Genomic DNA, 53,551 nt, shown 5'->3' on the forward strand with positions numbered 1-53,551 from the left:
GATCGTGCGCGGGCGGCCGGTGCCGGATCCCGGCGGGAACGACCCGGCCGGTGGCGGGGGACGAGGAGGTCGCTCACTCCTCTCCACTCTCAACGTATAGCGCACCGGGGGGCTTGCGGCAAGGCCCGGGGCGTGCTGCAGAATCGTCGGCCGAGGCCGGTACCTGCGCGAACCCGGGGTCCCCGACGTAGGTGATCTCTCGTCGGCCGATCCATGGGCCACCCCCGGCGCGCGGGTGCGGGGTGTGCGCACCGCGGAACCGCGCGGGGCGACCGGCCGGAACGCGACCTTCTCGAACGGGGAACTTTCATGATCGATGTGATCATCGCCGGTGCCGGGCCGACCGGCCTGATGCTGGCCGGCGAGCTGCGGCTGCACGGCGTGCACGTGGTCGTGCTGGAGAAGGAGGCGGAGCCGCCCGGGTACGTCCGCGCGCTCGGCCTGCACGTGCGCAGCATCGAGGTGATGGACCAGCGCGGCCTGCTGGAGCGTTTCCTCGCGCACGGCAGGCGGCACCCGGTCGGCGGTTTCTTCGCGGGCCTGGCCAAGTCCTCGCCCGACCGGCTGGACACCGCGCACGGCTACGTCCTCGGCATCCCGCAGACCGTCACCGATCGGCTGCTGGCCGAGCACGCGGCCGAGGCCGGCGCCGAGATCCGGCGCGGCCGTGAACTGGCCGGGCTGAGCCAGGACGAGGACGGGGTGACCGTCGAGCTGGCCGACGGCACACGGTTGCGCTCGCGCTACCTCGTCGGCTGCGACGGCGGCCGCAGCACGGTGCGCAGGCTGCTCGGCGTCGGCTTCCCCGGCGAGCCCACCCGGGTCGAGACACTGCTGGGCGAGATGGAGATGACCGAGGATCCGGCGACGATCGGCGCGATCGTCGCGGAGGTCCGCAGGACCCAGCTGCGGTTCGGCGCCGGCCCCCTCGGGGAGGGGGTGTACCGCGTCGTCGTGCCCGCCGAGGGGGTGGCCGAGGACCGTACGGTCCCGCCGACCCTGGAGGAGTTCAAACGGCGGCTGCGGGCCTGCGCGAGCACCGACTTCGGCGCGCACTCGCCGCGCTGGCTCTCCCGCTTCGGTGACGCCACCCGGCAGGCCGAGCGCTACCGGAGCGGCCGGGTGCTGCTGGCCGGCGACGCGGCGCACGTCCACCCGCCGGTCGGCGGGCAGGGACTCAACCTCGGCATCCAGGACGCCTTCAACCTGGGCTGGAAGCTGGCCGCAGAGGTCGCCGGCTGGGCACCGGAGGGACTGCTGGACAGCTACCACACCGAACGGCACCCGGTGGCCGCCGACGTGCTGGACAACACCCGCGCGCAGATGACGCTGCTGTCCACCGAGCCGGGACCGCAGGCGGTGCGCCGGCTGCTGTCGGAACTGATGGACTTCGAGAACGTGAACCGCCACCTGATCGAGAAGATCGTCGCGATCGGGGTCCGCTACGACGTCGGCGAGGGGCACGAGCTGCTCGGCCGGCGGATGCGGGACGTGAGGCTGAAGCGGGGGCGCCTGTACGGGCTGATGCACGCCGGCCGCGGGCTGCTGCTCGACCGGACCGGCCGGCTCTCGGTGGAGGGCTGGGCGGATCGGGTCGACCACGTCCTCGACATCGCCGACGTCGCCGACGTCGCCGGGGACGCCGATGTCGCCGGGGACGCCGGGGAGCTGGACGTGCCCGCGGTGCTGCTGCGGCCGGACGGTCATGTGGTGTGGGCCGGTGAGGACCAGCGGGACCTGCTCGAACGCCTGCCGAGGTGGTTCGGCGCCGCCACCGGCCGGGCGCACGGCTGATCCGACGGGCACCCGCCGGGTGCCCGTCAGTGGTGGTAGGCGTGGACGACGGCGTGTCCCCTGCCCCGGCCGATGATCCACTTGTTGACGGGTGTGGTCACCAGGAAGGCGACCAGGAGGGCGAAGGCGAGGGCGCCCCAGAACAGGCCGGAGGTCAGGCCCGCCTCCATGGCACCGGGGACCGCGATCATCACCCCGTTGTCGACGATCTCCATGACGAGGATGGACAGGGTGTCGGCCGCCAGTGCCAGCCGCAGGGCCTTGCGCCAGTCGACGCCCGCCCTGCGCAGCCCGACCAGGGTGAGGGCGTAGCCGAAGAAGAAGGCCAGGACGACGGCCAGGACGATGGTGGGCAGGTTCGCCCACCCCAGGGCCGTGCCGATCACCATGCCGAGCACCTCGCCGATGGCGCACCCGGTCAGGCAGTGCAGGGTCGCCGACGCGGCCACTGCCCAGGTGGCCTTCCGCGCGTGCCCGGCGTGCCCGGCGTGGTCGTGCCCGTGAAGCTCCTGGTGTCCGGTGTGACCACCGGGTCCCTTCGACTCAGCCATCGCGGCCTCCCTGCTCGCGCCTCTTCCCGGCGATTCACCCACAATATACCTAGGGGGGGTATATTGGCAACGCGCCGCGTCCCGATCCGGGCCGCCGTTCCGCCCGGCGGGCGCCTCCGCGGCCTCGCCGGAGAGCCGATCCGGGGCGCGGGGACATGGCGGAACCCGTCAGGGGCCGGTGGCCACCGGCCGGAAGGGGCGGGCGTCCCGAGCTCGCCGTCGCGGCCCGGCCGGTGTCATCCTGCGGGGAGGACCATGACCATGGTGTCGGAGTCCGGCCCCGATCCGACGGTCGTGAACCCTTCGGCGGCGTACAGGCGGCGCGCGCGGTTGGCCCGCTCGACGCTCAGGCAGATGCGGGTGAGACCGCGTTCCGCCGCCCGGCGGGCGACCTCGCCCAGCAGGGCGCGCCCGACTCCCCTGCCCCGCCACGACGGCAGGACGCCCACCGAGAGCTCCGGGACGTCCCCGGACACGAACCCGTAGCCGGGGTCGTCGGGGCCGAACAGCCGCAGCCAGGCCGCGCCGACCGGTCGCCCGCCCTCCTCGACGGCGACCACTCCGAGATCGCCCGGCCGGGGCCAGCCCTCGACGTAGTGAGCGGTCCGGTGGTCCGCGAGGACGCGGTCGCGGCCGACCGCCTCCCGGGAGGGATCCCAGTTCACGGCGGCCACGAGCATGTCGGTGAGAAAGCCCGCGTCACCGGCCGTCGCCGCCCGCAGCGAGTATCCGCCTTCGTCCATACGGCGAATCCTGCCATCCGTCATGCCGGGCCACGCGGTGACCGTTCCCGGACGTCGTCCCGTGCTTCCCGAGCTCGCGGGCGGACCGGCCGACAAGCGCTCGTGCCGGTCTCAGCCGTATCGCTCGACGAGCGCGTCGCCGATCGAGGCCAGGTGGTCCCGCACACCCGGAGGGCCGGTCACCTCGAGCCATTCGACCAGCCCGGCGAGCTCGCCGGCGAGCGTGTACTCGTCGTGGCCGCGGATCACGACCTCGATGCGGCCGTCGGGCGTGGAACCTCCCACCTCGAGCCGCTCGCCGAGCCCCATCCGGAGTATGCCGATCCCGTGGGGAACGCAGACCGCCTGGACCACCAACGGTGTTCGTCTGCGGTCGACCTCGTCGGCGATCTCGCGCCAGCTCCCGGCGAGGTCGAAGTCCTCGGGCCGGTGCACGGGATCGTCGGTCGGGTCGACGGACGACACGCGGTCGATCCGGAAGGTCCGCCGGCCGGCCTCGGTGTCGGAGACGAGGTACCACGACGGACCCTTGGCGACGATGCCCAGCGGGTGGACGGTTCTCTCGGTCTCGGTGCCTCCGCGGTCGACGTAGCCGAGCCGCACCTGGACGCCGCGGATCACCGCGTCCTGGAGTTCGTCGAGGAAGCGAGGTGGCCGGCGCTCGACCCGGCTCGATCCCCATCGTTGCGGGTCCATGACCAACGACGACGCCGCCGCCTCGGCCTGCACCCGGAAGGGCTCCGGCAGGGCATGGACGAGCTTGCGCAGAGCCGCTTTCACGGCCGGCGTCGCAGCCGACGCCTGGCCGGCGACCAGGAACAGGGCGCGGGCCTCACTCGCGGTCAACCCGGACAGGTCGGTGCGGGCGCCGCCCACCAGGCGCCAGCCGCCGCCTCGGCCCTGCACGGAGTACACGGGCACCCCGGCCATGGCCAGGGCGTCGAGGTCGCGGCGGGCGGTGCGCTCGGAGACCTCCAGCTCCCGGGAGATCTCTGCCGCTGTCACCTGCTCGCGTCGTTGCAGCAGGAGGAGGACGGCCACCAGCCGGTCGGTTCGCACGCCGACGACACTTTCACATGAAACCGGTCATGAGGTGACCGGTTTCGGTCGGCAAGATGGCGACACGACCTCACCGGCGAGTCCCGCCACCCACGGCCGTGTCGACCCTCGGTCTCCCCGAGGGCGCCGACGCCGTCCCCGGGCGCCTTCGCCTCCTGACCACCCCGAAAAGATGAAGAGGAAATGCAATGTTCGATCCAGCCGATTTTCCCGAGCCCACCCTTGTCCCGGTCAACGGTGTGGAACTCGAAGTCTTCGAAGCCGGACGGCAGAACGCGGGAAAACCCATCGTGCTCTGTCACGGCTGGCCGGAGCACGCCTTTTCCTGGCGTCATCAGATGCCCGCCCTTGCCGCAGCGGGCTACCACGTCATCGTCCCGAACCAGCGGGGTTACGGAAAATCGTCGCGTCCGACCGAAGTGACGGACTACGACATCGAGCACCTGTCCGGTGATCTCACCGCGCTTCTCGATCACTACGGATACGAAGACGCCACCTTCGTCGGTCATGACTGGGGCGCGGCCGTCGTCTGGGGGCTGACCCTGTTGCATCCGAACCGTGTGAACAAGGTGATCAACCTGAGCCTGCCCTACCTCGAGCGCGGGGAAAAGCCCTGGATCGAATCCATGGAAGATGTGCTCGGCGGCGACTTCTACTTCGTCCACTTCAATCGACGGCCAGGCGTCGCGGACGCCGTGTTCGAAGAGAACACGTTCCGGTTCCTCCGCAACCTGTACCGGAAGAACCAGCCCCCCGCGGAGCCTCGGCCGGGTATGGCGTTGATCGATCTCGCCAGGGCGGAGACACCACTCGGTGAGCCCGTGATGAGCGACGGCGAACTGGCCGTTCTCGTCTCCGCCTTCGAATCGTCGGGGTTCACGGGCAGTGTCAACTGGTACAGGAACCTCGACCGCAACTGGCGCTTGCTGGCGGACGTGAACCCGATCATCCGGCAGCCCACGCTCATGATCTATGGCGACCGGGACACGGTCCAGAAGTCCGAAACGCTGACGGATTTCGTGCCCCACGCGGAAGTGGTCAGCCTGGATTGCGGTCACTGGATCCAGCAGGAAAAGCCGGAAGAAACAAACCAGGCGATCCTGAAGTGGCTGGACCGGCGGGATGCCACCTGACGCGTGCTCCGGGAGTGCCGTGGGCCGGCCGACGGCCGCGACCGGCCGGCCCACAGCAGCATGCGTCGGTCATGGACGGACAGCGAGACGCGGAGGCGGCCGACTCGAACGAAACCGCGGCCTGGCCGTCCGCCACCAGGCCACCTGCGACATCACCGCGATCGGCGAATGACTCCGACCCGCTCATGGAACACGCTAGGGGGCGTCGGCGCGTGCGCGCCACAGGTCGTCCTGGGTGCCCGTCCTGTGCCAGAGCCGGGCGACGCCGTCCGGGCCGAGGTCGTCGAGCGGGACGAGGAAGTCCGTGGAGAGCGTTCTGGCGAAGTCGTCCGCGTCCCCGATCGTCCGGGACGTCCTGTCACCGGCGCCCAGCCGTCGCAGCGTGCGCGACAGCAGGACCAGCGTGTGGCCGCCGACCGGCCGGGCGGCCATGAGCGTGGTGACGTACGCCGACCCGGCGGAGGTGGACAGTTCCCGGCAGCGGTCGGCGAAGTCGGTGGTCTCGCGCGGTGAGAGCCGGAGGTCGTAGGAGGCGATCGTCCCGCCGGGGTGGTGGTGGAAGCGCCAGGTGTCCGGGTCGAGCCGCTCCATCCGGTACGTCAGGTCGCTCTGGGTGTGCGGCCCTTCGCGCAACGGCAGCGGCTCGACGAAGCCGTCCCCGATGCCCGCGTCGGCCAGCCAGCGACGATCACCGAGGTCGACCAGCAGCGCGTTGTGGTTGCCCCACATCGCCTCGCCCCGGGTCGCGCGCAGGACGCCGGCCTCCACCATCGTCACCTGGAAGCCGGCCAGGCGCAGCAGCATGGCCAGGCCGGCGTTCTGCTCGTAGCAGTAGCCGCCGCGTCGCCGCCGCACGAGCTTGTCGAACAGCGCATCCGGTTCGAGACTGATCGGCCTGCCGAGCTGGATGTCGAGGTTCTCGTACGGCACGGCCCGCCGCCAGGAGCGGTGCAGGGCGACCAGCGTCTCCGGGTCGGCGGTCACGGGCCCGCCGTACCCGATCCTGCGGAGTATCGGGTCGATGGTCATCTCTACGCTCATCTCTGCCTCCTAAGTGAAAGAAGATCCACCACTTATTCAGTGTAAGCGGAGAATTTTCATCCGTATACTGCTGGAGTGACGAACGAGGACCCCGGCCGCGCACTCCGGGCCGACGCCAGGCACAACCGCGAGCAGATCATCGAGGCCGCCCGCGTGCTCATCGCCGAGCGCGGCCCCGAGGTGCCGATGGAGGAGGTGGCCCGCCGCGCCGGTGTCGGGACCGCCACCCTCTACCGCCGCTTTCCCGACCGCGAGGCGCTGGTGCGCGGGGTCGCGCTGGACGGCTTCCACCGCGTGGTCGCCATCGCCCGCGACGCCGAGGACGAGGAGCCGGACGCCTGGCGGGCGCTGTCGCGCTTCGTCCGCCGGGCCTCCACCGAACTGCGGCTGGCCACCTGGCTGTCGATCTGGTTCGCCGGCACCTGGGAACGGATCCGCGCCGACCCCGAGGAACAGCGGCTGCGCCGGACCCTGCTGAAGATCCTCGACCGGCTCGTCCGCCGCGCCCAGACCGACGGCGACCTGCGCCACGACGTGGACGCCGGGGACCTGACGCTGATGATGGCCCTGCTGCTGCGGCCGCTCCCCGGCCTGCGTGCCGAGCTCACCCAGCGCAGCGTGGACCGCTACCTGGCGCTCATGCTCGACGGCCTGCGCGCCCGCCCGGACGTCCGGCCGCTGCCCGAGGGCGACATCGGCCTGGCCGACATCGGCGGCGAACGGCCGCCTTCACCGTGACCGGCCCTGACCCGTCCGGGCCGGTGCTCCGCCGGATCCGGCCGGCGTCGGACCGCGGCCGGACGCCGAGCGGCTCCCGTGACCGTGCGTGGCCCTCGCGGGACGCGGAATCTTCGCGATCCACCGGAAAAAGTCCCGGCGGGATGTCGAGAACCCGTCCGCGGCTCCGTCCCCGGGGCGGACACGGCCACAATGGAGCCGTACCGCACCGAGGAGAACACGATGGCGAAGTACCTGCTGCTCAAGCACTACCGCGGCGCGCCGGCGCCGGTCAACGACGTGCCGATGGACCGGTGGACGCCGGAGGAGGTCTCGGCCCACGTACGGTACATGCAGGAGTTCGCCGCCCGGCTCGAGAGCACCGGTGAGTTCGTCGACGGCCAGGCGCTCTCCCCGGAGGGCACGTTCGTCCGCTACGACGGAGAGGGGCGCCCGCCGGTCACCGACGGCCCGTTCGCGGAGACCAAGGACCTGATCGCCGGCTGGATGGTGATCGACGTCGAGAGCCACGGGCGGGCGCTCGAACTGGCCGCCGAGCTGTCCGCGGCTCCCGGGGCGGGCGGGAGGCCGATCCACGAGTGGCTGGAGGTACGCCCGTTCCTGACCGAGCTTCCGACCATCACGGAGTGACGGACCGGTGGACGAGAGGTTGCTGCGGGCCCTCACCCCCACCGTGATCGGCGTCCTCGTCCGTCGCGGGGCCGACTTCGCGTCGGCCGAGGACGCCGTGCAGGACGCCCTGGTCGAGGCCGTGCGGGTGTGGCCGGGCGACCCGCCGCGGGATCCCAAGGGCTGGCTGGTCACCGTGGCCTGGCGCAAGTTCCTCGACGCCGTCCGGGCGGACGCCTCCCGGCGGCACCGCGAGGTGCGCGTCGAGGCCGAGCCCGCTCCCGGTCCGGGCGAGGCGGCCGACGACACGCTCCGGCTGTACTTCCTGTGCGCGCACCCGTCCCTGACACCGGCCTCGGCCGTCGCGCTCACGCTGCGCGCGGTCGGCGGCCTGACCACGCGTCAGATCGCGCAGGCCTACCTCGTGCCGGAGACGACCATGGCCCAGCGGATCAGCAGGGCCAAGCGGACCGTCTCGGGTGTCCGGTTCGACCGGCCAGGTGACGTCGCCACCGTGCTGCGGGTGCTCTACCTGGTCTTCAACGAGGGCTACTCCGGTGACGTCGACCTCGCCGGTGAGGCGATCCGGCTCACCCGCCGGCTGGCCGCCGGGATCGACCACGAGGAGGTCGCGGGCCTGCTCGCGCTCATGCTGCTCCACCACGCCCGGCGCCCGGCGCGGACCGGTCCCGACGGCAGGCTCGTGCCGCTCGCCGAGCAGGACCGCGGCCTGTGGGACACCCGCCTGATCACCGAGGGCGTCGACGTGCTCCAGGCGGCCCTCGCCCGCGACCGCCTGGGCGAGTTCCAGGCCCAGGCGGCCATCGCCGCGCTCCACGCCGACGCCCGGACGGCCGGGGAGACCGACTGGGTGCAGATCGTCGAGTGGTACGACGAACTGGTGCGCCTCACCGGCAGCCCGGTGGCCCGGCTCAACCGGGCCGTCGCGGTCGGCGAGGCGGACGGCCCGCGGGCCGGCCTGGCCGCGCTGGCGCGGCTCGACCCGGCCCTGCCCCGCCATGCCGCCGTCGCCGCGTACCTGCACGAGCGTGACGGCGACCCGGTCACCGCGGCGCGGCTCTACGCCGAGGCCGCCCGGTCGGCGCCCAACCTCCCCGAACGCGACCACCTCGTGCGGCAGGCCGCGCGGCTCAACGTGCTGCTGCGCGGCTGAGCGGTTCCCTCACTCCCGGTCCCGGCGGGCGCGCAGCTCGCGGAGTTCCCGGAGTTCCCGGAGCTCACGGCGGGCCCGGTGACGGTCGCGGCGGCGCTCCTCGCGACGAAGGTGGTACCACTCCCGGCCCCCGTGGCCGTAGCCGAACAGGTGGTAGGCGTAGGTGGTGGCGCTCCAGTGACATCCGCTCGTGCGGTGGCTCAGGGACGCGCTGTCGGCGGTGATCTCCTCGGGCAGCGTGCAGGGCCCGAACCGGTGGTCGTGAACGGGCAGGCAGGTCACCATCGGTGTGTCCGCCATCCGCACCCACCAGGGCCGGGTCTTGTCGGTCTTGCTCATACGGTCACCTTTCGGCTCCGTGACGCCCCGGGCTGGGGCTGTCACAAGACCGGATGCACCGTGATCACCTCCGACTTCACGCACGATGGAACAGGACCGGAACGACGTCGCCGCTCAGGCGGACCGGCTCCGACGCTACTACGATCCGCGCGGGTGCGCGCGTCGCCCGCCTGGGGTGACACGGCCCCGGAGGGGCGACGCGGCCCCGGAGGGGCGACGCGGGCGCGCCGGGGGCGACGCTGTCGCAACGCTTTGAATTCGCAACATGTACCGTGAGGGCATGACCGACAGCCGTCCCGACACCGAGGGCGCCCAGCCGCTCGACCCCGCCCAGCTGGGTGCCTACTTCGTGCTCATGGAGGCCGTCAGCCTGCTCCAGTACCAGGTCGAACAACAGCTGCGCGCCGAGGGCGGCATCACCTATGTCCAGTTCCAGCTGCTGGCCCGCCTCGCCCACGCCCAGGGTCCGCTGACCATGACCGAGCTGGCCGACGGCGTCGTCTACAGCCGCAGCGGCCTGACCTACCAGGCCGGCCTTCTGGAGAAGGCCGGTCTCATCACCCGCGGTCCCAGCCCCGACGACGAGCGGGCCACCGTGGTCGCCGTCACCGACGACGGCCGGGCGCTCGTCGACCGCGTCCTGCCCGGCCACGTCCAGGTCACCCGCCGGCTGCTGTTCGACCCCCTGACCGACGACGACCTGCACCACCTCGGCGACATCATGACCCGGGTACGCGACCACATGCGCGCCCGGCCGCCCCGCTCCGCCGCCCCCCGCAAGGGGAACGCCGCGCCCCCGGCCGCGTCGTGACCGGTCGCGTCGTGACCGGTCGCGTCGTGTCCGGCCGCGTCATGACGGGTCGTGACGGGTCGCGACGGGCCGCGCCGATGAACACCGCGTGCGTGATCGGGCCGCGGCACCCCGGGCGCCCGCCGGTGCCTCGCCCGCGGGTGCCCGGGTGTCACGTCCCGGCCGTGCCGGGTCTGCCGCGGGCGGATTCCTGGTAGACGTCCGCGTAGGTGCGCGAGTCCTTGATCAGGTCGTCGCAGAAGGCGGCGACGTCGTCGCCGAGGAGTTCCCGGACCCCCGTGCCGGCCGCGACGCCCTCCTCGAAGAAGTCGACGATCCCCGGCAGCAGGGGCCCGTCGGGCAGGTCGACCGGCCCGACCTTGAAGAGGTACCTCTGGATCTCCGTGTAGACGATCCGGTAGTCCGGCGGGAGCCCCCTGACCCGCGCCGTGTGCGCCCGCCACCGTCTCTTGCCCTCGATGATGTCCTGGATGCCCACGTCAGCCTCCCAGCCGGTCCAGTTTCCTCGCCACGTTCCTGTTCAGCTGCTCGCGCCACCGGTCGCGATGGCCCCGGCCCCTTTCCTCGCCGGCCAGCGCCGCGCAGAAGCCCTCGATGTCGTCACCCAGCACCTCGTGGGCGCTCTGCCCGTCGGCCGCGGTCTCCTCGAGCAGCCCCAGGGCGTTGTCGAGGATCGGCGTCAGGTTCCGGCCGGTGAAGTCCGCGTAGGGAGAGAGATGACCCTTGATCTCCTCCCACGCCGCCCGGTGGCCGGCCGGCAACGCCTGGGCCCGGGCCTCGAACGCCCTCCACTCCCTGGTGAGATCGCCGCCCGTGATGGTCTCCCAGACGTTCATCTCCCGCCCTCCCTCAGCTTCTCGAGCCGCGATGTGATGTACTCCCATTTCGCCCAGAACGTCGCGAGCTTGTCGCGTCCCGCGTCGTTGAGCACGTAGAACTTGCGCGGCGGGCCCAGCTCGGACGGTCGTTTCGTCACCTGGACGAGCCCGTTCCTCTCCAGCCGCAGCAGGATGGTGTACACCGTCCCCTCGACGACGTCGGCGAAGCCGAGTTCGTTCAGCCGGCGCGTGATGGCGTACCCGTAGGTCTCCTCGTTGCCGATGATCTCCAGTACGCAGCCCTCGAGCGTGCCCTTCAGCATCTCCGTCAGGTCGTCCATCGTGGGTCCTCTTCGCTCTCCCGGTATCCGGTGCCACCGAGTACCACTATACAGTATCACCGAGTAGCAGGTCGTGTCCCGCGGACGGCCGGTACGGGCCTCGGGGCGCCCCGGTTCATCGGCGAGCGCGCCGGGCGCGGGGAACCGGGCGCCTGCCGGTGGGGACGTCGTGGTGCGGGCCGGGGGCGGTCCATGCCCCCGTCCGGACACGGCGACCCGGCGGGTCCGTCCGTGCGGGGATGACGTGTCCGATATGAGTGTTCGAGGGTCTTCTCCTATTGTGCGGTTGCATGGGGAGAACGTCCGTGATGCCGGTCGGAAGCGGAGACGGCGACGGGTGGTGGCCTGCGGTCTCGGCGGAATGGCCGATCGGGCTGGCCGCGGCAGGCGCCGTTCTGAGCCTCGCCACCCCGTGGTGGGCGGTGCCGGCCGTGCCGGCCGCGTTCCTGGCCGGGACGCGTCCCGGACCCGCCAGGAACGCGGCGTTCGTGCTGGTCGCGGTGGTGTCGGCCGGTGTGGTCGCGATCTGCGCGGTCCCGGCGTGGACGGCGCTGGGGGACGGGTTCGTGGCGGTGGTGGCCGCCGCCATGACGGCCTGGTTCGCCGGGCGTTTCCGGCGGCAGTACCGCGCGCTCGTACGGGCGGGCTGGGAGCGGGCCGCGCATCTGGAACGCGAGCAGCGGCTGGTCGCCGAGCAGGCGCGGCTGCGCGAGCGGACCCGGATCGCCCAGGACATGCACGACGTCCTGGGCCACGAGCTCAGCCTGATCGCGCTGTCGGCCGGGGCGCTGAAGCTCGCCCCCGGCCTGGCGCCTGAGCACCGGGCGAGCGCGCAGGACATCAGGGAGCGGGCGGGGACGGCCGTGGAGCGGCTGGGCGAGGTCGTCGGCCTGCTGCGGGAGGAGGACGGGCCGGCCGAGCCCCCGGGCACGGACGTGACCGAGCTGGTCGAGCGGGCCTCGGCGGCGGGGCTCGCGGTCACCCTGCGCGTCGAGGGCGCCGCGGACGGCCTGCCGCCGGTGGCCGGACGCGCGGCGTATCGCGTCGTGCAGGAGGCGCTGACCAACGCCGCCAGGCACGCGCCCGGCGCGCCGGTGTCGGTGCGGGTACGGCACACCGAGGCGGAGACGCGGGTCGAGGTGGAGAACGGGCCCCCGGCCGGTCCCGCCCCGGCCGTCACCTCGGGCGGCCGGGGGCTCATCGGCCTGGACGAACGCGTCCGGCTCGCCGGCGGGATCCTCGCGCACGGCCCTGCCGGCGGGGGCTTCACCGTCTCGGCCCGGCTCCCGCGCGACCGGGCCGTGCGCGCGGACCTTCCCGAGGACGCCGCCGTGCCGCGGGAGCACCGGCGGGCCCGCGGCAACGTGCGCCGTACGGTCGCCTTCGCCCTCCTGCTGCCCCTCGTGACGGCCGCGCTGATCGGCGGCGGCCTGCGCCTGTGGGAGGCGCGGACCGCCCGCTGGTCGGTGCTGCCGCAGCAGGACCACGCGGCCCTGCACCTCGGCCGGCCGCGCTCGGAGCTGGCGCGCCTCCTGCCGGAACGGCAGGCCGGGCGCCGCCCGGACGTTCCCGAGCCGGCCGGGCAGGGTACGACGTGCGAGTATTACGCGATGACCGCCGATCTTCTCGACGACCGGTACGGGGACGCCTACCGCCTGTGCTTCCGCGCGGGCCTGCTGGTGTCCTCCGACACCCTGGTGGAGAGATGATCCGGGTGCTCGTCGCCGACGACGAGCCCATGATCCGGGCCGGGGTACGGGCGATCCTGGCCACCGATCCCGGCATCGCCGTCGTGGCCGAGGCCGCCGGCGGCCGCGAGGCCGTGGACCTGGTCCGGCGGCACCGCCCCGACGTGGCCGTGCTCGACGTCCGCATGCCGGGAGGCGACGGCATAGAGGCGGCGGCCGAGATCCACAGGACGGTCTCCGCCACCGGTGTGGTGATCCTGACCACGTTCGGCGAGGACGACTACATCCTGCAGGCGCTCGGCGGGGGAGCGGCGGGGTTCCTGGTCAAGTCCGGTGATCCGGAGGAGCTGATCGCGGGCGTCCGGGCGGTGGCCGACGGGGCGGCGTACCTGTCACCGAGGGTCGCGGCCCGGGTGGTCGCGCACCTCGCCGCCGGTGACGCCGGGGCCCTGGCCGGCCGGCGTCGCGCCGCCCGCGTCCGGGTCGACACGCTGACCGCCAGGGAACGCGAGGTGCTGGGGTGCCTGGGGACCGGCCTGTCCAACGGGCAGATCGCGCGCCGGCTGGGGGTCGCCGAGGGCACCGTCAAGGCGCACGTCAGCTCGATCCTGACCCGGCTGGGCGTGGACAACCGGGCGGCGGCGGCCGTCGTGGCGCACGAGGCGGGCGTCGTCGCCGAGCAGCGCTGACACCGGGCGCGCGACGGCCGGGGTGATCGCCAGGAGCGCCGCCACCGCGACGCAGGCGCCGAGGACGGCCCCCGCCAGCACGTCGTGCGGGTAGTGGGCCCCCGCCAGCACGCGCAGCGCCCCCGCCGCCACGGCCACCGGCACGGTCAGGACGGCCAGCCTCGGCCGCAGCACGCCCAGCCCGGCCGCGATCCCGGCGGCCAGGGTGGCGTGGTTGCTGGGGAACGACCAGTCTCCCGGCGGGGGGCAGCCCGCGATCGCCGTCACCGCCCGGCACGGCCGCTCCTCGTCCACGGCGAGCTTCAGGGCCTCGCTGAGCGCGTACGCGGCCACGGTGCCGGCGCCGGTCACGATCGTTCCCGCGACGCCGTACGCCTCCCGCCGCCGCAGCGCGCTCCAGCACGTCAGGGCGAGGACCAGCCCGAGCAGCACCAGGGGGCCGCCGGAGGCGACCTCCAGCCACGCGGGCACGCCGCCCATCGCCTCGTGAACCCACCGGTACGCCTCGGCGGAGGCGCCGGCGGTGACCCGTACCGGCTCGGGCGTGCCCAGCCCGCCGGGGGACAGCAGGCCCACCGCGGCCGCTCCCGCGGCCAGCAGGGCGGCCGGCCACAGCATCCTCGTACGGACGTCGTTCCACAGATCGGTCGTCATGGGTCAGGACCGTAGGAGCGGACCACACCCCCGCGCCTCTGCCGGACGTCGGATCCGGGACCAAGCGAACGTCGGGGTTGACACGCCGGCGGCGCGGCCCGGCGTCGTCGGTACGCGTACGGGGAGACGCCGGGATATCCTCGCCCTGCCGGCCCGACTGGAGGTCCGGCGACGCGCCCGGCCCGGCCGTCGCCGGGGCACGGGAGGTCCCGGCGCCCGCCCCCGCCCCCCGGAGAGACCGTCATGACCACGCCCGAGCACGGCACGACCTGGCGCGACGCCCGCTACGACATGCCCGTCGGCCGGCAGCTGGAGCGCTACGACGAGCTGGCCGCCAGGGACGCCTCGTCCCGCGCCCGGATCGAGCTGGTGGCCCGGGGGATCTACGATCCCGCCCGGCACGGGGCCGACGACCGGCCCGCGCTCATCGTGGCCGAGCACATCGAGCTGCTGGCGCTGGCGGAGAGCATCGCGCGCACCGTGCGCCACCCCTCCAACGTCCACCACGCGCTGCTGGCCGGGGTGACCTGGGCCGACATCGCCCGCGTCACCGACTCCGACGAGGCGACCGTCCGGCGGGACTACCGGCGGTGGGCCGACGACCAGTACGACCTCAACCGGCACTTCCCGGACCGCGGCATGACCGCCGACGAGCACGCCTCCGCGGTCGCCAGGGCCGCGGAGGGGTGAGGGACGCCCTCCCGCTCAGTGACCGGCGGCCGCGGCCTGCTCCCGGGCCAGCCTCTCCTCGCCCGACAGTGTGTTGAGCGGCTTCTCCTTGATGAACAGGACCGCCAGCAGCGCGAGCGCGGTGAGCGGCACGCCGATGAGGAACAGTTCGGCGGTGGCCGTCGCGTACACGTCCTGGACGACGCGGACGACGGGAGCGGGCAGTGCGGAGATGTCGGGTACGGCGTCGCTGTCGCCGCCCGCGCCACCGGCGGCTATCGGGCCGAGCTTCTCCGTCATGAGCGTGGTGATCCGCGCGGCCAGCACCGCCCCCAGGGCGCTGACGCCGACGGCGCCGCCCATGCTGCGGAAGAAGGTCAGCACCGAGGTGGTGACCCCCAGGTCATGGGCGGGCACGTCGTTCTGGGCGGCGAGGACCAGGTTCTGCATGAGCATGCCGACGCCGACGCCGAGCACCGCCATGTAGACCCCGAGCAGCAGCGTGCCGGTCTGGCCGTCGATGGTGCTGAGCAGGCCCATCCCGGCGAGCATGACGACGCCGCCGGCCACCAGGAAGCCCTTCCAGCGGCCCCACTTGGTGATGAGCTGGCCGGCCACGGTGGAGGAGACCAGCAGGCCGAACACCATCGGCAGGCTCATCAGGCCGGCGATCGTCGGGGACTTGCCGAGCGCCACCTGGAAGTACTGCGACAGGAAGACCGTGCCGCCGAACATGGCCACGCCGACCAGGACGCTGGCCACGGTGGCCAGGGCGACGGTGCGGTTCCTGAGGATGTACAGGGGGATGATCGGCTCGGCGGCGCGCGACTCCACCCACACGGCCAGCGCGAGGACGACCACGGCGGCGCCCACCAGGGCGACGGTCCACCAGGAGCCCCACTCGAACTGGTTGCCCGCCAGCGACGACCAGATCAGCAGCGTGGACACGCCCACCGTGATCAGCAGGGCGCCCAGGTAGTCGACCTTGACGTCCCTGCGGACCACCGGCAGATCGAGCGTGCGCTGCAGCAGGACGATGGCCAGGATCGTGAACGGCACGCCGATGAGGAAGCACCAGCGCCAGCCGAGCCAGGAGGTGTCCACGAGCACGCCGCCGATGAGCGGGCCCGCCACGGTGCCGACACCGAACACCGCGCCGAAGATGCCGGCGTAGCGGCCGAGCTCACGCGGCGGGATCAGGGCCGCCATCACGATCATCGCGAGCGCGGTCATGCCTCCGGCGCCGATGCCCTGCACGACGCGGCTGACGATGAGGACCTCCACGTTCGGCGTGAGGCCCGCGATCAGCGAGCCCACCACGAACAGTCCCAGCGAGAGCTGGATCAGCAGCTTCTTGCTGTAGAGGTCGGCCATCTTGCCCCAGAGCGGCACCGTGGCCGTCATGGCCAGCAGCTCCGAGGTGACGATCCAGGTGTAGACGGTCTGCGAGCCCCGCAGGTCGGTGATGATGCGGGGCAGGGCGTTGGCCACGACGGTCGAGGCCAGGATGGACACGAACATGCCCACCATCAGCCCCGACAGGGCCTGCAGGACCTTTCTCCTGGAGGCGGGCGCCGCGGCCACGGACTCGGGCTGCGCGCTGGTGGATGTCATCTTTCCTCGATTTTCTCAGGTGATCACCGGCGTCCGCGGGACGGCCGCGGACACCGGCCGGACGAAGACGTTCACGGGGACGGCCGGAACGGGACGGCCGGAGCGGGACGGTAGGGGCGGGACGGTCGGAGGGGGACGGTGACCGGGGCGGTCACCGGGACGGTCACGGATCGGGCAGGCCGGCGGCGAGCCGGGCGAAGGCGTCGTCGACCAGGTCGGCCAGGGCCGGGCGGCCGTCGGCGGCGCTCCAGCGCATCATCGCCACCCGGAAGGCCGCCATGGTCACCGCGGTGACCAGCTCGGGGTAGCCGCTCGTACCGGCCTCCACCCCCGTCCGGCGCGCGACGGCGGCCGAGACGACGCGCTCGGTCTCGGTGCCGCCCGCGACCAGCCGGGGCAGGAGCGACGGGTTCTGCTCGAACACCTTCAGCCGCAGCAGCCACCGCTCGCGCTCTTCCTGGACGCGCTCGGCCTCGGCCCGCGACATCAGGCGCAGCGCCTCCAGGACGGGCACGTCCGCGGGCACGGCGTCCAGCTTCTCGCGCAGCTCGTCGGCGGACGCCGGGCCCGCGCCGACGAGCGCGTCCTCCTTGGACGGGAAGTAGTTGAAGAACGTCCGGGAGGAGAGGTCCACCGCCTCGGCGATGTCCTCCACCGTGACACCCGCCAGACCGCGCTCGGCCACCAGCGTCAGGGCGGCGTGCTCCAGGGCCGCGCGGGTCTCGAGCTTCTTCCGGTCCCTACGGCCGAGTTCGTAGGCGCTCTCTGCGGTGGTCACGGTGCCAACAGTATGGAGGAACTTTCATATTCTGCAATGTTTCATATTATGAAGTGCCATAGATCACATCCGCGGACGGGCCGGCCCGTCCAAGCGGTCGTGCAGCCATTGGCGTCCCTCGCGCAGGGGCTCGGCCAGGTGGGGGCGCCCTCGTGCGGCGCGCGGCCATCGCCGCGCCGGGGAAGAGGGTGAGGGCGGCGTACGCGCGGGTCACGGCCAGGCCCGCCCGGGGCGGGAGCGGGTCGTGACCGCCGAGCCGTGACGGGTTCGCGTCCACGTGCGCGAACGAGGGAACGCTCCGCGTGATCGCGAACCCGGCGGCGGAGGTGACCGCCGGCGGCCACGGCGCCAGGCCCGCGGCCGCCGACCCCGGTCTATTGCGAATTATTTGCAAGTGATAAGAATTCTCATGTGACTTGGCTTCCCCAGAAGTACGCCACGCTGTGCGCCGTCCTCGCCCTGACGGTCACGGCCTGCTCCGCCCCCCGGAGCCCGGACGCCGCGCCGGACGACACGTTCGTCATCGGCCTGAGCTCGGAGTTCGACACCCTGAACCCGGTGCTCGGATACTCCCCGGACGGCGGCTCGCTGATCTTCGACGGGCTGATGCGCCGGGCCCCTGACCTGACCCTCGAACCCGCGCTCGCCGCCGGCCCGCCCGTCGTCTCCGCGGACGCCGAGACCGTCACCTTCACCCTGAAGGAAGGACTGAAGTTCCACGACGGCAGACCGCTGACCAGCCAGGACGTGGAGTACACCTACGAGGCGCTGCTCGACCCCGCCAACGCCTCCACGATCAGGAGCGACTACTCGGCGATCAAGGAGGTGACGGCCCCCGACGCGCGGACCGTGGTGTTCAGGCTCCGCCACCCCTACGCGCCGCTCGTGCAGCGCACCACGCTCGGCATCGTGCCCAAGGGCACAGCGGAGAAGACCAGGCCGGTCGGCAGCGGTCCCTACCGGTTCGTCTCCTGGACCCCCGGCGACAAGATCGTGCTGGAGGCCAACAAGGAGTACTGGGGCGGAGCCCCGGCGATCTCCAGGCTGGTGCTCGCCTTCGCGCCCGACGACAACGTGCGCGCGACCCGCATCCGGGCCGGCGAGTTCGACGCCACCGTCCTCGCGCCCAAGGCCGCAGCGGGCCTGCGCGGCCGGCCGGGAATGACCGTGTACGACGTGCCGAGCGCCGACTACCGCGCGATCATGTACCCGATGGAACGGCCGGTGACCGGCGACCGGGCCGTGCGCAGGGCGCTCGGCCTGGCCCTGGACCGTCAGGCGATGGTCGACACGATCCTCGCCGGCGCGGGCACCCCCGCCTACGGGCCGATCTCCCCCGACACCGTCTGGCACGACCCCGGGGTGACCGGTACCACCGACCCCGCGGCAGCGGCACGGCTGCTCGACGAGGCGGGCTGGACCATGGGAGAGGACGGCGTCAGGGAGAAGGCCGGGCAGAGGGCCGAGTTCACCCTGATGTACCCGGCGGGCGACTCGCTGCGCAAGGAACTCGCCCTGGCCGCGGCCTCCGACGCCAGGAGGATCGGCCTGCGCGTCGAGCCGATCGGCCTGGACTGGGACGCGATCGAGGCGCGGCTGGACAGGGACGCGGCGGTCATGGGATTCGGCAGCCCGTACGACCCCGACTACGTCAACTACGAGCTGTTCCACTCCGACTTCAAGGGCCGGGGCTTCCTCAACCCCGGCCGCTACGACGACCCCCGGGCCGACGCGCTGCTGGAACGGGGAAGGGCCTCGGGCCGGCAGGCCGAACGCCGACGGATCTACGCCGACTTCCAGAAACTCGTCAGGGACGACGAGGTCTTCTCGTACCTGGTCTTCCTCAAGCACGTGTACGTCGTCCGCGGCCGGTACGAGGGCATCGTGCCGGGCGTCGAGGGGCACGAGCACGCCACCGGGGGCCTGTTCGCCGGTGTCCACACCTGGAGGCCGGTCGCGTGAGGGCGATCCTCACCATGGTCGCCTGGCGGATCGCCTTCGCGGTGCCGCTGCTGGTGATCGTCACGATCGGCATGTTCGCGCTGGCCAAGGCCTCCCCCTTCGACCCGGTCAGGCAGTACCTCGGCGAACGCGCCCTGGTCACCTCCCCGGAGGCGGCCGAGGCGATCAGGCGGAACTGGGGCCTGGACCGGCCGGTCACCGAGCAGTACGCCACCTGGTTCACCGGCCTGGTCAGGGGCGAGCTGGGCGAGTCACGCTCCTTCCACCGGCCGGTCGCCGAGGTCATCGGCGAGCGGCTCGGCTGGACCCTGCTAGCCACCGGCTCGGCGCTGGTGCTGATGTTCGCCGGCAGCCTGCTGGCCGGGACCCTCGCCGCCCGGCGGCGAGGATCCTGGACGGACCGGGTGATCACCGGTGGCGCGTTCGCCAACGAGGCCGCCCCGGTGTTCTGGCTGGGACTGCTGGCCATCTGGGTCTTCGCGGTCCGGCTGGGCTGGCTGCCCGCCGGGGGCCTGACCGACGCCGCGTCGAGCACGGTCGACGCCGCCGACGTGGCCCGGCACATGATCCTGCCGGTCGCGGTGCTGGCGATCTCCCAGTCGTCGTGGCTCGTGCTCTACGTACGCGAGTCGGTCATCGGGGTCCTGCGGGAGGACTTCGTGATCGGCGCGCGCGCCCGCGGCCTGCGCGAGCGGACCGTGCTCGTACGGCACGCGCTGAGGTCGGCGCTGCTGCCCTTCCTCACCCTGCTCGGCGCCCGGATCCCGGAACTGGTCACCGGCGCGATCCTGGTCGAGACGGTCTTCTCCTGGCCGGGCGTCGCCGCGGCCTCGGTACAGGCGGCGCTGGCGGTGGACTTCCCGCTGCTGGCGGCGCTCACCCTGCTGGGCACGGCGGCGGTGCTGGCCGGCAACCTGCTGGCCGACATCGCCTACACCGTGGCCGATCCGCGGGTCCGCACCCTGGGGGTGGGCTGAGATGCCGGCGAGGTTCGCGACCGCGGTCCTGGTGGTGCTGGCGCTGGCCGTGGTGCTGGTACCTCCCTTCGTGCAGCTGGACCAGAGCCTGGTGGACCTGCGCGCGGCCGGGCGGCCCCCCTCCCTGGCGCACCCCTTCGGCACCGACGAGGTGGGACGGGACGTGCTGATCAGGTCGATCTACGGGCTGCGGGTCTCCTTCCTCGTCGGGCTGGTGGCCGCGCTGGTCAGCATGGTGATCGGCGGGCTCGTGGGCCTGGCGGCGGGCAGCCTCGGGGGAGTGGCCGACCGTGTGCTCATGCGGGTGGTGGACGGGTTCAACGCCCTGCCGCACCTGCTGTTCGGCATCTTCGTCGTCGCGCTGTTCGCGCCCGGCGCCGCCGCGGTGGTGGTGTCGGTGGGGGTGACGCACTGGACCACGGCGGCGCGCATCGTGCGCTCGGAGGTGCTCTCGCTGCGCTCGCGCCCGTTCGTGGAGGCGGCGATCTCCGGGGGCTCGACCAGGACGCGGGTGATCCGCCGCCACCTCCTGCCGCACCTCCTTCCCCACCTGACGCTGGCGACGGTGCTGATGATGCCGCACGCGATCTGGCACGAGACCGCGCTGAGCTTCCTCGGCCTGGGGCTCCCGCCGCACCTGGCCTCGCTCGGCAACATGATCAACGACGGGCAGCGGTCGCTGCTCACCGGCGACTGGTGGTCGAGCCTGGTGCCCGGCCTGTTCATCGCGGTGCCCACGCTGGCGGTGTCGGTCCTGGCCCAGCACTGGCGCGACCGCCACAGCCCTCGCTGGAGATCGGAGCTGGAACTGTGAACGACCTCGGGCGACTGCGGGTCCGGGACCTGAGCGTCACCTTCCGCGTCCCGGGCGCGCTGGTACGGGCGGTCAGCGAGGCGACCTTCGAGGTACGGCCGGGCCGGTGCCTGGCGCTGGTGGGGGAGTCCGGGTGCGGCAAGTCGGTGCTCGCGCACGCGCTGCTCGGCCTGCTGCCCGCCAACGCCTCCGTCCGCGGCCGGGCCTGGCTCACGTGCGGCGAGCAGCCGGCCGAGCCGGTGGAACTGATCGGTGCCTCGCAGGCCGTACTGGCCGGAAAGGTGCGCGGGCGCGCGATCGGGCTCATCCCGCAGAGCCCGGCCACCCACCTCACCCCGGTGCGCACCGCACGGGCCCAGCTCCGGGAGGCCGTCCGCGAGCTCCGCTCGCACGCCACGGCCGACGAGCTCGCGGCCCGCTTCGGCCTGCGCCCCGAGGAGCTGGACCGCTACCCGCACGAGCTGTCGGGCGGTATGGCTCAGCGGGTGGCCAACGCGATCGCGCTGGCGGGCGACCCGTGGCTGGTACTGGCCGACGAACCGACCGGCGGCCTCGACCGGCCGCTGGTGGACCGGACCATGGCGACGCTGCGCGAGCTGTGCGACGAGGGACGCGCCGTGCTGCTGATCACGCACGACCTGCGCGCCGCCGAGCGGGTCGCCGACGATCTGGCCGTCATGTACGCCGGCCGCCTGGTCGAGACCGGGCCGGTGGCCGAGGTGCTCGGACGCCCCCGCCACCCGTACACGGCGGGGCTGGTGGACGCCCAGCCGGACCGGGCGTTCGTCCCCGTCCCCGGCCTGCCGCCCGAGCTGACCCGGCTGCCTCCGGGGTGCGCGTTCCGGCCGCGCTGCGGCCGCCACACCGAGCGGTGCGCCACCGTGCCTGCGATGGACGGCGGCGTGGCCTGCCACCACCCCCTGGGGGGCGGGCATGCTTGAGGCGTCCGGCGTCACCGTCCGGTACGGCGCGCGCACCGTCCTGGAGGGGGCGTCACTGACCGTCAGGCCCGGCGAGGTGACCGGCCTGGCCGGGCCGAGCGGCTGCGGCAAGTCGACCCTGGCCAGGGTCATGGCGATGATGCTGCGCCCGGCGTCGGGCACCCTCGTCGTGGACGGCACGGCCGTGACGCGCTGGCGGGGGCGCGCGCCGCGCGAGCTGCGTACCCGGGTGGCCCTGATCTACCAGCAGCCCAGGCTCGCGGTGGACCCGCGCCTGACGCTCGCCGAGGTGATCGGCGAGCCGCTGGCCGCGAACGGCAGGCCGGACGGGGGACGCGTCGCCGAGCTGGCCGGGCAGGCGGGCCTGACCGGTGAGCTGCTCACCCGCAGGCCGCACGAGGTCTCCGACGGGCAGTTGCAGCGGGCCTGCCTGGCCAGGGCGTTGACCCTGGAGCCCCGCTACCTGATCTGCGACGAGATGACCACCATGCTGGACGCCTCCACCCAGGCGCACCTGGTCGGCATGGTGAACGCCTACCGGGAGCGCACCGGGGCGGGGGTGCTGGCGATCAGCCACGACCCGGTCCTGCTGGACCGCTGGGCCGACGGGGTCGCCCATCTCGCCGGCCTCACCGGCCGCGGTCACCGGGCGGATCCCCGCCGGTGACCCGGCGAGACGGTGACCCGGGAGGCGATGACCCGGGAGGCGGTGACCCGCGCCGTGCCGCGGATCAGCGGCGTCCGAGGGGGCCACCGGTCCCGGGTGTCGACGGTGAGCGCCACCCCGGGGTTCTGCCGCAGTGCCCGGAGCGCGCGCCAGGCGGTGCGACCGCGTCAAGACCTCTCCATGACATCTCCCAGGCCGACGTGTGACGCTACGTCAGTGCCGCCACCGCGCGACCGGATGGATACTGGGCCGGACCCTGGCCGTTCGACCCCGGAGAGCCACCCATGGACATCATGGACACCGACGCCCCGCGCGTTCCGCCGACGGCCCGCACGACCGTTCCCTGCGCGGTCCGCGCGGTGTTCCCCGTGGTGTTCGCCCGTTCTCGTCCCGGCGCCGGGCTTTCGTCCGACGGCGCGCGGTCACGGCCGGGGAGCGGCCGGTGGCCGGCGCGGAAGACCGCGGTCCCGGCCGGGACGAGCGCTCCGGCCGGAGCCGCCGCCCGGCCCGGCGGCTCGGCGGCCGGGTGAGGGCCGCAAGGCCGGCCCGGCCGGGGACGCGCACGGTCCCCGAGCCCGCCGGGACGACGCGGGGACGGCTGCGCAGGCTCAACCTCGTCATGTTCCTCCCGCTGCTCACCGTCGTCGGGCTGCTGCTGGTGGCGATGGACGCCCGGACCTGGTGGCAGGCCCTCGTCCTGGGGCTGGGCGTGGCCGCGGCCCTGGTGTTCTTCGTGCGGTGGGCGGCACGTGACACCTCCCGCGTCGCGATCCCCTGCCTGGCCGTCACCGCGGCCGTGTGGGCCCTCGGAGCGCTGGTGATGGGCACCGACACGGCCTTCTACGGCATCTTGATCGTGGGCTCCCTCGCCGTCCCCCGGCTGCCGCGCCACCGGGGCCTGGCGGCCATCGGGCTGATCTTCTATGTCGCCGCGGTGGGCGCGGCGAGACTGCTGGTCACCCGGGAGGACGTCGCGGGGGTCCTGATCGCGTACGTCATCGTCCCCGCAGGCGTCACGGCGGTGATGACCGGCCTCATGTTCCCCAACCAGAGGTTCTACGGCCTCGTCGCGGAGCTGGAGGAGGCACGGGAACGCGAGGCCGAGCTGGCCGTCGTCCGGGAGCGCGTGCGCTTCGCCAGTGATCTGCACGACATCCAGGGCCACACGCTGCACGTGGTGAAGCTGAAGATCGCGCTGGCCCGGAAGCTGGTGCACAGCGACGCCGAACGGGTCGAGCAGGAACTGCGCGAGGTGCACGCCCTGGTCAGCGAGACCATCACCCGGACCAAGGAACTCGCCTACGCGCAGCGGCGGCTCAACCTGTCCGCCGAGCTGGAGAACGCCAAGAACCTCTTCGAGGCCGCGGGCATCCGCGTGCACGTCGACCGCGAGGCCGAGGTCGACCCGTACGTCGGCGAGCTCCTGGGCCAGGTGCTGCGGGAGACGACGACCAACATCCTGCGGCACGCGCAGGCCGGGCAGGTGCGCATCACCCTGACGGGATCGGGCATCACCATCGTCAACGACGGCGCGCGGGAGGTCCCGCCTCCCGAGCTGCGAGGACTCGCCACGCTCAGGGAACGCGTCGTGGGCAACGGGGGCGAGCTGACGGTGGAGCAGAAGGACGGGCGTTTCCTGACGGCCGCGGCGTTCCCGCACGGTCGTTCGGGCACCGCCCTGTGAGAGCGGGAAGGGACGGCCGATGACCACCGTGGTGCTCGCCGACGACGAGGCGCTGCTGCGCAAGGCGCTGGCGGCGTTGCTCCCCCTGGAGGGCGAGATCACCGTGCTCGCCGAGGCGGAGGAGGGGCGGGAGGCCGTCCGGGCCACGCTGCGGCACCGGCCCGACGTGCTCGTCATCGATCTGGAGATGCCCGGCATGGACGGGCTGGAGGCCGTCGCGGAGATCCGCCGCGCGCTCCCCGGGCAGGTGATCCTCATGCTGACCCGCCACGCCAGGCCCGGGGTGCTCCGCAGGGCACTGAGGCTCGGGGTCCAGGGCTTCGTCAGCAAGTCCGCGGAACCGGCGCACATCGTCTCGGTCATCACGACCCTGCACGAGGGCAGGCGATGGATCGACCCGGACGTCTCGGCCCTCGCCATCGTCGACGACTGCCCGCTCACCGACCGCGAGCTCGACGTGCTGCGGGCCACCGGCGAGGGTTACTCGGCGGCCGACATCGCCGCCCGCCTCCACCTGGCGGAGGGCACGGTGCGCAACTACCTCTCGAACGCGATGCAGAAGACCCAGACCCGGACCCGGCACGAGGCGGCACGGTACGCCCGTGAGCACGACTGGCTCTGAGCACCGGCCGCGGCGCCCCGGCCTCCTCGGGCGCCGAGACGTGACCCCCGGTTGCAGGGAGTGTTAACTCTCCGTCAGGAAACGGTAACAGATGGTTAGAGACCCTTCAAGGTGTCATATGTGCGGTTATGGATGCGAACCTCGTGTTGCTCGCGATAGTGATCGTGACCGCGCTGTGCTTCGACTTCACCAACGGCTTCCACGACACCGCCAACGCGATGGCGACCTCGATCGCCACCGGGGCGCTGCGGCCCAGGATCGCGGTCGCGCTGTCGGCGGTGCTCAACTTCGCCGGGGCGTTCCTGTCGCTGAAGGTCGCGGCCACCATCGCGACCGGCATCGTCGACACCGGCGCGATCACGTTGACGGTGGTCTTCGCCGGCCTGATCGGCGGCCTGGCCTGGAACCTGCTGACCTGGTACTTCGGCATCCCCTCCAGTTCCTCGCACGCGCTGATCGGCGGGGTGGTCGGGGCGACGCTGATCGCGGCGGGCACCTCGGCCGTCAAGGGGGCGGAGATCGTGTCCAAGGTGCTGATCCCGGCCGTCCTGGCGCCGTCGGCGGCGCTCCTGGTGGCCGCCGTCGGCACCTACCTGGTCTACGTCATCACCCGCGACGTGCCCGAGGGCACCCGGGGGCGCGGGTTCCGCTACGGCCAGATCGGTTCGGCGTCACTGGTCTCGCTCGCCCACGGCACCAACGACGCGCAGAAGACGATGGGCGTCATCACGCTGGCGATGATCGCGGCCGGGGTGATCGGCGAGGACGCCCGGACCCCGTTCTGGGTGATCCTGGCCAGCGCGACCGCGATCGCGCTGGGGACCTACCTGGGCGGCTGGCGGGTGATCCGCACCCTGGGCAAGGGGCTGACCGACATCGAGACCCCGCAGGGGTTCGCGGCCGAGAGCTCCTCGGCGGCCGTGATCTTCGTCTCCTCGCACTTCGGGTTCCCGCTGTCGACCACGCACGTGTGCACCGGCTCGGTGATCGGCTCGGGCGTCGGCAAGCACCTGGCCGAGGTCCGCTGGGGCGTCGCGGCCAAGATGGCCGTCGCGTGGCTGGTCACCCTTCCGGCCGCGGCCCTGGTCGGGGCACTGGCCTGGGCGGGGGCGAACGTGATCGGCGGCGCGCTGGGGGTGGGCGTGGTCTTCGGCGTCGCCCTGGTGCTGTCGGCGGCGCTGTACCTGGCCTCGCGGCGCGAGCCGGTCCACGCCGGCAACGTCAACGACGAATGGACCGGGCGCCTGGCCCCGGCGGTGAGGGAGCACGCGGCATGAGCGACTACGTCGACCTGGACGCCCTGTGGAAGGTCCTGCTCGCCTCGCTGCCGGCGGGCGCGGGCCTGGCCGCGGTCTTCTCCCTGGCCCTGGTGGGCCTGTCCGGCGGGCGTACGGCCGGGCGGGCGGGAGCCGGGCGACGTGTCACCCGGGCCGGCCGTGCCGGCGGGCCGGTCAGGCGGGTCGCCGGGCCGGTGCGCGCGCCGCCATCCGCCGTTCGAACCACACCGAGGTGAACGGCGGCACCGCGCACGCCAGGCCGAGCGCCACCGTGCCCCGGCTCCAGCCCGCCTCCCGCGCCGAGAGCACGACCCCGGCCGCGTACAGCACGAACAGCGCACCGTGGATCGGCCCGAACACCTTCACCCCGAGGTCGCCTGTCGCGGCCACGTACTTGAAGAACATCCCGACCAGCAGACCCGCCCACGAGCACGCCTCGGCCACCGCCACGACCCGGAACCAGCGCAGCATGCCTCACCCCTCCACTCCGAATGATCACGCATACTCTACAGGCTGTAGAGCGCGGTCCTGAGACGGGAGGGCCCGCGGTCCCTCGCCGTCGGTGCGAGAGCTCGATCCCTCGCAAGATCACGGAAACCGGGAGGATCACCCGGTCGCGCCACCGGGCGATCTAAGCTGTCCCCATGACCGCCTCACGGGAGTCGTCCCCGTCGCCCGAGCGGCCCGAGCCCCTGACCATCGCGGAGATCGCCGAACGGGCCGCGGTGTCGGTCTCGACGGTGTCCAAGGTCGTCAACGGCAAGGCCGAGGTCTCCCCGGGCACCCGGACGGCCGTCGAGAGGATCATCGAGGAGTACGGCTACCGCCGCCAGCGCAGGCCCGCGAGCCGCTCGGCGATGATCGAGCTGGTCTTCCACGAGCTGGAACCGGCGTCCGGCTACGCGATGGAGATCATCAGCGGGGTCGAGCAGGTCACGCGACGGCACCGGCTGTCCCTGGTGCTCTCGCAGCTGCAGGGACGGCAGGTCGCGGATCCCGCGTGGTTCGAGGGCCTTCTGCACCGGCGCCCCTCCGGGGTGATCGCCGTGTTCTCCGGGTTCACCGCCGCCCAGACGGAACAGCTGCGCAAGCGCGAGATCCCCCTGGTCCTCGTGGACCCGACGGGCGAACCCTCCCACGAGGTCCCGTCGGTCGGCGCGGGCAACTGGAGCGGAGGGCTGACGGCCACCCGTCACCTGCTGGAACTGGGACACCGCCGTATAGCGATCATCGCCGGCCCGCCGCACCTGCTCTCGGCACGGGCCCGGCTCGACGGTTACCGCGCGGCGATGGACCAGGCGGGCGTACCGGTGGACCCGCGCCTCGTACGCGGGGACAGTTTCCTGTTCGAGGACGGCATCGAGCACGCGCTGGCCCTGCTCACCCTTCCGGAGCCACCGACCGCGATCTTCGCTTCCAACGACGGCCTGGCCATGGGGATCTACCAGGCGGCCGCGAGGACCGGCATGCGCGTCCCCGGCGACGTGAGCGTGGTGGGCTTCGACGACCTGACGCCCGCCCAGTGGGTCAGCCCGCCCCTGACCACCGTCCGCCAGCCGCTGCGGGACATGGGCATGGCCGGTGCGTCCATGGTGGTGGGTCTGACCAACGGCGAATCCCCGGTCCAGAACCGCCTCATCCTGAGCACCGAACTGATCGTCCGGGGAAGCAGCGCGGCACCCGCCGGGAGACGTCCGGTACCGGTGGAATGAGGACGTGGGACCCGTGTCCCACGGGGCACTGGTGGGGGGGGGGGGGGGGGGGGGGGGGGGGGGGGGGCGGGGGGGGGGGGGGGGGGGGGGGGGGGGGGGGGGGGGGGGGGGGGGGGAAGGGGGAGTTGGGGCCCTTTCCCCCAGGGGGCGGGGGGGGTCCCCGGGCGGGGGGCCCCCCCCCCCCCCCCCCCCGGGGCCGGTTCAGTGGGGACCGGCGGAAGGCCGGATCCGTGTCAGGTCGTCAGCGCTGGAGAGTCAGCAGGCCCGGCCGGTAGGGCAGGAGGCCGTAGTCGGACGGGTTGACGTTGGGGTCGCGGCCCTGGTAGAGCAGCTGGAGGTTGCAGGGGTCGACGGTCATGGTCTGGTCGGCATTGGTGCGCAGCAGCTCGCCGTGGCTGATGTCGTTGGTCCAGGTGGCGCCGCTGTTGGCCTTGCCGGCGAACGGGTTGGACTCGGTGGCGGCCTGCGGGGTCCAGGTGCCGTTGAGGCTGGTGGCGGTGAAGGAGCGGAAGTAGCGCCCCCGCGCGCCCATGGCCTCGACGATCATGAGGTAGCGGTTCTGGTTCTGCAGCTTGTAGACCTGCACGGCCTCGAACAGGTTCTCCTTCGTGTCGCTCATGATGACGGTCGAGGAGGTGCCGAAGTTGCCGGGGAAGTTCCCGATGGGCATGCCGGCGCGGTAGATCTTGCCGTTGTCGCCGGCGAAGAACAGGTACATGTTCGTGCCGTCACCGATGACGGCCTGGTCGATGGGGCCGGTGTCGGAGCCGGTGATGCTTCCGGAGAACAGGGTCTGCGGGGCCGACCAGCCGTTGGGGTTGGTGGGGTCGCTGGAGGTGCGGTAGGAGAAGGCCGGGCCGCCCCACTGGTAGGCCAGCACCCAGATGTTCTTGGGCGCGAAGTAGAACAGCGAGGGCGCCACCGCGGCGAACGACATCGCGTTCTGGCTGGCCGAGGCCATCTGCGACCAGTTGGTGAACAGGCCGAAGTTCATCGAGCCCCAGGTCTTGCCGAAGTCGTGGGTGGTGGCGTAGACGAGCTGCTTGCCCTGGTAGGGGGCGACGGTGAAGTCCTTGAGCGAGACCCAGCCCGACCTCGGGTTGGCCAGCACGCCGGTGGAGTTCCAGCGGTACGTCGAGGGAAGGTCGCAGGTGCCGCCGGTCGGCGTCACGGTCGGCGTCGGGTTCGGCTCGCTGCCGACCTTGACGAACTGCCACTGCTGGTTGGCGCCGCCCCAGTCGTCGTACTGGACGATGTTGGCGCCGTCGGCGGTGGAGGCGCCTTGGACCTCCAGGGCCTTGTTGCTGTTGCGGTTGATCAGCCGCACGTGGCCTGCGTCGGAGTCGGCCAGGCGCCACTGCTGGTTGGTGCCGTTGAGGTCGGCCCACTGCACGACGGCGCCGCCGTTGGCGGTGGAGAAGCCGCTGACGTCGAGGACCTTGCCGGAGTGGCGGGACTTGACCCGGTAGTGGCCGCCGCCGGAGTCGACGAACTGCCACTGCTGCTGGTTGCCGTTGTTGCGGGTCCACTGGGTGATGCGGCCGCCGTCGGCGGTGGAGAGGTTGTAGACGTCCAGGGCCTTGCCGCTGGTGCGGTTGACCAGCACGTACCAGGCGTTGGTGTCCACCGTCGCCGCCGAGGCGGTGGTCACGTTGGCCACGAGCATGGCGGCGCCCATCAGGGCCGCCGCCATGGCGGCCAGCGCCCTTCTTCGCCACCCGTGGCGCCGTGGAGAGGGGGGCAGAGCCCGGACAGGGACTTTCATGGCGTGCTCCTTCGGTCAGGTGAGGCCGCTGAGCGGGACCGGGGGTGTGACGTTGGAGGTGACGACGCCGAAGGCGCCCGGCGCGTGACGCCGGTGCTTTGACTTCGAACAGGTTCACAGCTGATCAGGTGGAGGTGATGTCCGTTTCGTCGTGACAGGACCGATCTGATGTCCGGCGAAATGTTAACGCTAACATTTCCGGGACGTAAACTGAGAGTAAAGAACGAACCGGGGCTCAGTCAACGATCGTAAGCCTTGTTTTAGACCGAAACGTTCGGTAACGCCGGGATCGGTGGGGGCGTACGGGGTGGGCCGAGGCTTCGGAGGCCCCGTCCGCAGAGGGTGCCGATCCGTCGGTACGACGCATTTCGCTCGCTCTTCCAGCGATTTTGTCCGACGACGGCAAGGGGAGTGATCATGATCTTTCTGGAGGGGCATGGCGTGGAGCCCGTGGCCGTGACGATGGGGCGACGGTGACCGTCACGGCGTTCGTTCCGAAAATTTCATGACGTTCATGGTCGTCTTCTGGGCGGACCGGCGATCGGACGCTCGCCCGCGCCCTCCGGTGCGTCCCCGGGGGAGCGGGGCCCGCTGACGGGGACGCGCTGACGGGGACGCGCTGACGGGGATGCGCGGCCGCGTGGGTGAGTGTGCCGTACCGGATGGATCCGGCCACCAGGCCCGGCTCACGCGTTCGGAGAGACCGTCACCGTGACCGGTCCCGCGGAGGTTCCCCTGGTAAAAGAAATCCTCACCGCCGTGGCGCTCCGGCCGTCCGCCGAGGTGGTGGTGTCATGGGTCCCATGAGGGGGACGTCATGATCGTGGTGGGAGTGGACGGCTCGCAGGCCGCGCTCGCGGCCGCGGGCTGGGCGGCGCGGGAGGCCGCGCTCCGCGGTGACGAGCTGAGCCTGGTGCACGTCATGCCCGCCTGGCCTCTGGAGATCTCCGAGCGGGACCGCTACGCCGACGTGGGCCGCTGGATGCGCGAGGGAGCCACGTCCATGCTGGACGCGGCACTGGAACGCGTCCGCCAGGAGGATCTCCGTGTCGCGGCGCAGGCGCGGTTGCTGGGCGGTGACCCGCGTGCCGTCCTGATCGAGGTCGCGGCCGGTGCCGGGCTCCTGGTGGTCGGCAACCACGGGCTTGGGGGTTTCACGGGGATGCTGCTCGGGTCGGTGGCGCTGGGGGTCGCCGGGCGCGCCGCCTGCCCGGTGGCCGTCGTCCGTGACCCGCTCACCCCGCCGGGAGGGGAGGTGGTCGTCGGTGTCGACGGTTCCGCCACGGGGGCGGACGCCCTGGGATTCGCCTTCGCCGAGGCGTCCCTGCGCGGTACCGGCCTGCGGGCGGTGCACGTCTGGAACAGCCCGGTCGTCGGTGGCGGCCCCTCGGCCCTGCGGGTCGCACAGGAGGCGGCCGAGGCCGAACGGCGCCTGCTGGCCGAGGCCCTGGCGGGCTGGAGCGAGCGCCACCCCGACGTCACGGTCACCGAGCAGGTCGAACACGGCCACCCGGTGCACGTCCTGGCCGAGGTCTCGGCCCACGCCGGTCTGCTGGTCGTCGGCTCACGCGGCCTCGGGGACCTGGCCGGGCTGCTGACGGGGTCGGTCAGCCACTCGCTGCTGCACCACGCCACCTGCCCCCTGGTCGTCACCCCGGCCCCGGCCTCTCGCGGCCCCTCCTGACCGGCCCTGCCCGGGCGGTCACCCCGTCCACGCCGCCGCCCCGGCGGGTCTGGCCCCGGGCGGCGCCGCCCCTACCCGGGACCTCACCTGCCGGGTCGTCCGCGAGGAGGACGCGGGCCGGTTCCCGTGTCACCAGGGGATGACGCCGTCGTCCTCGAAGAACGAACCGGTCGGGCCGCCGTCGGGCAGCGTGGCGAGCCGGATCGCCGTGGCCGCGCCCTGTTCGGGGGTGCGGGGTGCCTGGAAGCCGGTGAAGTCGGTGGCGACCAGGCCAGGGCAGGCGGCGTTGATCAGGATGTTCGTACCGGTGAACCGCCGGGCGTACTGCACGGTGACGGCGTTGAGGAACGACTTCGACGGCGCGTAGGCCGCCATGACGGGGCCGATCTCGATGTCCGGGTCCGCCTGCCGGGTCAGGGAGGCGACGCTGCTGGAGACGTTGACGATGCGTGGCGACGCCGAGCGCCGCAGCAGCGGCAGCATCGCGTTGGTCACCCGGATGACACCGATGACGTTGGTCTCCACGACGGTGCGGAGCACGCCGAGGTCGAGCGTGGTCGGGTCCTGCACCCATCCCGGGCCCGTCGGCCCCGAGATGCCGGCGTTGTTGACCAGGACGTCCAGGCGTCCGGCCCGCCGTCCGACCAGTTCCGCGGCCTCGGTGACGCTCCGGTCGCCGGTCACGTCCAGCGGTACGCCGAACGCGTCCACCCCGGCGGAGCGCAGCTTCTCGACGGCGGTCCCGAGCCGGCCCTCGTCGCGGGCTCCCACGCCCACGCGGTAGCCGAGGGCGCCCAGCCCGGCCGCGATCTCGTATCCGATCCCCTTGTTCGCGCCGGTGACCAGCGCGGTCTTCGTTTCGCTCATGCCGTCGATGGTCGCTCTCGGGCGGGCGGCGCATCCAACACCGATACGGTGACCTGTCATACCCGGTGGGTATCACCGCATACGGTGTGGCCATGGACGCCCTGGAGATCCGTGAGCTGAGGTACTTCACCGCCGTCGCCGAGGAGCTGCACTTCGGCCGCGCCGCCGAGCGCCTCGGCATGGCCCAGCCGCCGCTGTCGCGGGCGATCCAGCACCTCGAGCGGCGTCTCGGCGTCTCCCTGCTGGAACGCGACCGCCGCGGGGTCTCGCTGACCGGCGCCGGAGAGGTGCTGCTGCACGAGGGCCGCGCGGCCCTCGACGCGGCCACGGCCGCCGCCCGCCGGACCCGTCGCGCCGGTGGTGCCGACGGTCAGGGCGGTTCCCGCAACCGCCTGGTGCTGGCGGTGAAGGCCGCCGCGTCTCACGAGCTGCTGCAGAAGCTCCTCGACGCCTACGCGGCCGAGCCCGGAGCCGCGGAGATCGAGGTGCTCCCGAGCGGTATGTGCGAGCAGGAGGAGATGCTGCGCGACGGCCGTGCCGACGTGGCGCTCATGCACGCGCCGTTCAACTCCCTCGCGGGGTTCGACAGCGAGGAACTGACGACCGAGGGGCAGATCGCCGTCCTGCCCGCCGGGCATCCCCTCGCCGCGCGCGAGACCCTGTCCATGGACGACGTCCGCGACGTCCCCGATCTTCCGCTCGCCCGCTGGCCCCGCCACGGCACGTACCCGCCCGGACCGGGTCCCGAGGTCCGTGACCAGACGCAGCTGGCCCAGCTGATCGCCCTCGGGCGTACCATGGCCGTCTTCCCCGACTCCGCCCGCTCCTGGCTGTGGGCCGGGCACGCCGCCGTCCCGCTGACCGACGCGCCCCCGGTCGTCACCTGCATCGCCTGGCCCGCGCACAGCCGCTCCCTCGCCCTCGCGAGTCTGGTCCGCACGGCCACGCGGCTGTGACCCCCCCGGGGGGTGACGGTCCGGGGCCGGGCGGCCCACCGGCGCCCGGCGCCGTGCCCTCAGTGACCCTCAGCGTCCCTCGGTGACCCTCGTCCCTCCCGCCGCTGCGCGGTGAGGGCGTCGAGCAGCCCGGGGAACGCCCCGTTCATCTCGGCGCGGCGCAGGGTGTTCATGCGCGAGGTGCCGACGTAGTGCTGCCGGATCAGGCCCGCCTCGCGCAGCACCTTGAAGTGGTGGGTGGCGGTGGACTTGCTGACCGAGATGTCGAAGGCGCCGCAGGCGATGTCCTGCCCGGCGGCGGCCAGCTGCGTGACGATGCTCCGGCGTACCGGGTCGACGAGGGCCTCCAGCACTTTCTGAAGGTCGAACTCCGAGACGTCCGGGTGTGGGGGCGTGCGGTCCATCCCCCCATAGTACGATCTGGATCAAAGTTTGACCGCGATCGTACTTTGATGGCACGGTGAGCGGTGTTTCCCGCGAGCGAAGGAGGACGCCATGACAAGGGTCGTACGGTTCCACGAGATCGGCGGGCCCGAGGTGTTGCGGCTGGAGGACCTGGAGGTCGGTGAGCCGGGGCCGGGCGAGGTGCGGATCCGGGTGGACGCGATCGGGGTCAACAGGGCCGAGGCCCTGTTCCGGAGCGGCCTGTACATCGAGCGGGTCAAGCACCTGCCCTCCACGCTCGGCAACGAGGCGGCCGGTGTGATCGAGGCGGTCGGCCCCGGGGTGACCGGGTTCGAGGAGGGCCAGGCGGTCAGTGTCGTGCCGAGCTTCTCCCACAACGACTACGGCGTCTACGCCGAGCGGGCGATCGTGCCGGCGAGCGCTCTCCTGCCGCGTGCGGAGGACGTGGACGCGGTGACCGGTTCGGCGGTGTGGATGCCGTGGCTCACGGCCTACGGCGCGATGGTGGAGGTGGCAGGGATGCGGGCGGGCGACGTGGCGGTGGTGACCGCGGCCTCCAGCAGCGTCGGCCTGGCCGCGATCCAGACCGCCGACCGGCTGGGCGCCATCCCGGTGGCCGTGACCCGCAGCCGGGACAAGCGGCGGCGGCTGCTGCAGGAGGGCGCGGCCGAGGTGATCGTCTCGGACGAGGAGGACGTGCCCGGACGCGTGCTGGAGGTGACAGGCGGCCGGGGTGCCGAGTTCGTCTTCGACGCCGTCGCCGGGCCGGGGGTGACCGACCTGGCCCGCGCGGTGGCCGCCGACGGGACGATCCTCCTGTGGGGCGCGCAGAGCGGGCTGCCCACGCCCTATCCCGGGTTCGACCTCGGCATGCCCGCGCTGAACATGCGCACGTACACCATGCTGGAGATCACCAGGGATCCCGGGCGGATGCGGCGCACCACGGCGTTCGTCACCTCGGGCCTGCGCACCGGGTCCCTGCGCCCGGTGGTGGACCGTCTCTTCCCGCTGGAGGAGGTCGTGGAGGCCCACCGGTACATGGAGTCCGGCACTCAGTTCGGCAAGATCGTGATCACCGTGGCGCACTGACGCGAAGCCGTCCGGCGGTGGACGGACCGGCCCGTCCGTTCACCCCGTCCGTTCACCCCGGCCGGCCCAGCCTGACGGCCCGGGGGAGGAAGACGATGCCGTCGACCAGGTCGAGGTGGGCCGGGTCCAGCGGGAAATAGGCGAAGTCGGGGGAGACGCGCGGGGCGGACCGGGTGACGGCCCCGGCCAGGCGGCGGGCGTCGACGAGCGAGTGCTCCCACGGGAGCGTGGACAGGACGCCCTCGACGGTGTCCGGGGACGGGGTGTCGTCGCCGACCGTGCCGAGGGCCGAGGCCAGGAAGGCGTACCGGTCGCCCAGGTACGTCCCGGTGATCGCCCCCGCGCTCCACCACTCCAGCGTCTGGTCGCCGAACGACATGAGGCTCTTGTTGCGCTGCAGGTGGAGGTTGGAGGAGAAGACCAGGGCGGGGCCGTGCTCGGCGACGGCACGCAGGTTGGCGGCCATCATCGCGTCCCGCAGCGCCGACAGCCGGCCCCAGCGTGCCGGGGAGTCGTCGGCCATCCCGTGGTGGTAGCGGAGCAGGCCGACGGCGGTGCGCGCGTACAGTGCCGCCCGCTCCCGGTCCCGCGCGCCCAGCCGCGGCAGCTGCGTCTCCAGCAGCGCCACCAGGTCGTCGGTGATCAGCCGTAGCCGCCGGGCGTCGTCGGACCGGCCGATCGACCGGGACGGGTCCATGGCCGTGGCCTCGTTCTCCCACCGGTCGTCCGGGCCCAGCAGCTCGTCGAGGGCCTTCTCGTCGCAGGGCAGGGGACCCTCCAGAAGGGCGTACAGGCCGGTGAGCGCCTGGCGCGGGCTCGCCGCCCAGTACTCCAGCGGGCCGTCGAACCCGAAGAACCTGAGCTTCTCATCATGTTCCTCGTTGTACGCGCGCATCCAGCGCACGAGTTCGCGGTTGGCCGGGAACGCGCCGAAACCATGACTGAAGCCGCGTTCCATGACGTCGTCGAGCGTGCCCGCGCCCGTCGCGATGTGCTCGTCGACCACGAGGCCCATGAGGCAGTCGCTCTCGGCGGCGAACGACCGGTAGCCCTCGTGCTCGACCAGATGACGGAAGATCTCGTTCCGCACCTCGCCCAGCTCTTCCACGAAGTGCCTGGCCTCGCCCAGGCCGAGCAGCAGGGGCCGTGAGGGAAGCGACCGGAGGAGAGCCGAGACTCCCGCGCCGTCGAGCGGCCGGGCCATGTCCTTGATGTCCTTGGTGTCCATGCCTTCAACGGTATCATTGAACCCTCGATGTAAACTTTTCCCTCTTGTTCCCACTTCGTTCGCCGAATACCTTCAATCGGCGATGCATCCGTGAGGTCCCGGGAATCACCGCGCGACGTATCTTCGCGCACGACCGTGACCGGCTCGCGGGCTCACCGGGGGCCGTCCGCCATCACCCTGCCCTGCCCCGAACGGCCCGTGCCGACCTTCACGACGCGCGGACGCGCGCCTCCCGGCCGTGGAACGCCGTCACGGGCCCGCCGCCGAATGGTCAACACGATGTAGACTGTTCACATCATGACAAGTACATCTGGCGGAGATCGCGACGTCGCGCGGCTGGCGTCCCGGTTGCGGATGCTGACCCTGCAGCGTTCGGACGCCTGGCTGGACCTCGACCTCACGCTGCCGCAGCTGCGCGTGTTGTTCGCCGTCCGTCGCAGGGACGGCTGCACGGTGTCGGAGCTGTCCGAGGCCCTCGGACGACGGCTCGCGGCCACGTCCGCCCTGGTGAACCGGATGGTCCGCGCCGGGCTCCTGCAGCGGGTGAGCGATTCCGACGATCACCGGCGGGTCCGGCTGAGGCTCACCGACGAGGCGGAGCGGATGCTGGCTACGACGGACCAGCGGTCGGCGGACAGGTTCGCGGCCATCCTCGGACGCATGAGCGCGCAGGGCCGCGCCGCGCTGGCCGGCGCCCTGAGCGAGCTGATCGAGCTCGTGTCGGCGGACCTCGCCGAGGATCGGACACCGGGTGCCGATCCCCACCCCACGGAGGAAGGACTCCCATGAGCGCGTATCCGTACCGCAACCCGTACGAGGGCCTGTCCGGGACGATCGACATCAAGGCCGTCCGGGACGCCGGTTTCCGCGAGCAGCGGTTCGACACCGGCACCGTGCGGCTCAACTACGTGGTGGGCCCGGACAACGGCCCCCCGCTGGTCCTGCTGCCCGCGCAGATGGGGACCTGGGAGAGCTACCAGCGCGTACTGGTGCCGCTGTCGCGGCGGCTGCGGGTCTACGCGATCGACGTGCGCGGACACGGCAAGTCGAGCTGGACGCCGGGGGAGTACTCCTGGAACCACCTCGGCGCGGACATGGCGGCCTTCCTCTCCGAGGTCGTGCGAGCCCCCGCCGTCGTCGCCGGCAACTCCTCCGGAGGGCTCCTGGCCCTGTGGTGCGCGGCCAACCTCCCCGGCCGGGTCGCCGCGGCGATCCTGGAGGACGCCCCGGTGTTCTCCGCGGAGATGCCCCGCTTCCGCGACCGCGACCGCTTCGTGTACGAAGGGCTGGAACACCTCGCCGACACCCTCGGCGACCCTCGCGACCGGGATCTGGCCGACTACTTCCGCGGCCTGACGCTCCCGGTCTCCGAGACCCGGGAGAAACGCGTCCCCGACTGGTTCGTCTCCTTCCTGTCCCGCCGCGTCCGGGCGTTCCGGACCCGCCGCCCCGGGCGGCCGGTGGACATCCCCTACCTCCCGCTCAAGCTCCGTCTGCTGCTCAAGTGCCTGTCCATGTACGACGCGGACTTCGCGCGGGCCTTCGTCGACGGCCGGTTCTACGAGGGGCTCGACCACGCCGACGCGCTCGCCCGCGTGTCGTGCCCGCTGCTGGTGCTGCACGGCGACTGGCGGCGCGTGCCGGGCCACGGCCTGATCGGCGCGATGGACGACGAGGACGCGGCCCGGATCAGGAGACTCGTGCCGCACGGCCGGTACATGAAGATCAAGGCCAATCACGTGATCCACATGTCCAGGCCCCGCCGGTACGTGGAAGCGGTGAACACCTTCCTCGCCGAGGACGTCATGGGCGAGTTCGCCGCCCCGGCCGGACGGGCGTGACACCGCCTCCCGCCCGTCGGCTTCCGGGTTTCCGGGTTGCCGGGCTTTCGGGCGCGAGGCCGCGGATCAGGCGGGGACGCGGGCCGGGTCAGGTCCTGCGGATCACGGTGACGTCGAGCTCCAGCGCCACCTTCCTGGCGACCAGGCCCGCGGCGCCGCCCCAGTGCACGCCCCAGTCCCTGCGGTCGATCGTCGCGCCGCCCCGGAAACGGATCCGGGCACCATCCCGCGGGTCGTGCTCGACGTCGGCGCGCTCGACGTCCACGGTCACGGGCCTGGTCACGCCGCGGATGGTCAGGTCACCGGTGAGCCGGAAGCCGGTCTCGCCGGCCTGCCGTACTCCGGTCGAGGTGAAGGTGATGGCCGGGTGGTCGTCCAGGGCCAGGAACCTGCCGCGCAGCGCCTTGTCGCGTTGCGGGTTGAGGGTCTGGACGCTGCCGGTCTGGATCGTCACCGTGACGCTCGATCTGGACGGATGGTCGCCGTCCACGTGCGCGCCGCCCTCGAACCTCTCGAATCGCCCGCGTACCACGGGACCGATCGTGTGCCGGGCGGTGAAGCCGATCCGGGTACGGGCGGGGTCGAAGGCGTAGTCGCCGGTCAGCTCGCCGAGCGTGGTCGTCATGCTGGTCGCTCCTGGAGGAAAGAGGCGGGGGAGGGGCGGAGGGGAACGGCCGTTCCTCCGGTTCCGGGCCGGTCGGTCGTCCGGTTCCGGGCCGGTCGTGAGGCGCGCTCACGCCTCGGGCGCGGCAGGGGGCGGTGAGCCCGCCAGCGGGCTGGAGTCGAGATAGCGGACCTCGTAGACGCGCTCGCTGAACCTCCAGCCCTCGGGGGTCCGCCGGTAGCGGTCGTGGTAGAGGGCGTGGTTGCGATGCGAGCCGCCGTCGCGCATCCGCCCGAACTCCTGGACGTACGCGCGGCCGGTCGCGGTGTCGCCGTCCAGCCGGACGACGCCCGGGTGGAGGTTCTGCACGAAGAACTCCCACAGCCCCTGCCCCCACTCGATCCCCGCCCGGATCTGCTCCCGGCCGGTGAACTCCCTGCCGATGTGCGGCCACCGCACCACGGCGTCGGGGGTGAACAGCGACCCGGCGCGGTCGTAGTCACGCATCATCACCGCGTCGGTGAGTTCGGCGCGCAGCGATTCGATCTCGAAACGATCGGCGACGGCCCGCATGCCGTCCATCGGTCCCCCCGGCCCCGTCGGTGTGCCGGTCAGGCGGGGGCCGCCTGCCGGTGATGACGTGTCCAGCATCGCCGCAGGTCAGTGGCGGAACAATGTAAGCTTCGTGCAGCGATCCATAACACAGGGGTTATCCGTGGAGCTGCGCGACATCGAGATCTTCCTGACGCTGGCCGAGGAGCTGCATTTCGGCCGCACCGCCGAACGGCTCGGCGTGTCCCAGGCCCGGGTCAGCCAGGCCGTCGGCAGGCAGGAACGACGCCTCGGCGTGACCCTGTTCGACCGCACCAGCAGGCGGGTGACCCTGACTCCCGTCGGCCGGCGGCTGCGCGAGGACCTCCAGCAGGCCCTCGACCTCCTGCGGGCCGGGCTCGCCCGCGCCGAGGCGGCCGGCCTGGGCGCCGGTCAGACCCTGCGGCTGGGGGTGTTCGGCCATGCCGGGCACGAACTGCGCCCCCTCGTCGACGCGTTCCGCGCCCGCCATCCCGGGATCGACGTCCGGTTCGGCGAGATCAACGGCAGCGACCCGTTCACCGCCCTGCGTACCGGGGACCACGACGCGCACGTCCTGTGGCTGCCCGTCGCCGAACCGGACCTCACGGTCGGTCCCACCGTGTTCACCGCGGGCCGCGTGCTGGCCGTGCCGGCGGACCATCCGCTCGCCGGTCGCGGCACCGCGTCCCTGGAGGACCTCGCCGACAACCGTGTCGTCGACCTCGGCCCCGACGCCCCCGCGTACTGGGTCGAGTCCATGGTCCCCACCCGCACACCGCTGGGCCGTCGCGTTCCCCGCGGGCCCGCCGCGCGGACCTTCCACGAGATCCTCTCCCTGGTCGCCGCCGGGGACTGCGTCCACCCCCTGGGGGAGGTCGCCGCCCGCTACAACAATCCTCCCGGCGTCGTCTTCCTGCCCCTGCGCGACGCCCCCGTCCTGCGGTGGGCGCTGACCTGGCGGTCCACCGCCGACGGCCCGGCCCTCCGCGCGCTGGCCCGGACCGCCGCCGACCTCGGCCCCATCGCCCTGTGACGACGGACGGCACGGCCCGTTATGAATCTACATCGTAAAGGCGATCGATCGATTCCAGAATCGTTCACAGCAGGCCGAAGACTGGTCACCCACGGACGAAGACCGCTCCGGGGAACCGCCTCCGGCAGGGCTGCCGGAGGCGGTGAGATCAGGTCACGCGACGGCGGTCCCCTCGAGTTCGACCATCAGGTCGGGGACGGCCAGCCGTGTCACCCCGAGCATCGTGGTGGGCGGTGCCACCCCGGCGGCGCCCAGTCGCGACGCCAGCGCACCGTAGTGCTCGAAGAGCCGGTCGACGTCGGTGGTGTAGACGTTGAGCCGGACGAGGTCGGCGAGGGACATGCCGGCCTCGCCGAGCACGGCCTCCAGGTTGTCGAGGCTCAGTTCGAGCTGCGCGGCCATGTCGCCGGCGTGCCGGGGCCTGCCTTCGCCGCCCATCGCGGTCTGCCCGGCGCAGTACAGGGTCCGGGTGTGCCCGGAGACGACCTCACCCTGGTTGTAGCCCAGCTCCACCGACCAGTTCCACGGGTTGATCGCCGTTCGCTCGGTTGTCATGTCAGCTCCATGTGATTCGTCGACGTCATGTATGTCCGCCGGCTCGGTGGCCGCCGTGTTTTTCGTGGCGTCGGTAAGCCTCTCGGTGAATCACGACATCCTGTGTCGTGTATCGGGGGCATACTTTTCGTGTGCGCGCCGACCGGTTGGTCTCGCTGGTACTGCTGCTGCGGCAGCACGGCCGGCTGTCCGCGACCGCGCTGGCCCGCGAGCTGGAGGTGTCCACCCGCACCGTGCTGCGTGACATCGAGGCGCTGTCCGCGGCCGGTGTCCCGGTCTACGCCGAGCGCGGCCGGCACGGTGGGTTCGCGTTGCTGCCGGGTTTCCGGACCGAGCTGACCGGGCTGAACCGTGACGAGGCCCTTGCCCTGCTGGTCGCCGGATCGCGGCGTGGCGCACAGGCGTTCGGCCTCGGCTCGGCGCTGGCCTCGGCGATGCTGAAGGTGGTCGACGCGCTGCCCGAGAGCTATCGGGACACCGCGGCCGGTGCGGCGGAGCGACTGCTCATCGACCCGGAGACCGACCTTCTCTCGCGCCGGCTGGTGGCCGAGGAGGTGCCCGACGCCGTCGTGGCCGAGGTGCTGCGCGCGGTGTTCGCCGGTCGCAGGCTGCGCATCCACTACGAGGCCGTGGGCCAGAGCCCGAGGTGGCGCACGGTGGACCCGATCGGCCTGGTCACCGTACGGGATCAGGGTTACCTGCTGGCCACGAGGTCCGGTGCGGACCGCACCTACCGGCTGTCCCGCATCCTGGCCGCCGAGGAACTCGCCGAGCCCGCGCAGCGACCGGACCGGGTCGATCTGGACCGCGCCTGGCAGGAACGCAGCAGGCGGTTCCGGACCGGTGGCGACGATCAGGTCACCGTGCTGGTCCGGATGGACCCGGCGCGGCGGGAGGATCTGGTGGGCACCGCGCTGGCCGTTCTGGCCGAGGAGACCGAGTCGGACGGCCGGCTGCGGCTGGAGGTGACCTTCCAGGATGCGAGGCACGCCGAGTGGGCGCTGTGGCGGCTCACCACGAGCGCGGAGGCCCTGGCCCCGCAGTGGTTGCGTGACTCCCTGCGCGACCGTGCGGCCGCGATCGCCGCCTGCTACGAGGCTCCCCCCGGGAACGGGACCCGGCGTTGAGCGCTTCCGTGCGGCTTTCGGACCATGGGCCGGGTTCCGCCGCCCGGATCACGCCGGGGACCGGTGGTGGGACCGGTGGCCGGACCGGCGTGGCCGGCGCCCCGTATGCGGTCTTGATCGGTTCCGCCGGGGCGACTAGCCTGAGCGCCGGACCGGCGGAAGGCGGGGCGAGATGATCGCGTCACGCGGGAGGAAGACCGGTCACGACGAGCCGCCCGACCACGCCGCGATGGAGTTCGGAACCGAGTGACGATGAGCGCGGAAGAGGATTTCGAGCAGGTCGGCGCCGAGCTGGCCGACCTGGGTGTACGGATCTCCGGGATGATGGGGAGCCCCGCCCTCAAGGATCGGGAGGGGAAGGTGTTCGCGAGCCTGCAGCGTGACGGCGCGATGGTGTTCCGGCTGGTCAGGGACACCCCCGAACACGCGGCCGCGCTCCGGCTGGCCGGGGCGTCCCTGTTCGACCCCTCGGGGAAGGGCAGGGAGATGAAGGACTGGGTGGTCGTGCCCCATTCCGCGGCGGGGACGTGGACGGATCTCGCCGAGGCCGCTCTCAGCCGGCCCCGCTAGTCCGGGAAGGTCGCCGCGACGGGCACGGGCGCTGCGGGGGAGGGCGCCGACGTGGAGGCGGGTGGCCCCGGCCCCATGGGCGCAGGTGTCGTCATGGGGGAGGGGGCCCTGTCCTCTCTCACGCCGGGGCGTCGGCGTCGTGGGTGGTGCGGGTGGTTCGGGTGGTGTGCAGGCTCCATGCGATCGACACGGTGATGGTCACCACGATCACGCCCAGCGTCACCGGGATGGGCAGTTTCCCGACGGGGGTCTCGGACAGGATGAGCTTGACGCCGGCGAAGGCCAGCAGCACGGCGAGGCCGTAGTGCAGGTGCACGAAGCGGCGCAGCAGTTCGGCCAGGCAGAAGTACAGGCTGCGCAGGCCCAGGATGGCGAACGCGTTGGCGGTCCAGACGATGAACGTGCTGGTGGTGATGGCCAGGATCGCGGCGACGGAGTCGACGGCGAAGATCAGATCGGTGGCCTCGACGGCGATCAGGACGACGAACAGCAGGGTGGCGACGCGCCTACCGTCGACACGGGCGAAGAAGGCGTCACCGTGGTAGTTCGCGTCGGTGGGGATGACGCGGCGGACCAGGCGTACCACGGGGTTGCGGTCGGGCGGGGTCTGCTCGCCGTGGCGGAAGGCCATGGTGTAGCCGGTGTAGATCAGGAACGCGCCGAGGAGGTACGCGGTCCAGAAGAAGGTCTCCAGCAGTTCCGCGCCGAGGAAGATGAACGCCAGCCGGAACGCCAGCGCTCCGATCACGCCCCAGAACAGCACCTTGTGCTGCACCGCCGCCGGTACGGCGAAGTGGGAGAAGATCAGCGCGAAGACGAAGACGTTGTCGATCGACAGCGCCTTCTCGATCAGGTATCCGGCGAAGTAGGTGCCGGCCACGTCGCCGCCCTGCCAGGCCCACAGGATCACGCCGAACAGCAGTCCCGCGGCGATCCAGACACCGGACCAGACGGCGCCCTCGCGGAAGCCGATGACGTGGTTGTCGCGGTGCAGGAACAGGTCGATCGCCAGCATCGCGGCGATCGCCAGCATCAGCGCCGCCCAGACCCACCAGGAAACGGACAACGGGAGCCCTTTCGACCGGCCGGGCCTCGCGCGGAGGCCGGCGCTGCTGGTCGAAGGTCTCCCCGGGCCACCGCGGTGGGTGGCTGCGTCGCCGGGATCCGGATCTGCCGGGTCCGTAATGACGGCGGCGCGTCGAACGTCGGGTACTCCCCCTCGAACTACGATTGAGTATTCACGAAGCACTTTTCGTGTGTCAAGAGTGGGGGCAGGGGAATCACGATGCTGCTTTCGTGTGTTCGTGTGCGTACATTGGGGGGTGACCTGCCCCCCGGCCCGACCGTACGGATGGTGATCAGATGTCTTCGACGGCTCAGGCCGGAGCGGCTCGCGGTACCAAGGAGTGGACGTTCCTGACCAATCACGCCCACGTGCTGCTGGCCATCGCCCGGGAGCCGACCGCCCGGCTGCGTGACGTCGCCGACGCCGTCGGCATCACCGAACGCGCCGCGCAGGCCATCGTCGCCGACCTCGAGGCCGCCGGTTACCTGCGCCGCGAACGCGTCGGGCGGCGCAACGAGTACACCGTCAACCCGGCCGGGCACTTCCGTCATCCCGCCGAGGCCGACCGGCGCATCGGTGACCTGCTCGCCCTGTTCACCGACTCCCGGGTCACCGGGTGACGGCCGGACCGGCCGGGAGGGAACGTCCGCGTCACAGCGGCCGGCGGGGGAGGGGCTCCTCGAATTCACGGACCGGACGGATTCCGCCGGCCGGTCCGCGCCGGGGGTCTCTCCCGGACCGGGCGGACGGCCCCTGGACGGCCGCCGGAGCCGCCCGTGAGATGCTGCATCGGTGACGACGACCGGCCCCGCCGCCTCCACCCCGGCCCGCCGGCGTGGCCGTCCCGGCCACGACCAGGCGGCGATCCTGCGCACCGCGGTGGAGCTGTTCAACCGCAAGGGGTACGACGCCACGAGCATGGGGGACCTGGCCAAGGAGCTCGGCCTGACGAAACCGGCCATCTACCACCACGTCACGAGCAAGGAGCAGCTGCTCGGCGAGGCCCTGGACGACGCGCTCGACGAGCTGACGGCCGTCGTGGACGAGGCCACGCGGGATCGGGCCGGGACGACCGCCTACGCACGGTTACGCGAGGTGACGCGGCGCAGCGTCGAGGTGCTCGTGGCGCACCAGCCGTCCGTCACGCTCCTGCTGCGGGTACGGGGCAACAGCGAGGTCGAGCTGGCCGCGCTGGAACGGCGTCGCTGGCTGGACGACCGTCTCGCCGAGCTCGTCGCGGCGGCCGTCGCGGAGGGTGCCCTGCGTGGTGACGTCCCCCCGGCGCTGGTGAGCCGGCTGCTGTTCGGCATGGTGAACTCGCTGGTCGAGTGGTACCGCGCGGACGGGATGTTCGATCCGGTGACGATCGCCGAGGTGATCAGCCTCATCGCCTTCGACGGCCTGGCCCGGCACGAGGCCTGAGACCCCGCGCGACCGGCCGCGCCGACCGGACCGGCCGGTTCCGTGCGCTCTCCTGCGCCGCGTGGATCGGCTACGCCGTGCGGTCTCCCGTGCCGCGCGGATCGGTTGCGCCGTGCGGTCTCCCGTGCCACGGTCTCACCAGGTGAAGAAGCCCCGGCCGGTCTTGCGCCCGAGGTGCCCGGCGGCGACGAGGTCGCGCAGGATCCGGGGCGGCTCGAAACGGGGCCCGAGCTCGCGTGCCAGGTGCTCGGCGATCGCGAGCCGCACGTCGAGCCCCACCACGTCGGTGGTCCGGAGCGGCCCCATCGGATGGCGGTAGCCGAGGACCATCACCGCGTCGATGTCGGCCGCGCTCGCCACCCCCTCCTCCAGCATCCGCATCGCCTCCAGGGCCAGGCAGACCCCGAGACGGCTGCTCGCGAAGCCCGGGGAGTCCGACACGGTGACCGCCGTCTTGCCGAGCGCGGCCACCCAGCCCCGGGCCCGCGCGACCAGCTCGGGCGCGGTACGGGATCCGACGACGATCTCGACGAGGTCGCTCACCGGGACGGGGTTGAAGAAGTGCAGCCCGATGAAGCGATCGGGCGCGGCCAGGCCGGCGGCGAGCCCGTCGATCGACAGGCTGCTGGTGTTCGAGGCGAGCACGGCCTCGGGGGCGTGCTGGCCGGCCGTGGCGAGGACCGCGGCCTTGAGCGCCATGTCCTCGGGGACCGCCTCGACGACGAGCTCGCAACCGGCCAGTTCGGCCGGGTCGGCGGTCGTCCGCAGCCGCGCCATGGCGTCGGCGGGCGAGGTGGCGAGGGTGTTCTTCGCGTGGGACCTGGCCAGGCCGTCGCCCACCCGGGTCCTGGCCGCGTCCGCCGCCTCCTGGTCGTTCTCGACGATGACGACCCGGCTGCCGGAGGCCAGGAAGGCGTGCGCGATCCCGGACCCCATCCGTCCGCCGCCGAGGATCCCGACCGTCTCCGGCCGGTCGTCGTTCATCACGAAGCGCTCCTGTCGTCGGGAGTGGGGAGGACGTCGAAGGGGGCGACTCAGGCGTCGTAGTCGACGGTGACGCTGTCGCCGGTCGGGAACGTCTGGCAGGTGAGGACGAACCCGGCGTCGACCTCGGACCGGTCGAGGGCGTAGTTGCGGCGCATGTCGACCGTGCCCTCGCGGACGACGGCGCGGCAGGTCCCGCAGACGCCGCCCTTGCAGGCGAACGGCAGGTCGGAGCGTGCCGCCTGGGCGCCGTCGAGGATCGTCGTCTCCCGGGAGACGGTCGAGGTGGTGCGCCGGCCGTCGAGCACCGTCGTCAGCTCGCTCGTCGCGCCGGGCGGGATCTCGTTCCCGGCCCGGCGGGGGGACGGCGGCGGGGCGTCGGCGTAGAACAGCTCGACGTGGACGCGATCGGCCGGGACGCCGAGCTCGGTGAGCACCGGCCGCGCCTCCTCGATCATCGCCAGCGGCCCGCACAGCCAGACGTGGTCGAACACCTCGACGGGGACGAGGGTGGTCAGGAGGCGGCGCAGCCGGTCGCCGTCGAGCCGGCCGGAGAACAGCTCGACGTCGCGCGGTTCGCGCGAGAGCGTGTGCACGATCTGGAGCCGGGGACCGTAGCGGTTCTTCAGGTCGCCCAGTTCCTCGGCGAACATGATGGTGGCGCTGGTGCGGTTGCCGTACACGATCGAGACCTGGGCCCGGGGGTGGCTGAGCACCGTCGCGGCGACCGACAGCATCGGGGTGATGCCGGAGCCCGCGGCGACGCAAAGGTGCCGCTCGCCCGCCCGCGGGTCGGCCCGCCACGAGCCGGTGGGCGGCTGGACCTCGATCCGGGTGCCCGGCGTCACCTCGTGCACGAGCCAGGAGGAGAACAGCCCGCCGGGGATCTCGCGGACGCCGATGCGCGGCGCGGCGCCGGCCGGGGCGCAGATCGAGTAGGAGCGGCGGTGCTCGTGCCCGTCGATGAGGCGCCGCAGGGTGAGCGACTGCCCGGCGTGGAAGGCGTAGGTCTCGCGCAGCTCGTCGGGGACGGCGAAGGTGATCGCGGTGGCGTCCTCGCACAACCGGTCCACCGCCGTGACGGTCAGCGGGTGGAAGGCGGCGGCCCTGGAGCGGGCGGGGCCGGTCGCGAGCGTGGTCATCGTCAGATCTCCTTGACGTGCTCGAACGGTTCGGCGCAGTCGGTGCAGCGGTAGAGGGCCTTGCAGGCGGTGGCGCCGAACTCGGAGGTCAGCCGGGTGGCCGCAGAGCCGCAGCGCGGGCAGGGCGGCGCGGTGCGGGCCGGGCCGAGCGTGAGCGGGACCGGTCCGGCGCGCCGGGGTGCGGGGCCGGGCGCCGACAGCCCGGCGGCCCGCAGCGCGGCGCGGCCGCGTTCGGAGATCCAGTCGCTGGACCAGGGCGGGTCGAGCACGACCCGTACCTCGACGCGGTCGAATCCCGCGTCGCCGAGCCGGTGGACGAGGTCGTCGCGCATGGTCCCCATGGCCGGGCAGCCGGTGTAGGTCGGCGTGATCGAGACGATGACGGCCTGCGCGCCGCTCGCGTCCCGTTCCACCTCGACGCCGCGCAGCACGCCGAGGTCGACGAGGGTGAGCATCGGCATCTCGGGGTCGCGCACCTGACCGGCGACCTCGGCGGCACGCCGCCGGGCGTCGTCCGCGTGCGGGTCGCGCGTGCGCCCGGGGGGTTCGGCGGCACGCCGCCGGGCCTGCACCGCGTCCGGGTCGCGTGTCCGGCCGGGGGTCTCGGCGGCGCGCCGTCCGGCGTTCACCAGCGCCCGTCCGGGTGTGCGCGGGCGACCACCTGCATCTCGGCGAGCAGCAGGCTCAGGGCCTCGGTGTGCAGGCCGTCGCGGCCCGTCCGCCCTCCGACGCCGGCCAGCGGCGCCCGTTCGGGACGGCCGACGTCACTGAGGGTGAACACCTGGCCGAGGACGGCGTCCACCTGCTCCCGCAGGGACGCGGGGTCCACGCCGACGCCGGCCAGCGCCAGGGAGCGTTCGAGCGGATGCGCGGCGACCAGCTCGGGCTGCAGCGGCCACAGGGCGTCGAGGGCGGAAAGAAGCCTGCGGCGCGACTCCTCCGTGCCCTGCGCCAGGGTGAGGAACCAGCGCCCGGCCCAGTCGCGGTGGTAGGTGACCTCCTTGACCCCCTTGGCCGCCACCGCGGCCAGCACGGTGTCGCGGCTGGCGCGCAGCCGTTCCAGCAGCGCCAGCCGGGCCGTCGAGAACAGCAGCAGGCGGACGACGACGTGCGCGAAGTCACCGTTGGCCACCTCGGCCAGGCGTACGTTGCGGAAGGCACGGTCGTCGCGGAAGAAGGCGAGCGCGTCCTCCGGGGGCACCGGCGAGCCGTCGGGCAGCACGGGCACGACGCGCGGGTCCGCGGCGGCCGCGCGCGCCAGGAGCAGCCGCGCCTGCCCGAGGAGGTCGAGCGCCATGTTCGCCAGCGCGATGTCCTCCTCGAGGTCGGGGGCGCGGCTGCACCACTCCGACAGGCGCTGCGACATGATCAGGGCGTCGTCGCCGAGCATGAGGCAGTACGCGGCCAGCTCGGCGGGGTCCACGCCCTCGGGCGGGGTGGTGTCGACGCCGGCCAGCGGGTCCTCGAAGTCGGTGCCGAAGGCCCACTGGGAGGAGTCGCCGCCGAGCAGGCCGTCGAAGACGCTGCCGTGTTCGTCGTTCATGACCGTTCCGATCGTGTGGTGCTCACATGTGCGGGACGTCGCCGGGGATGTCGTAGAACGTGGGGTGCCGGTAGACCTTGTCGCCGCTGGGCGCGAACAGCGGGTCCTTCTCGTCGGGGCTGGAGGCGGTGATGGTGTCGGAGCGTACGACCCAGATGCTGACGCCCTCGTTGCGGCGCGTGTAGACGTCACGCGCGTGCCGCAGGGCCATCGCGTCGTCCGGGGCGTGCAGCGACCCGACGTGCACGTGGTTGAGGCCGCGCTTGCCGCGGACGAACACCTCGTACAGCGGCCACTCCCGCCGGCCGGCGCTCACCGGGCACCGGCCCGGTCGGTCCGGTCGGCGAAGGCCGACGCCGCCTCGCGCACCCAGGCGCCCTCCTCGTGGGCCGCGCGCCGGTGGGCCATGCGCTGGGCGTTGCACGGGCCGTTCCCGCGGATGACGGCGTCCAGTTCCGCCCAGTCCGGCTCGCCGAAGTCGTGGTGGCCGCGCTCCTCGTTCCAGCGCAGCTCGGGGTCGGGCAGCGTCACGCCGAGCGCCTCGGCCTGCGGCACCGTCATGTCGACGAACCGCTGGCGCAGCTCGTCGTTGGAGTGGCGCTTGACGCCCCAGGCCATCGACCGCGCGCTGTTGGGGGAGCGGTCGTCCGGCGGGCCGAACATCATGAGCGACGGCCACCAGAACCGGTCGACCGACTCCTGGACCATGGCGCGCTGGGCGTCGGTGCCGCGCATCATCGTCATGAGCAGCTCGTATCCCTGCCGCTGGTGGAACGACTCCTCCTTGCAGATGCGGATCATCGCGCGGCCGTACGGGCCGTAGGAGGTGCGGCACAGCGGCACCTGGTTGCAGATGGCGGCGCCGTCGACGAGCCAGCCGATCGTGCCGACGTCGGCGTAGGACAGCGCCGGGTAGTTGAAGATCGAGGAGTACTTCTGCCGGCCGGAGAGCAGCAGCTCGTTCAGCTCGGCGCGGCTGACGCCGAGGGTCTCGCACGCCGAGTACAGGTACAGGCCGTGCCCGGCCTCGTCCTGCACCTTGGCCAGCAGGATGGCCTTACGGCGCAAGGAAGGCGCGCGGCCGATCCAGGCGCCCTCGGGCTGCATGCCGATGATCTCCGAGTGGGCGTGCTGGGCGATCTGGCGGACGAGCGTCCTGCGGTAGTCCTCCGGCATCCAGTCGCGGGGCTCGATGCGGTCGTTGCGGGCGATCGTCGCGTCGAAGGCGGCCTGCAGCCGCTCCTGCAGGTCCGGCTCCGCCGGGGTGGTCGTCATCGTTCCTCCGCGGCCTCGAGTTCATTTACTTATCACTCGGTCAGTAATACCGTTGCACGGGGAGGGGCGTCCGCGCAACAGGTCGCGCCCGCGGAGAGGAGACGGTGTGAGCACGCTGCTGGAGAGCTACGTGGCCGGACGGTGGTTCCGGGCGGCCGACGAGGGGGAGCCCCTGCTCGACGCCTCGACCGGTGAGGAGGTCGCGCGCTTCTCCGGCCGTGGCCTGGACGTCGGCGCGATGGTCCGCCACGCCCGGCGGACCGGAGGCCCCGCCCTGCGGTCCCTGACCTTCCACGAGCGGGCCGCTCTGCTCAAAGCGCTGGCAAAGTACCTGTCCGAACGTAAAGAAGAGCTTTACGCGCTGTCGGTGCGCACCGGCGCCACCTCGCGGGACACGGCGGTCGACGTCGACGGCGGCATCGGCACCCTGTTCAGCTACGCGAGCAGGGGCGCGCGCGAGCTGCCCAACGACACCGTCGTCCTCGACGGCGGCCCGGAACGCCTGGGCAGGGGCGGCACCTTCGTCGGCCGGCACCTCTACACCTCCCGGCCGGGCGTCGCGGTGCAGATCAACGCCTTCAACTTCCCCGTCTGGGGCATGCTGGAGAAACTGGCCCCGGCCTTCCTCGCCGGGCTGCCCTCGATCGTCAAGCCCGCAGGCCAGGCCGCCTACCTCGCCGAACGCGCCGTCCGGCAGATCATCGAGTCGCAGATCCTGCCCGAGGGCACGCTGCAGCTCCTCGCCGGCGGCCCGGGCGGGCTGCTCGACGAGCTGACCGTCCAGGACAGCGTCGCCTTCACCGGCTCCGCGCACACCGCGGGCATCCTGCGCAGGCACCCGAACGTCCTGGACGGCGGCGTCGTCCTGGGCGTCGAGGCCGACTCGCTCAACTGCTCGATCCTCGGGCCCGACGTGGGCCCGGACGATCCGGAGTTCGACCTGTTCGTCAAGGGCGTCGTCACCGAGATGACCGTCAAGGCCGGGCAGAAGTGCACCGCCATCCGCCGCGTGCTGGTGCCCGAGCCGATGGCCGGCGCCGTGGTCGAGGCGCTCGCCGCTCGCCTGGCGAAGGTCACCGTCGGCGACCCGCGCAACCCGCAGGTGCGGATGGGCGCGCTGGTGAGCCTCGGCCAGCGCGACGAGGTGCGCAAGGCGGTCGAGGCGCTGCGGGCGAGCGCCGAGGTGGTCTTCGGCGCCCCCGGCGGCACGGCCCCGATCGACGGCGACGCCGAGCGCGGCGCCTTCATGAGCCCGCTCCTGCTGCGTGCGCGGCCCGGTGCCGGCGAGCCGCACGAGGTGGAACCGTTCGGCCCGGTGAGCACCGTGCTCACCTACGACGGCGTCGAGGAGGCGGTCGATCTCGCCGCCCGCGGCAGGGGCAGCCTCGTCGCCTCCGTCGTCACCCACGACCCGCAGGTGGCGCGGGCGATCGTGCTCGGGCTGGCGCCGTGGCACGGCCGGGTCCTCGTCCTGGACAGGGACGACGCCGGGGAGTCCACCGGGCACGGCTCGCCGCTGCCCGTCCTGGTGCACGGCGGTCCCGGCCGGGCCGGTGGCGGGGAGGAGCTCGGCGGGATCCGCGGGGTGCTGCGCCACATGCAGCGCACCGCCGTCCAGGCCTCCCCGGACCTGCTCACCGCGGTCACCGGGCAGTGGACGACGGGGGCGAAGCGCCTGACCTCCGACGTCCACCCGTTCCGCAGGTCGCTGGCCGAGCTGCGGATCGGTGACACGATCGCCTCCGGGACGCGGACGGTGACGCTGGAGGACATCGGCCACTTCGCCGAGTTCACCGGGGACGTCTTCTACGCGCACACCGACGCCGAGGCCGCCGCGCGCAACCCGCTGTTCGGCGGCATCGTCGCTCACGGGTACCTGGTCGTGTCCCTGGCGGCCGGGCTCTTCGTCGACCCCGCGCCCGGCCCGGTCCTGGCCAACTTCGGTGTCGACGCGCTGCGCTTCCTCACCCCGGTCAAGGCCGGTGACACCATCGGCGTGACCCTGACCGTCAAGCAGATCACTCCCCGTGGCGGCGCCGACTACGGCGAGGTCCGCTGGGACGCCGTGGTGACCAACCAGGAGGACCGGACCGTCGCCACCTACGACGTGCTCACCCTGGTGGCCAAGACCTGGCCGTCGGCGTCGGCGTCGGTGCCGGAGGCCTGAGACGAGCCGCGCCACCGCCCGGGACCCGCGGCCCTACGCGGTCCTGCGGCGGTAGGCGTTCATCGCGAGGAGGTACGCGACGACGAGGATGCCGGCGCACCAGGCCAGGGCGGTCCAGATGTCGGTGCCGACCGGCTGCTCGGTGTACAGGGCGCGGATGGCGTTGACGATGGAGGTCACCGGCTGGTGCTCGGCGAAGGCGCGCACCGGGCCGGGCATGGTGGCGGTGGGCACGAAGGCCGAGCTGACGAACGGCAGGAAGATGAGCGGGTAGGAGAACGCGCTCGCGCCTTCCATGGTCTTGGCCGACAGGCCGGCGATGACGGCCAGCCAGGTCAGTGCCAGGGTGAACAGGACCAGGATGCCGGTGACCGCGAGCCAGGCCGCCACCCCGGCCCCCGAGCGGAAGCCCATGAGCAGGGCGGCGAGCACGACGACCGCGAGCGAGATCAGGTTGGCGGCCAGTGAGGTCAGCACGTGCGCCCACAGCACCGACGACCGCGCGATCGGCATGGACTGGAAGCGCTCGAAGATGCCGCTCTGCATGTCCGTGAAGAGCCGGAACGCGGTGTAGGCGATGCCTGAGGCGACCGTGATGAGCAGGATGCCGGGAAGCAGGTAGTTCACATAGGAGGCCGTTCCCGTCTCGATCGCGCCGCCGAACACGTAGACGAACAGCAGCAGCATCATGATCGGTGTGATCGCGGTCGTGACGATGGTGTCCACGCTGCGCGTGACGTGGCGCAGGGACCGTCCCAGCAGGACGGCGGTGTCGCCGAGGAGATGCGTGCTCACGGGTGTTCCTTACTCGTGCGTGCCGGCGCGGTGGTCGTCGCCGGGGTCGTCGCCGGGGTGGTGTTCGTGCCGCTGCCGCTGCCGCTGCCGCCGTCGCCGTCGCCGTCGCCGTCGCCGACGAGCGAGAGGAAGACCTCCTCCAGGGTCGGCTGCTTCTCGACGTACTCGACCGTGGCGGGCGGCAGCAGCCGCTTGAGTTCGGCCAGGGTGCCGTTCACGATGATCCGGCCCTGGTGCAGGATCGCGATCCGGTCGGCGAGGTGTTCGGCCTCGTCCAGGTACTGGGTGGTGAGCAGCACCGTCGTGCCCTGCTCGGCGAGTTCCCTGACGGCCTGCCACACCTCGATGCGCGCCTGGGGGTCGAGCCCGGTCGTCGGCTCGTCGAGGAAGATGACCGGCGGATCGCCGATGAGGCTCATCGCGATGTCGAGGCGGCGGCGCATGCCCCCCGAGTACGTCGCGACCCTGCGCCCGCCGGCCTCGGTCAGCGAGAAACGCCTCAGCAGGTCGTCGGCGATCGTGCCCGGATTCCTCAGGTGCCGCAGCCGGGCGACCAGCACGAGGTTCTCCCGGCCGGTGAGGATCTCGTCGACGGCGGCGAACTGGCCGGTGAGGCTGATGGACTCCCGTACCTTCGCGGCCTGCGTGGCGACGTCGAAGCCGTTGACGCCCGCCGTGCCCGCGTCGGCCCTGAGCAGGGTGGCCAGGATCTTCACGACCGTGGTCTTGCCCGCCCCGTTGGAGCCCAGCAGGGCGAAGATGCCGCCCCGCGTCACGGTGAAGTCCACGCCGCGCAGCACCCGCAGGTCCCCGTACGACTTCTCCAGGCCCCGTACATGGATCGCCTGGGTGTGCTGTGCCGTCATCGGGCGGTCCTTCCTTCTTCTCCGGTGTCCCCGGCGGTTTTTCCGGTGTCCTCGGTGGCGCGTTCGACGGCGGCGGTCAGCCGTTCCCGCTCCCG

At 72.5% G+C, this 53,551-nt stretch carries 59 protein-coding genes and 1 pseudogene (1 of these 60 running past the window's edge); 31 read left to right on the plus strand and 29 right to left on the minus strand.

The features are described from left to right. The first annotated feature begins 309 nt into the window (after positions 1-309). Positions 310-1,794 carry a rifampin monooxygenase gene (gene rox, locus ACZ6RT_RS22835; protein ID WP_470155919.1) on the plus strand — a complete coding sequence of 495 codons (1,485 nt, stop codon included), beginning with the start codon at positions 310-312 and terminating at the stop codon, positions 1,792-1,794. Between the two features lie 26 nt (positions 1,795-1,820). Here the strand turns inward: rox and ACZ6RT_RS22840 are convergent, their stop codons facing one another. The 3 genes from ACZ6RT_RS22840 to ACZ6RT_RS22850 form a co-directional block, all read right to left on the minus strand. Further along, positions 1,821-2,345, minus strand: coding sequence for a DUF4396 domain-containing protein (locus tag ACZ6RT_RS22840; protein WP_470155921.1), 525 nt, complete (start codon positions 2,343-2,345; stop codon positions 1,821-1,823). Positions 2,346-2,581: 236 nt separating this feature from the next. Next, on the minus strand, positions 2,582-3,088 hold the full coding sequence (locus ACZ6RT_RS22845) for a GNAT family N-acetyltransferase (RefSeq protein WP_399191768.1): 507 nt from the start codon (positions 3,086-3,088) through the stop codon (positions 2,582-2,584). 111 nt (positions 3,089-3,199) lie between these two features. Then, positions 3,200-4,147, minus strand: a complete 948-nt coding sequence (locus tag ACZ6RT_RS22850) for a helix-turn-helix transcriptional regulator (protein ID WP_399191766.1) — start codon at positions 4,145-4,147, stop codon at positions 3,200-3,202. Positions 4,148-4,335: 188 nt separating this feature from the next. Between ACZ6RT_RS22850 and ACZ6RT_RS22855 the strand changes: the two genes are divergently transcribed. Then, positions 4,336-5,280 (plus strand): alpha/beta fold hydrolase, encoded by a 945-nt coding sequence (locus ACZ6RT_RS22855; protein WP_399191764.1) that lies wholly within the window; start codon positions 4,336-4,338, stop codon positions 5,278-5,280. A gap of 195 nt (positions 5,281-5,475) precedes the next feature. On the opposite strand, the gene ACZ6RT_RS22860 is transcribed toward ACZ6RT_RS22855, so the two are convergent. Continuing rightward, positions 5,476-6,321 (minus strand): arylamine N-acetyltransferase family protein, encoded by an 846-nt coding sequence (locus ACZ6RT_RS22860; RefSeq protein WP_470155924.1) that lies wholly within the window; start codon positions 6,319-6,321, stop codon positions 5,476-5,478. A gap of 75 nt (positions 6,322-6,396) precedes the next feature. Between ACZ6RT_RS22860 and ACZ6RT_RS22865 the strand changes: the two genes are divergently transcribed. The 3 genes from ACZ6RT_RS22865 to ACZ6RT_RS22875 all read left to right on the plus strand — a co-directional run bounded on the left by ACZ6RT_RS22865 (position 6,397) and on the right by ACZ6RT_RS22875 (position 8,842). Further along, positions 6,397-7,059, plus strand: a complete 663-nt coding sequence (locus ACZ6RT_RS22865) for a TetR/AcrR family transcriptional regulator (protein WP_470155926.1) — start codon at positions 6,397-6,399, stop codon at positions 7,057-7,059. A gap of 222 nt (positions 7,060-7,281) precedes the next feature. After that, positions 7,282-7,689 (plus strand): YciI family protein, encoded by a 408-nt coding sequence (locus tag ACZ6RT_RS22870; protein WP_344897820.1) that lies wholly within the window; start codon positions 7,282-7,284, stop codon positions 7,687-7,689. A 7-nt stretch (positions 7,690-7,696) separates the two neighbouring features. After that, a complete protein-coding gene (locus ACZ6RT_RS22875; RefSeq protein ID WP_399191758.1) occupies positions 7,697-8,842 on the plus strand; it encodes an RNA polymerase sigma factor in 1,146 nt (381 codons plus the stop codon). Between the two features lie 9 nt (positions 8,843-8,851). On the opposite strand, the gene ACZ6RT_RS22880 is transcribed toward ACZ6RT_RS22875, so the two are convergent. Beyond that, entirely contained in the window at positions 8,852-9,181 is a 330-nt protein-coding gene (locus ACZ6RT_RS22880; protein ID WP_470155928.1) for a hypothetical protein, read from the minus strand. Between the two features lie 280 nt (positions 9,182-9,461). Here ACZ6RT_RS22880 and ACZ6RT_RS22885 point away from each other — a divergent pair, with 280 nt between their 5' ends. Continuing rightward, positions 9,462-9,992 carry a MarR family winged helix-turn-helix transcriptional regulator gene (locus tag ACZ6RT_RS22885; RefSeq protein WP_399191754.1) on the plus strand — a complete coding sequence of 177 codons (531 nt, stop codon included), beginning with the start codon at positions 9,462-9,464 and terminating at the stop codon, positions 9,990-9,992. Positions 9,993-10,143: 151 nt separating this feature from the next. Here ACZ6RT_RS22885 and ACZ6RT_RS22890 read toward each other — a convergent pair whose 3' ends face one another. Genes ACZ6RT_RS22890 through ACZ6RT_RS22900 form a run of 3 tightly spaced genes read right to left on the minus strand, consistent with a single transcriptional unit; the run spans position 10,144 to position 11,151 of the window. Then, positions 10,144-10,470, minus strand: a complete 327-nt coding sequence (locus ACZ6RT_RS22890; protein ID WP_470155930.1) for a DUF1048 domain-containing protein — start codon at positions 10,468-10,470, stop codon at positions 10,144-10,146. Between the two features lies 1 nt (position 10,471). Then, positions 10,472-10,828 carry a DUF1048 domain-containing protein gene (locus ACZ6RT_RS22895; RefSeq protein ID WP_399191750.1) on the minus strand — a complete coding sequence of 119 codons (357 nt, stop codon included), beginning with the start codon at positions 10,826-10,828 and terminating at the stop codon, positions 10,472-10,474. Further along, positions 10,825-11,151, minus strand: a complete 327-nt coding sequence (locus ACZ6RT_RS22900; RefSeq protein ID WP_399191748.1) for a PadR family transcriptional regulator — start codon at positions 11,149-11,151, stop codon at positions 10,825-10,827. The genes ACZ6RT_RS22895 and ACZ6RT_RS22900 overlap by 4 nt, the downstream gene beginning before the upstream one ends. A 290-nt stretch (positions 11,152-11,441) precedes the next feature. On the opposite strand from ACZ6RT_RS22900, the gene ACZ6RT_RS22905 reads away from it, so the two are divergent. Beyond that, complete coding sequence (locus tag ACZ6RT_RS22905; RefSeq protein ID WP_470155933.1) at positions 11,442-12,860, plus strand: sensor histidine kinase; 1,419 nt, start codon at positions 11,442-11,444, stop codon at positions 12,858-12,860. Then, positions 12,857-13,528: a response regulator transcription factor gene (locus ACZ6RT_RS22910; protein ID WP_470155935.1), complete on the plus strand. Its 672-nt coding sequence runs from the start codon at positions 12,857-12,859 to the stop codon at positions 13,526-13,528. Before ACZ6RT_RS22905 ends, ACZ6RT_RS22910 begins: the two co-directional genes overlap by 4 nt. A gap of 87 nt (positions 13,529-13,615) precedes the next feature. Here ACZ6RT_RS22910 and ACZ6RT_RS22915 read toward each other — a convergent pair. Beyond that, positions 13,616-13,861, minus strand: a pseudogene (locus tag ACZ6RT_RS22915) (phosphatase PAP2 family protein); the annotation flags it as partial. Between ACZ6RT_RS22915 and ACZ6RT_RS22920 the strand changes: the two are divergent. Both ACZ6RT_RS22920 and ACZ6RT_RS22925 read left to right on the plus strand, forming a co-directional pair. Then, a complete protein-coding gene (locus ACZ6RT_RS22920) occupies positions 13,743-14,018 on the plus strand; it encodes a hypothetical protein (protein WP_470156052.1) in 276 nt (91 codons plus the stop codon). The pseudogene ACZ6RT_RS22915 and the gene ACZ6RT_RS22920 sit on opposite strands and share 119 nt — an antisense overlap. Before the next feature lie 407 nt (positions 14,019-14,425). After that, the gene (locus tag ACZ6RT_RS22925; RefSeq protein WP_470155937.1) at positions 14,426-14,872 is read left to right on the plus strand and encodes a hypothetical protein; all 447 of its coding nucleotides are present in this window, start codon (positions 14,426-14,428) and stop codon (positions 14,870-14,872) included. A gap of 15 nt (positions 14,873-14,887) precedes the next feature. Here the strand turns inward: ACZ6RT_RS22925 and ACZ6RT_RS22930 are convergent, their stop codons facing one another. Further along, the gene (locus ACZ6RT_RS22930) at positions 14,888-16,465 is read right to left on the minus strand and encodes an MDR family MFS transporter (RefSeq protein ID WP_399191740.1); all 1,578 of its coding nucleotides are present in this window, start codon (positions 16,463-16,465) and stop codon (positions 14,888-14,890) included. Between the two features lie 163 nt (positions 16,466-16,628). Next, complete coding sequence (locus ACZ6RT_RS22935; RefSeq protein WP_470155939.1) at positions 16,629-17,243, minus strand: acyl-CoA-like ligand-binding transcription factor; 615 nt, start codon at positions 17,241-17,243, stop codon at positions 16,629-16,631. A 411-nt stretch (positions 17,244-17,654) separates the two neighbouring features. On the opposite strand from ACZ6RT_RS22935, the gene ACZ6RT_RS22940 reads away from it, so the two are divergent. The 9 genes from ACZ6RT_RS22940 to ACZ6RT_RS22980 all read left to right on the plus strand — a co-directional run bounded on the left by ACZ6RT_RS22940 (position 17,655) and on the right by ACZ6RT_RS22980 (position 26,423). Then, positions 17,655-19,205, plus strand: coding sequence for an ABC transporter substrate-binding protein (locus tag ACZ6RT_RS22940; protein WP_470155941.1), 1,551 nt, complete (start codon positions 17,655-17,657; stop codon positions 19,203-19,205). Then, the gene (locus ACZ6RT_RS22945; RefSeq protein WP_470155943.1) at positions 19,202-20,182 is read left to right on the plus strand and encodes an ABC transporter permease; all 981 of its coding nucleotides are present in this window, start codon (positions 19,202-19,204) and stop codon (positions 20,180-20,182) included. The genes ACZ6RT_RS22940 and ACZ6RT_RS22945 overlap by 4 nt, the downstream gene beginning before the upstream one ends. Position 20,183: 1 nt before the next feature. Further along, complete coding sequence (locus ACZ6RT_RS22950) at positions 20,184-20,996, plus strand: ABC transporter permease (RefSeq protein ID WP_399191732.1); 813 nt, start codon at positions 20,184-20,186, stop codon at positions 20,994-20,996. Next, the gene (locus ACZ6RT_RS22955) at positions 20,993-21,937 is read left to right on the plus strand and encodes an ABC transporter ATP-binding protein (RefSeq protein ID WP_470155945.1); all 945 of its coding nucleotides are present in this window, start codon (positions 20,993-20,995) and stop codon (positions 21,935-21,937) included. Before ACZ6RT_RS22950 ends, ACZ6RT_RS22955 begins: the two co-directional genes overlap by 4 nt. After that, the gene (locus ACZ6RT_RS22960) at positions 21,930-22,604 is read left to right on the plus strand and encodes an ABC transporter ATP-binding protein (protein WP_399191728.1); all 675 of its coding nucleotides are present in this window, start codon (positions 21,930-21,932) and stop codon (positions 22,602-22,604) included. The genes ACZ6RT_RS22955 and ACZ6RT_RS22960 overlap by 8 nt, the downstream gene beginning before the upstream one ends. Before the next feature lie 442 nt (positions 22,605-23,046). Further along, positions 23,047-24,288 carry a sensor histidine kinase gene (locus ACZ6RT_RS22965; RefSeq protein WP_470155948.1) on the plus strand — a complete coding sequence of 414 codons (1,242 nt, stop codon included), beginning with the start codon at positions 23,047-23,049 and terminating at the stop codon, positions 24,286-24,288. A 19-nt stretch (positions 24,289-24,307) separates the two neighbouring features. Beyond that, on the plus strand, positions 24,308-24,910 hold the full coding sequence (locus ACZ6RT_RS22970; protein WP_470155950.1) for a response regulator transcription factor: 603 nt from the start codon (positions 24,308-24,310) through the stop codon (positions 24,908-24,910). 128 nt (positions 24,911-25,038) lie between these two features. Then, positions 25,039-26,187, plus strand: a complete 1,149-nt coding sequence (locus tag ACZ6RT_RS22975) for an inorganic phosphate transporter (protein WP_470155952.1) — start codon at positions 25,039-25,041, stop codon at positions 26,185-26,187. Continuing rightward, the gene (locus tag ACZ6RT_RS22980) at positions 26,184-26,423 is read left to right on the plus strand and encodes a hypothetical protein (RefSeq protein ID WP_399191720.1); all 240 of its coding nucleotides are present in this window, start codon (positions 26,184-26,186) and stop codon (positions 26,421-26,423) included. Before ACZ6RT_RS22975 ends, ACZ6RT_RS22980 begins: the two co-directional genes overlap by 4 nt. Here ACZ6RT_RS22980 and ACZ6RT_RS22985 read toward each other — a convergent pair. Next, the gene (locus ACZ6RT_RS22985; RefSeq protein ID WP_399191718.1) at positions 26,362-26,658 is read right to left on the minus strand and encodes a DUF3817 domain-containing protein; all 297 of its coding nucleotides are present in this window, start codon (positions 26,656-26,658) and stop codon (positions 26,362-26,364) included. The genes ACZ6RT_RS22980 and ACZ6RT_RS22985 overlap by 62 nt on opposite strands. Positions 26,659-26,831: 173 nt before the next feature. Here ACZ6RT_RS22985 and ACZ6RT_RS22990 point away from each other — a divergent pair, with 173 nt between their 5' ends. Further along, positions 26,832-27,899 (plus strand): LacI family DNA-binding transcriptional regulator, encoded by a 1,068-nt coding sequence (locus tag ACZ6RT_RS22990; RefSeq protein WP_399191716.1) that lies wholly within the window; start codon positions 26,832-26,834, stop codon positions 27,897-27,899. Positions 27,900-28,140: 241 nt separating this feature from the next. Here ACZ6RT_RS22990 and ACZ6RT_RS22995 read toward each other — a convergent pair whose 3' ends face one another. Beyond that, positions 28,141-29,664 carry a non-reducing end alpha-L-arabinofuranosidase family hydrolase gene (locus tag ACZ6RT_RS22995; RefSeq protein ID WP_470155955.1) on the minus strand — a complete coding sequence of 508 codons (1,524 nt, stop codon included), beginning with the start codon at positions 29,662-29,664 and terminating at the stop codon, positions 28,141-28,143. An 817-nt stretch (positions 29,665-30,481) separates the two neighbouring features. Between ACZ6RT_RS22995 and ACZ6RT_RS23000 the strand changes: the two genes are divergently transcribed. Next, the gene (locus ACZ6RT_RS23000; protein WP_470155957.1) at positions 30,482-31,348 is read left to right on the plus strand and encodes a universal stress protein; all 867 of its coding nucleotides are present in this window, start codon (positions 30,482-30,484) and stop codon (positions 31,346-31,348) included. Between the two features lie 129 nt (positions 31,349-31,477). Here ACZ6RT_RS23000 and ACZ6RT_RS23005 read toward each other — a convergent pair whose 3' ends face one another. After that, positions 31,478-32,215, minus strand: coding sequence for an SDR family oxidoreductase (locus ACZ6RT_RS23005; RefSeq protein ID WP_470155959.1), 738 nt, complete (start codon positions 32,213-32,215; stop codon positions 31,478-31,480). 92 nt (positions 32,216-32,307) lie between these two features. On the opposite strand from ACZ6RT_RS23005, the gene ACZ6RT_RS23010 reads away from it, so the two are divergent. Further along, positions 32,308-33,171, plus strand: a complete 864-nt coding sequence (locus ACZ6RT_RS23010) for a LysR family transcriptional regulator (protein WP_399191704.1) — start codon at positions 32,308-32,310, stop codon at positions 33,169-33,171. A 59-nt stretch (positions 33,172-33,230) separates the two neighbouring features. On the opposite strand, the gene ACZ6RT_RS23015 is transcribed toward ACZ6RT_RS23010, so the two are convergent. Then, positions 33,231-33,575: an ArsR/SmtB family transcription factor gene (locus tag ACZ6RT_RS23015; protein ID WP_399191702.1), complete on the minus strand. Its 345-nt coding sequence runs from the start codon at positions 33,573-33,575 to the stop codon at positions 33,231-33,233. A 91-nt stretch (positions 33,576-33,666) separates the two neighbouring features. On the opposite strand from ACZ6RT_RS23015, the gene ACZ6RT_RS23020 reads away from it, so the two are divergent. Continuing rightward, a complete protein-coding gene (locus ACZ6RT_RS23020) occupies positions 33,667-34,665 on the plus strand; it encodes a zinc-dependent alcohol dehydrogenase family protein (RefSeq protein WP_470155962.1) in 999 nt (332 codons plus the stop codon). A 52-nt stretch (positions 34,666-34,717) separates the two neighbouring features. Here the strand turns inward: ACZ6RT_RS23020 and ACZ6RT_RS23025 are convergent, their stop codons facing one another. Then, positions 34,718-35,893 carry an erythromycin esterase family protein gene (locus ACZ6RT_RS23025; protein WP_470155964.1) on the minus strand — a complete coding sequence of 392 codons (1,176 nt, stop codon included), beginning with the start codon at positions 35,891-35,893 and terminating at the stop codon, positions 34,718-34,720. Positions 35,894-36,190: 297 nt separating this feature from the next. Between ACZ6RT_RS23025 and ACZ6RT_RS23030 the strand changes: the two genes are divergently transcribed. After that, the gene (locus ACZ6RT_RS23030) at positions 36,191-36,682 is read left to right on the plus strand and encodes a MarR family winged helix-turn-helix transcriptional regulator (RefSeq protein WP_399191696.1); all 492 of its coding nucleotides are present in this window, start codon (positions 36,191-36,193) and stop codon (positions 36,680-36,682) included. Then, entirely contained in the window at positions 36,679-37,734 is a 1,056-nt protein-coding gene (locus ACZ6RT_RS23035) for an alpha/beta fold hydrolase (RefSeq protein ID WP_399191694.1), read from the plus strand. Before ACZ6RT_RS23030 ends, ACZ6RT_RS23035 begins: the two co-directional genes overlap by 4 nt. Positions 37,735-37,822: 88 nt before the next feature. Here ACZ6RT_RS23035 and ACZ6RT_RS23040 read toward each other — a convergent pair whose 3' ends face one another. Together ACZ6RT_RS23040 and ACZ6RT_RS23045 are read right to left on the minus strand one after the other, a co-directional pair. Beyond that, positions 37,823-38,359: a YceI family protein gene (locus ACZ6RT_RS23040; RefSeq protein WP_470155967.1), complete on the minus strand. Its 537-nt coding sequence runs from the start codon at positions 38,357-38,359 to the stop codon at positions 37,823-37,825. Positions 38,360-38,467: 108 nt separating this feature from the next. Further along, a complete protein-coding gene (locus ACZ6RT_RS23045) occupies positions 38,468-38,920 on the minus strand; it encodes a nuclear transport factor 2 family protein (protein ID WP_470155969.1) in 453 nt (150 codons plus the stop codon). Between the two features lie 133 nt (positions 38,921-39,053). Here ACZ6RT_RS23045 and ACZ6RT_RS23050 point away from each other — a divergent pair, with 133 nt between their 5' ends. Next, positions 39,054-39,944, plus strand: coding sequence for a LysR family transcriptional regulator (locus ACZ6RT_RS23050; RefSeq protein ID WP_399191688.1), 891 nt, complete (start codon positions 39,054-39,056; stop codon positions 39,942-39,944). A gap of 153 nt (positions 39,945-40,097) precedes the next feature. On the opposite strand, the gene ACZ6RT_RS23055 is transcribed toward ACZ6RT_RS23050, so the two are convergent. Continuing rightward, positions 40,098-40,499 (minus strand): RidA family protein, encoded by a 402-nt coding sequence (locus ACZ6RT_RS23055; protein WP_399191686.1) that lies wholly within the window; start codon positions 40,497-40,499, stop codon positions 40,098-40,100. A gap of 131 nt (positions 40,500-40,630) precedes the next feature. On the opposite strand from ACZ6RT_RS23055, the gene ACZ6RT_RS23060 reads away from it, so the two are divergent. Continuing rightward, positions 40,631-41,626, plus strand: a complete 996-nt coding sequence (locus ACZ6RT_RS23060) for a helix-turn-helix transcriptional regulator (RefSeq protein ID WP_399191684.1) — start codon at positions 40,631-40,633, stop codon at positions 41,624-41,626. Between the two features lie 252 nt (positions 41,627-41,878). Next, entirely contained in the window at positions 41,879-42,196 is a 318-nt protein-coding gene (locus ACZ6RT_RS23065; protein ID WP_470155972.1) for a hypothetical protein, read from the plus strand. 118 nt (positions 42,197-42,314) lie between these two features. On the opposite strand, the gene ACZ6RT_RS23070 is transcribed toward ACZ6RT_RS23065, so the two are convergent. Next, positions 42,315-43,262: a TerC family protein gene (locus ACZ6RT_RS23070; RefSeq protein ID WP_470155974.1), complete on the minus strand. Its 948-nt coding sequence runs from the start codon at positions 43,260-43,262 to the stop codon at positions 42,315-42,317. 296 nt (positions 43,263-43,558) lie between these two features. Here ACZ6RT_RS23070 and ACZ6RT_RS23075 point away from each other — a divergent pair, with 296 nt between their 5' ends. After that, entirely contained in the window at positions 43,559-43,882 is a 324-nt protein-coding gene (locus ACZ6RT_RS23075; RefSeq protein WP_399191678.1) for a helix-turn-helix transcriptional regulator, read from the plus strand. A 172-nt stretch (positions 43,883-44,054) separates the two neighbouring features. After that, positions 44,055-44,684 (plus strand): TetR/AcrR family transcriptional regulator, encoded by a 630-nt coding sequence (locus tag ACZ6RT_RS23080; RefSeq protein ID WP_399191676.1) that lies wholly within the window; start codon positions 44,055-44,057, stop codon positions 44,682-44,684. A 135-nt stretch (positions 44,685-44,819) separates the two neighbouring features. Here ACZ6RT_RS23080 and ACZ6RT_RS23085 read toward each other — a convergent pair whose 3' ends face one another. The 6 genes from ACZ6RT_RS23085 to paaA form a co-directional block, all read right to left on the minus strand. Continuing rightward, positions 44,820-45,668 (minus strand): 3-hydroxyacyl-CoA dehydrogenase family protein, encoded by an 849-nt coding sequence (locus ACZ6RT_RS23085; protein ID WP_470156042.1) that lies wholly within the window; start codon positions 45,666-45,668, stop codon positions 44,820-44,822. A 50-nt stretch (positions 45,669-45,718) separates the two neighbouring features. Then, on the minus strand, positions 45,719-46,816 hold the full coding sequence (paaE, locus tag ACZ6RT_RS23090; RefSeq protein WP_470156044.1) for a 1,2-phenylacetyl-CoA epoxidase subunit PaaE: 1,098 nt from the start codon (positions 46,814-46,816) through the stop codon (positions 45,719-45,721). Continuing rightward, positions 46,813-47,286 carry a 1,2-phenylacetyl-CoA epoxidase subunit PaaD gene (gene paaD, locus ACZ6RT_RS23095; RefSeq protein WP_470156046.1) on the minus strand — a complete coding sequence of 158 codons (474 nt, stop codon included), beginning with the start codon at positions 47,284-47,286 and terminating at the stop codon, positions 46,813-46,815. The genes paaE and paaD overlap by 4 nt, the downstream gene beginning before the upstream one ends. Before the next feature lie 149 nt (positions 47,287-47,435). Continuing rightward, on the minus strand, positions 47,436-48,353 hold the full coding sequence (gene paaC / locus ACZ6RT_RS23100; RefSeq protein ID WP_470155976.1) for a 1,2-phenylacetyl-CoA epoxidase subunit PaaC: 918 nt from the start codon (positions 48,351-48,353) through the stop codon (positions 47,436-47,438). 22 nt (positions 48,354-48,375) lie between these two features. Next, on the minus strand, positions 48,376-48,669 hold the full coding sequence (gene paaB, locus ACZ6RT_RS23105) for a 1,2-phenylacetyl-CoA epoxidase subunit PaaB (RefSeq protein WP_399191670.1): 294 nt from the start codon (positions 48,667-48,669) through the stop codon (positions 48,376-48,378). Beyond that, positions 48,666-49,628, minus strand: a complete 963-nt coding sequence (gene paaA / locus ACZ6RT_RS23110; RefSeq protein ID WP_470155978.1) for a 1,2-phenylacetyl-CoA epoxidase subunit PaaA — start codon at positions 49,626-49,628, stop codon at positions 48,666-48,668. Before paaA ends, paaB begins: the two co-directional genes overlap by 4 nt. Positions 49,629-49,734: 106 nt before the next feature. On the opposite strand from paaA, the gene paaZ reads away from it, so the two are divergent. Then, the gene (gene paaZ, locus ACZ6RT_RS23115; RefSeq protein WP_470155979.1) at positions 49,735-51,795 is read left to right on the plus strand and encodes a phenylacetic acid degradation bifunctional protein PaaZ; all 2,061 of its coding nucleotides are present in this window, start codon (positions 49,735-49,737) and stop codon (positions 51,793-51,795) included. A 33-nt stretch (positions 51,796-51,828) separates the two neighbouring features. Here the strand turns inward: paaZ and ACZ6RT_RS23120 are convergent, their stop codons facing one another. The 3 genes in view from ACZ6RT_RS23120 to ACZ6RT_RS23130 are tightly spaced (each overlapping or abutting the next) and all read right to left on the minus strand, a layout consistent with a single transcriptional unit that may run on beyond the window. Then, positions 51,829-52,590, minus strand: a complete 762-nt coding sequence (locus ACZ6RT_RS23120) for an ABC transporter permease (protein ID WP_470155980.1) — start codon at positions 52,588-52,590, stop codon at positions 51,829-51,831. Continuing rightward, the gene (locus ACZ6RT_RS23125) at positions 52,587-53,456 is read right to left on the minus strand and encodes an ABC transporter ATP-binding protein (RefSeq protein ID WP_470155982.1); all 870 of its coding nucleotides are present in this window, start codon (positions 53,454-53,456) and stop codon (positions 52,587-52,589) included. The genes ACZ6RT_RS23120 and ACZ6RT_RS23125 overlap by 4 nt, the downstream gene beginning before the upstream one ends. Beyond that, positions 53,453-53,551, minus strand: the final stretch of a protein-coding gene (locus ACZ6RT_RS23130; protein ID WP_470155984.1) for a DUF1048 domain-containing protein. Its footprint extends 336 nt past the window's final position; the window shows 99 of its 435 coding nt (coding positions 337-435); its start codon lies beyond the right edge, outside the window; its stop codon occupies positions 53,453-53,455. Before ACZ6RT_RS23130 ends, ACZ6RT_RS23125 begins: the two co-directional genes overlap by 4 nt.

It is taken from the genome of Streptosporangium sp. NPDC050148 (assembly GCF_055586505.1).

What these genes read in the sequence shown, in the direction of transcription:
- ACZ6RT_RS23020 (WP_470155962.1), top strand. Translation starts at nt 33,667, where the DNA reads ATGACAAGGGTCGTACGGTTCCACGAGATCGGCGGGCCCGAGGTGTTG.
- ACZ6RT_RS22980 (WP_399191720.1), top strand. Translation starts at nt 26,184, where the DNA reads ATGAGCGACTACGTCGACCTGGACGCCCTGTGGAAGGTCCTGCTCGCC.
- ACZ6RT_RS22995 (WP_470155955.1), bottom strand. Translation starts at nt 29,664, where the DNA reads ATGAAAGTCCCTGTCCGGGCTCTGCCCCCCTCTCCACGGCGCCACGGG.
- ACZ6RT_RS22900 (WP_399191748.1), bottom strand. Translation starts at nt 11,151, where the DNA reads ATGGACGACCTGACGGAGATGCTGAAGGGCACGCTCGAGGGCTGCGTA.
- ACZ6RT_RS23045 (WP_470155969.1), bottom strand. Translation starts at nt 38,920, where the DNA reads ATGGACGGCATGCGGGCCGTCGCCGATCGTTTCGAGATCGAATCGCTG.
- ACZ6RT_RS23030 (WP_399191696.1), top strand. Translation starts at nt 36,191, where the DNA reads ATGACAAGTACATCTGGCGGAGATCGCGACGTCGCGCGGCTGGCGTCC.
- ACZ6RT_RS22970 (WP_470155950.1), top strand. Translation starts at nt 24,308, where the DNA reads ATGACCACCGTGGTGCTCGCCGACGACGAGGCGCTGCTGCGCAAGGCG.
- ACZ6RT_RS23075 (WP_399191678.1), top strand. Translation starts at nt 43,559, where the DNA reads ATGTCTTCGACGGCTCAGGCCGGAGCGGCTCGCGGTACCAAGGAGTGG.
- ACZ6RT_RS23015 (WP_399191702.1), bottom strand. Translation starts at nt 33,575, where the DNA reads ATGGACCGCACGCCCCCACACCCGGACGTCTCGGAGTTCGACCTTCAG.
- ACZ6RT_RS23065 (WP_470155972.1), top strand. Translation starts at nt 41,879, where the DNA reads ATGAGCGCGGAAGAGGATTTCGAGCAGGTCGGCGCCGAGCTGGCCGAC.
- ACZ6RT_RS23035 (WP_399191694.1), top strand. Translation starts at nt 36,679, where the DNA reads ATGAGCGCGTATCCGTACCGCAACCCGTACGAGGGCCTGTCCGGGACG.
- ACZ6RT_RS23005 (WP_470155959.1), bottom strand. Translation starts at nt 32,215, where the DNA reads ATGAGCGAAACGAAGACCGCGCTGGTCACCGGCGCGAACAAGGGGATC.
- ACZ6RT_RS22845 (WP_399191768.1), bottom strand. Translation starts at nt 3,088, where the DNA reads ATGGACGAAGGCGGATACTCGCTGCGGGCGGCGACGGCCGGTGACGCG.
- ACZ6RT_RS22870 (WP_344897820.1), top strand. Translation starts at nt 7,282, where the DNA reads ATGGCGAAGTACCTGCTGCTCAAGCACTACCGCGGCGCGCCGGCGCCG.
- ACZ6RT_RS22885 (WP_399191754.1), top strand. Translation starts at nt 9,462, where the DNA reads ATGACCGACAGCCGTCCCGACACCGAGGGCGCCCAGCCGCTCGACCCC.
- ACZ6RT_RS22855 (WP_399191764.1), top strand. Translation starts at nt 4,336, where the DNA reads ATGTTCGATCCAGCCGATTTTCCCGAGCCCACCCTTGTCCCGGTCAAC.
- ACZ6RT_RS22960 (WP_399191728.1), top strand. Translation starts at nt 21,930, where the DNA reads ATGCTTGAGGCGTCCGGCGTCACCGTCCGGTACGGCGCGCGCACCGTC.
- ACZ6RT_RS22905 (WP_470155933.1), top strand. Translation starts at nt 11,442, where the DNA reads ATGGGGAGAACGTCCGTGATGCCGGTCGGAAGCGGAGACGGCGACGGG.
- ACZ6RT_RS23055 (WP_399191686.1), bottom strand. Translation starts at nt 40,499, where the DNA reads ATGACAACCGAGCGAACGGCGATCAACCCGTGGAACTGGTCGGTGGAG.
- ACZ6RT_RS22925 (WP_470155937.1), top strand. Translation starts at nt 14,426, where the DNA reads ATGACCACGCCCGAGCACGGCACGACCTGGCGCGACGCCCGCTACGAC.
- ACZ6RT_RS22990 (WP_399191716.1), top strand. Translation starts at nt 26,832, where the DNA reads ATGACCGCCTCACGGGAGTCGTCCCCGTCGCCCGAGCGGCCCGAGCCC.
- ACZ6RT_RS22860 (WP_470155924.1), bottom strand. Translation starts at nt 6,321, where the DNA reads ATGAGCGTAGAGATGACCATCGACCCGATACTCCGCAGGATCGGGTAC.
- ACZ6RT_RS22975 (WP_470155952.1), top strand. Translation starts at nt 25,039, where the DNA reads ATGGATGCGAACCTCGTGTTGCTCGCGATAGTGATCGTGACCGCGCTG.
- ACZ6RT_RS23010 (WP_399191704.1), top strand. Translation starts at nt 32,308, where the DNA reads ATGGACGCCCTGGAGATCCGTGAGCTGAGGTACTTCACCGCCGTCGCC.
- ACZ6RT_RS22950 (WP_399191732.1), top strand. Translation starts at nt 20,184, where the DNA reads ATGCCGGCGAGGTTCGCGACCGCGGTCCTGGTGGTGCTGGCGCTGGCC.
- ACZ6RT_RS22880 (WP_470155928.1), bottom strand. Translation starts at nt 9,181, where the DNA reads ATGAGCAAGACCGACAAGACCCGGCCCTGGTGGGTGCGGATGGCGGAC.
- ACZ6RT_RS23040 (WP_470155967.1), bottom strand. Translation starts at nt 38,359, where the DNA reads ATGACGACCACGCTCGGCGAGCTGACCGGCGACTACGCCTTCGACCCC.
- ACZ6RT_RS22985 (WP_399191718.1), bottom strand. Translation starts at nt 26,658, where the DNA reads ATGCTGCGCTGGTTCCGGGTCGTGGCGGTGGCCGAGGCGTGCTCGTGG.
- paaC (WP_470155976.1), bottom strand. Translation starts at nt 48,353, where the DNA reads ATGAACGACGAACACGGCAGCGTCTTCGACGGCCTGCTCGGCGGCGAC.
- ACZ6RT_RS23125 (WP_470155982.1), bottom strand. Translation starts at nt 53,456, where the DNA reads ATGACGGCACAGCACACCCAGGCGATCCATGTACGGGGCCTGGAGAAG.
- ACZ6RT_RS23025 (WP_470155964.1), bottom strand. Translation starts at nt 35,893, where the DNA reads ATGGACACCAAGGACATCAAGGACATGGCCCGGCCGCTCGACGGCGCG.
- rox (WP_470155919.1), top strand. Translation starts at nt 310, where the DNA reads ATGATCGATGTGATCATCGCCGGTGCCGGGCCGACCGGCCTGATGCTG.
- ACZ6RT_RS22840 (WP_470155921.1), bottom strand. Translation starts at nt 2,345, where the DNA reads ATGGCTGAGTCGAAGGGACCCGGTGGTCACACCGGACACCAGGAGCTT.
- ACZ6RT_RS22895 (WP_399191750.1), bottom strand. Translation starts at nt 10,828, where the DNA reads ATGAACGTCTGGGAGACCATCACGGGCGGCGATCTCACCAGGGAGTGG.
- ACZ6RT_RS23085 (WP_470156042.1), bottom strand. Translation starts at nt 45,668, where the DNA reads ATGAACGACGACCGGCCGGAGACGGTCGGGATCCTCGGCGGCGGACGG.
- ACZ6RT_RS23000 (WP_470155957.1), top strand. Translation starts at nt 30,482, where the DNA reads ATGATCGTGGTGGGAGTGGACGGCTCGCAGGCCGCGCTCGCGGCCGCG.
- paaA (WP_470155978.1), bottom strand. Translation starts at nt 49,628, where the DNA reads ATGACGACCACCCCGGCGGAGCCGGACCTGCAGGAGCGGCTGCAGGCC.
- ACZ6RT_RS22910 (WP_470155935.1), top strand. Translation starts at nt 12,857, where the DNA reads ATGATCCGGGTGCTCGTCGCCGACGACGAGCCCATGATCCGGGCCGGG.
- ACZ6RT_RS22930 (WP_399191740.1), bottom strand. Translation starts at nt 16,465, where the DNA reads ATGACATCCACCAGCGCGCAGCCCGAGTCCGTGGCCGCGGCGCCCGCC.